This is a genomic window from Photobacterium angustum, from assembly GCF_002954615.1.
In the GTDB taxonomy this organism is placed as follows: Bacteria; Pseudomonadota; Gammaproteobacteria; order Enterobacterales; family Vibrionaceae; genus Photobacterium; species Photobacterium angustum_A.
The window spans coordinates 634,388-692,058 of the sequence record NZ_MSCJ01000003.1 but is presented as its reverse complement, the minus strand read 5'-3'; the positions used below and the strand labels follow the sequence as shown (position 1 = coordinate 692,058).

51 protein-coding genes and 1 pseudogene (2 of these 52 running past the window's edge) are annotated in these 57,671 nt (G+C 37.7%); 21 read left to right on the top strand and 31 right to left on the bottom strand.

Annotation, left to right across the window (positions count from 1 at the left end; genetic code table 11):
* Nucleotides 1-2,760, bottom strand: partial view of a retention module-containing protein gene (locus tag BTO08_RS17845; protein ID WP_105061957.1) — the start only. 13,989 nt of this gene lie to the left of the window's left edge; 2,760 of the gene's 16,749 nt are visible here — the first part of the coding sequence; it begins with the start codon at nucleotides 2,758-2,760; the stop codon falls past the left edge of the window.
* A 423-nt stretch (nucleotides 2,761-3,183) separates the two neighbouring features.
* On the opposite strand from BTO08_RS17845, the gene BTO08_RS17840 reads away from it, so the two are divergent.
* From BTO08_RS17840 to BTO08_RS17815, 6 genes are read left to right on the top strand one after another with little or no spacing between them, the layout of a single operon-like run.
* Complete coding sequence (locus BTO08_RS17840) at nucleotides 3,184-4,578, top strand: HlyD family type I secretion periplasmic adaptor subunit (protein WP_105061956.1); 1,395 nt, start codon at nucleotides 3,184-3,186, stop codon at nucleotides 4,576-4,578.
* A 4-nt stretch (nucleotides 4,579-4,582) separates the two neighbouring features.
* Entirely contained in the window at nucleotides 4,583-5,893 is a 1,311-nt protein-coding gene (locus BTO08_RS17835; RefSeq protein WP_105061955.1) for a TolC family outer membrane protein, read from the top strand.
* 11 nt (nucleotides 5,894-5,904) lie between these two features.
* Nucleotides 5,905-6,495 (top strand): OmpA family protein, encoded by a 591-nt coding sequence (locus BTO08_RS17830; protein ID WP_105061954.1) that lies wholly within the window; start codon nucleotides 5,905-5,907, stop codon nucleotides 6,493-6,495.
* Nucleotides 6,496-6,510: 15 nt separating this feature from the next.
* Entirely contained in the window at nucleotides 6,511-7,164 is a 654-nt protein-coding gene (locus BTO08_RS17825) for a transglutaminase-like cysteine peptidase (RefSeq protein WP_105061953.1), read from the top strand.
* Between the two features lie 13 nt (nucleotides 7,165-7,177).
* Complete coding sequence (locus BTO08_RS17820) at nucleotides 7,178-9,106, top strand: EAL domain-containing protein (RefSeq protein WP_105061952.1); 1,929 nt, start codon at nucleotides 7,178-7,180, stop codon at nucleotides 9,104-9,106.
* Nucleotide 9,107: 1 nt separating this feature from the next.
* A complete protein-coding gene (locus BTO08_RS17815; RefSeq protein ID WP_105061951.1) occupies nucleotides 9,108-11,231 on the top strand; it encodes a type I secretion system permease/ATPase in 2,124 nt (707 codons plus the stop codon).
* Between the two features lie 86 nt (nucleotides 11,232-11,317).
* Here the strand turns inward: BTO08_RS17815 and BTO08_RS17810 are convergent, their stop codons facing one another.
* Nucleotides 11,318-13,033, bottom strand: coding sequence for a choice-of-anchor I family protein (locus BTO08_RS17810; protein WP_105061950.1), 1,716 nt, complete (start codon nucleotides 13,031-13,033; stop codon nucleotides 11,318-11,320).
* Nucleotides 13,034-13,382: 349 nt separating this feature from the next.
* Between BTO08_RS17810 and BTO08_RS17805 the strand changes: the two genes are divergently transcribed.
* Together BTO08_RS17805 and BTO08_RS17800 are read left to right on the top strand one after the other, a co-directional pair.
* The gene (locus BTO08_RS17805; protein ID WP_105061949.1) at nucleotides 13,383-14,078 is read left to right on the top strand and encodes a MaoC family dehydratase; all 696 of its coding nucleotides are present in this window, start codon (nucleotides 13,383-13,385) and stop codon (nucleotides 14,076-14,078) included.
* A gap of 729 nt (nucleotides 14,079-14,807) precedes the next feature.
* On the top strand, nucleotides 14,808-15,827 hold the full coding sequence (locus BTO08_RS17800; RefSeq protein ID WP_105061948.1) for a lipoate--protein ligase: 1,020 nt from the start codon (nucleotides 14,808-14,810) through the stop codon (nucleotides 15,825-15,827).
* Nucleotides 15,828-15,877: 50 nt separating this feature from the next.
* Here BTO08_RS17800 and BTO08_RS17795 read toward each other — a convergent pair whose 3' ends face one another.
* Both BTO08_RS17795 and BTO08_RS17790 read right to left on the bottom strand, forming a co-directional pair.
* Complete coding sequence (locus tag BTO08_RS17795; RefSeq protein WP_105061947.1) at nucleotides 15,878-16,267, bottom strand: hypothetical protein; 390 nt, start codon at nucleotides 16,265-16,267, stop codon at nucleotides 15,878-15,880.
* 170 nt (nucleotides 16,268-16,437) lie between these two features.
* Nucleotides 16,438-17,364, bottom strand: coding sequence for a cation diffusion facilitator family transporter (locus BTO08_RS17790; protein WP_105061946.1), 927 nt, complete (start codon nucleotides 17,362-17,364; stop codon nucleotides 16,438-16,440).
* A 531-nt stretch (nucleotides 17,365-17,895) separates the two neighbouring features.
* On the opposite strand from BTO08_RS17790, the gene BTO08_RS17785 reads away from it, so the two are divergent.
* Complete coding sequence (locus tag BTO08_RS17785; protein ID WP_105061945.1) at nucleotides 17,896-18,186, top strand: hypothetical protein; 291 nt, start codon at nucleotides 17,896-17,898, stop codon at nucleotides 18,184-18,186.
* 218 nt (nucleotides 18,187-18,404) lie between these two features.
* Here the strand turns inward: BTO08_RS17785 and BTO08_RS17780 are convergent, their stop codons facing one another.
* From BTO08_RS17780 to BTO08_RS17750, 7 genes are all read right to left on the bottom strand, one after another.
* A complete protein-coding gene (locus tag BTO08_RS17780) occupies nucleotides 18,405-18,725 on the bottom strand; it encodes a hypothetical protein (RefSeq protein WP_105061944.1) in 321 nt (106 codons plus the stop codon).
* Nucleotides 18,726-18,890: 165 nt separating this feature from the next.
* On the bottom strand, nucleotides 18,891-19,793 hold the full coding sequence (gene secF, locus BTO08_RS17775; RefSeq protein ID WP_105061943.1) for a protein translocase subunit SecF: 903 nt from the start codon (nucleotides 19,791-19,793) through the stop codon (nucleotides 18,891-18,893).
* A gap of 4 nt (nucleotides 19,794-19,797) precedes the next feature.
* A complete protein-coding gene (gene secD / locus BTO08_RS17770; protein WP_105061942.1) occupies nucleotides 19,798-21,612 on the bottom strand; it encodes a protein translocase subunit SecD in 1,815 nt (604 codons plus the stop codon).
* A gap of 243 nt (nucleotides 21,613-21,855) precedes the next feature.
* Entirely contained in the window at nucleotides 21,856-22,488 is a 633-nt protein-coding gene (locus tag BTO08_RS17765) for a hypothetical protein (protein ID WP_105061941.1), read from the bottom strand.
* A 252-nt stretch (nucleotides 22,489-22,740) separates the two neighbouring features.
* Nucleotides 22,741-24,006: a NupC/NupG family nucleoside CNT transporter gene (locus BTO08_RS17760; protein WP_105061940.1), complete on the bottom strand. Its 1,266-nt coding sequence runs from the start codon at nucleotides 24,004-24,006 to the stop codon at nucleotides 22,741-22,743.
* A 491-nt stretch (nucleotides 24,007-24,497) separates the two neighbouring features.
* Entirely contained in the window at nucleotides 24,498-24,932 is a 435-nt protein-coding gene (gene trxC / locus BTO08_RS17755; protein WP_105061939.1) for a thioredoxin TrxC, read from the bottom strand.
* Nucleotides 24,933-25,222: 290 nt separating this feature from the next.
* A complete protein-coding gene (locus tag BTO08_RS17750; protein WP_105061938.1) occupies nucleotides 25,223-25,420 on the bottom strand; it encodes a hypothetical protein in 198 nt (65 codons plus the stop codon).
* A gap of 463 nt (nucleotides 25,421-25,883) precedes the next feature.
* Here BTO08_RS17750 and BTO08_RS17745 point away from each other — a divergent pair, with 463 nt between their 5' ends.
* Complete coding sequence (locus tag BTO08_RS17745) at nucleotides 25,884-26,822, top strand: Dyp-type peroxidase (RefSeq protein ID WP_105061937.1); 939 nt, start codon at nucleotides 25,884-25,886, stop codon at nucleotides 26,820-26,822.
* Nucleotides 26,823-27,057: 235 nt separating this feature from the next.
* On the top strand, nucleotides 27,058-27,915 hold the full coding sequence (locus BTO08_RS17740; protein ID WP_105061936.1) for a hypothetical protein: 858 nt from the start codon (nucleotides 27,058-27,060) through the stop codon (nucleotides 27,913-27,915).
* 96 nt (nucleotides 27,916-28,011) lie between these two features.
* Here the strand turns inward: BTO08_RS17740 and BTO08_RS17735 are convergent, their stop codons facing one another.
* From BTO08_RS17735 to trmY, 7 genes are all read right to left on the bottom strand, one after another.
* A complete protein-coding gene (locus BTO08_RS17735; RefSeq protein WP_105061935.1) occupies nucleotides 28,012-28,929 on the bottom strand; it encodes an alpha/beta fold hydrolase in 918 nt (305 codons plus the stop codon).
* Between the two features lie 78 nt (nucleotides 28,930-29,007).
* Nucleotides 29,008-29,997 (bottom strand): patatin family protein, encoded by a 990-nt coding sequence (locus tag BTO08_RS17730; protein WP_105061934.1) that lies wholly within the window; start codon nucleotides 29,995-29,997, stop codon nucleotides 29,008-29,010.
* Between the two features lie 219 nt (nucleotides 29,998-30,216).
* Entirely contained in the window at nucleotides 30,217-31,533 is a 1,317-nt protein-coding gene (locus tag BTO08_RS17725) for an ABC1 kinase family protein (RefSeq protein ID WP_105061933.1), read from the bottom strand.
* A gap of 65 nt (nucleotides 31,534-31,598) precedes the next feature.
* Nucleotides 31,599-33,152 (bottom strand): cryptochrome/photolyase family protein, encoded by a 1,554-nt coding sequence (locus tag BTO08_RS17720; protein WP_198038500.1) that lies wholly within the window; start codon nucleotides 33,150-33,152, stop codon nucleotides 31,599-31,601.
* A 2-nt stretch (nucleotides 33,153-33,154) separates the two neighbouring features.
* The gene (locus tag BTO08_RS17715; RefSeq protein WP_105061931.1) at nucleotides 33,155-34,486 is read right to left on the bottom strand and encodes a DASH family cryptochrome; all 1,332 of its coding nucleotides are present in this window, start codon (nucleotides 34,484-34,486) and stop codon (nucleotides 33,155-33,157) included.
* A gap of 155 nt (nucleotides 34,487-34,641) precedes the next feature.
* Nucleotides 34,642-36,102, bottom strand: a complete 1,461-nt coding sequence (locus BTO08_RS17710; protein ID WP_105061930.1) for a peptide MFS transporter — start codon at nucleotides 36,100-36,102, stop codon at nucleotides 34,642-34,644.
* A gap of 404 nt (nucleotides 36,103-36,506) precedes the next feature.
* On the bottom strand, nucleotides 36,507-37,103 hold the full coding sequence (gene trmY, locus BTO08_RS17705) for a tRNA (pseudouridine(54)-N(1))-methyltransferase TrmY (protein WP_005366015.1): 597 nt from the start codon (nucleotides 37,101-37,103) through the stop codon (nucleotides 36,507-36,509).
* Nucleotides 37,104-37,279: 176 nt separating this feature from the next.
* On the opposite strand from trmY, the gene BTO08_RS17700 reads away from it, so the two are divergent.
* Together BTO08_RS17700 and BTO08_RS17695 are read left to right on the top strand one after the other, a co-directional pair.
* A complete protein-coding gene (locus tag BTO08_RS17700; RefSeq protein WP_105061929.1) occupies nucleotides 37,280-37,723 on the top strand; it encodes a DUF3429 domain-containing protein in 444 nt (147 codons plus the stop codon).
* 30 nt (nucleotides 37,724-37,753) lie between these two features.
* Nucleotides 37,754-38,155: a thiol-disulfide oxidoreductase DCC family protein gene (locus BTO08_RS17695; protein ID WP_105061928.1), complete on the top strand. Its 402-nt coding sequence runs from the start codon at nucleotides 37,754-37,756 to the stop codon at nucleotides 38,153-38,155.
* A gap of 10 nt (nucleotides 38,156-38,165) precedes the next feature.
* Here BTO08_RS17695 and BTO08_RS17690 read toward each other — a convergent pair whose 3' ends face one another.
* A complete protein-coding gene (locus BTO08_RS17690) occupies nucleotides 38,166-39,068 on the bottom strand; it encodes a LysR family transcriptional regulator (protein WP_105061927.1) in 903 nt (300 codons plus the stop codon).
* A gap of 200 nt (nucleotides 39,069-39,268) precedes the next feature.
* Between BTO08_RS17690 and BTO08_RS17685 the strand changes: the two genes are divergently transcribed.
* From BTO08_RS17685 to BTO08_RS17670, 4 genes are all read left to right on the top strand, one after another.
* Nucleotides 39,269-40,975 (top strand): alpha-keto acid decarboxylase family protein, encoded by a 1,707-nt coding sequence (locus tag BTO08_RS17685; RefSeq protein ID WP_105061926.1) that lies wholly within the window; start codon nucleotides 39,269-39,271, stop codon nucleotides 40,973-40,975.
* 325 nt (nucleotides 40,976-41,300) lie between these two features.
* On the top strand, nucleotides 41,301-43,184 hold the full coding sequence (locus tag BTO08_RS17680) for a methyl-accepting chemotaxis protein (protein WP_105061925.1): 1,884 nt from the start codon (nucleotides 41,301-41,303) through the stop codon (nucleotides 43,182-43,184).
* Nucleotides 43,185-43,482: 298 nt separating this feature from the next.
* A complete protein-coding gene (locus tag BTO08_RS17675) occupies nucleotides 43,483-44,091 on the top strand; it encodes a DUF1826 domain-containing protein (RefSeq protein WP_242446293.1) in 609 nt (202 codons plus the stop codon).
* A gap of 391 nt (nucleotides 44,092-44,482) precedes the next feature.
* On the top strand, nucleotides 44,483-45,838 hold the full coding sequence (locus tag BTO08_RS17670) for a DUF4397 domain-containing protein (protein ID WP_105061923.1): 1,356 nt from the start codon (nucleotides 44,483-44,485) through the stop codon (nucleotides 45,836-45,838).
* A gap of 130 nt (nucleotides 45,839-45,968) precedes the next feature.
* Here the strand turns inward: BTO08_RS17670 and BTO08_RS17665 are convergent, their stop codons facing one another.
* From BTO08_RS17665 to BTO08_RS17620, 11 genes and pseudogenes are all read right to left on the bottom strand, one after another.
* A complete protein-coding gene (locus BTO08_RS17665) occupies nucleotides 45,969-46,346 on the bottom strand; it encodes a hypothetical protein (RefSeq protein WP_005366036.1) in 378 nt (125 codons plus the stop codon).
* A 140-nt stretch (nucleotides 46,347-46,486) separates the two neighbouring features.
* Entirely contained in the window at nucleotides 46,487-47,050 is a 564-nt protein-coding gene (locus BTO08_RS17660) for a pyridoxamine 5'-phosphate oxidase family protein (RefSeq protein WP_431356677.1), read from the bottom strand.
* A 165-nt stretch (nucleotides 47,051-47,215) separates the two neighbouring features.
* Complete coding sequence (locus tag BTO08_RS17655) at nucleotides 47,216-47,692, bottom strand: GNAT family N-acetyltransferase (protein WP_105061921.1); 477 nt, start codon at nucleotides 47,690-47,692, stop codon at nucleotides 47,216-47,218.
* A gap of 34 nt (nucleotides 47,693-47,726) precedes the next feature.
* Nucleotides 47,727-48,287 (bottom strand): dienelactone hydrolase family protein, encoded by a 561-nt coding sequence (locus BTO08_RS17650; protein WP_105061920.1) that lies wholly within the window; start codon nucleotides 48,285-48,287, stop codon nucleotides 47,727-47,729.
* A 191-nt stretch (nucleotides 48,288-48,478) separates the two neighbouring features.
* Nucleotides 48,479-49,138, bottom strand: coding sequence for a hypothetical protein (locus BTO08_RS17645; RefSeq protein WP_105061919.1), 660 nt, complete (start codon nucleotides 49,136-49,138; stop codon nucleotides 48,479-48,481).
* Between the two features lie 314 nt (nucleotides 49,139-49,452).
* A complete protein-coding gene (locus BTO08_RS17640; RefSeq protein WP_105061918.1) occupies nucleotides 49,453-50,985 on the bottom strand; it encodes a phospholipase D family protein in 1,533 nt (510 codons plus the stop codon).
* Between the two features lie 563 nt (nucleotides 50,986-51,548).
* On the bottom strand, nucleotides 51,549-51,773 hold the full coding sequence (locus tag BTO08_RS17635) for a hypothetical protein (protein ID WP_198038499.1): 225 nt from the start codon (nucleotides 51,771-51,773) through the stop codon (nucleotides 51,549-51,551).
* Between the two features lie 121 nt (nucleotides 51,774-51,894).
* Nucleotides 51,895-52,254, bottom strand: a pseudogene (locus BTO08_RS22535) (isochorismatase family protein); the annotation flags it as partial.
* A gap of 33 nt (nucleotides 52,255-52,287) precedes the next feature.
* Complete coding sequence (locus tag BTO08_RS22530; protein WP_198038498.1) at nucleotides 52,288-52,446, bottom strand: isochorismatase family protein; 159 nt, start codon at nucleotides 52,444-52,446, stop codon at nucleotides 52,288-52,290.
* Between the two features lie 352 nt (nucleotides 52,447-52,798).
* Entirely contained in the window at nucleotides 52,799-53,233 is a 435-nt protein-coding gene (gene arsC / locus BTO08_RS17625; RefSeq protein ID WP_105061917.1) for an arsenate reductase (glutaredoxin), read from the bottom strand.
* Between the two features lie 29 nt (nucleotides 53,234-53,262).
* Nucleotides 53,263-54,402, bottom strand: coding sequence for a PcfJ domain-containing protein (locus BTO08_RS17620; RefSeq protein WP_105061916.1), 1,140 nt, complete (start codon nucleotides 54,400-54,402; stop codon nucleotides 53,263-53,265).
* Between the two features lie 207 nt (nucleotides 54,403-54,609).
* On the opposite strand from BTO08_RS17620, the gene flgM reads away from it, so the two are divergent.
* The 3 genes from flgM (at nucleotide 54,610) to BTO08_RS17605 (ending at nucleotide 56,196) form a co-directional block, all read left to right on the top strand.
* Nucleotides 54,610-54,891 (top strand): flagellar biosynthesis anti-sigma factor FlgM, encoded by a 282-nt coding sequence (flgM, locus tag BTO08_RS17615; protein WP_045152449.1) that lies wholly within the window; start codon nucleotides 54,610-54,612, stop codon nucleotides 54,889-54,891.
* Nucleotides 54,892-54,921: 30 nt separating this feature from the next.
* On the top strand, nucleotides 54,922-55,389 hold the full coding sequence (gene flgN, locus BTO08_RS17610; protein WP_105061915.1) for a flagellar protein FlgN: 468 nt from the start codon (nucleotides 54,922-54,924) through the stop codon (nucleotides 55,387-55,389).
* A gap of 69 nt (nucleotides 55,390-55,458) precedes the next feature.
* Nucleotides 55,459-56,196, top strand: a complete 738-nt coding sequence (locus tag BTO08_RS17605; protein WP_105062686.1) for a lytic transglycosylase domain-containing protein — start codon at nucleotides 55,459-55,461, stop codon at nucleotides 56,194-56,196.
* A gap of 290 nt (nucleotides 56,197-56,486) precedes the next feature.
* Here the strand turns inward: BTO08_RS17605 and BTO08_RS22380 are convergent, their stop codons facing one another.
* The gene (locus tag BTO08_RS22380; protein WP_198038497.1) at nucleotides 56,487-56,639 is read right to left on the bottom strand and encodes a hypothetical protein; all 153 of its coding nucleotides are present in this window, start codon (nucleotides 56,637-56,639) and stop codon (nucleotides 56,487-56,489) included.
* A gap of 407 nt (nucleotides 56,640-57,046) precedes the next feature.
* On the opposite strand from BTO08_RS22380, the gene BTO08_RS17595 reads away from it, so the two are divergent.
* Nucleotides 57,047-57,671, top strand: partial view of a PhzF family phenazine biosynthesis protein gene (locus tag BTO08_RS17595; RefSeq protein ID WP_105061913.1) — the 5' portion only. The gene runs 185 nt beyond the window's last position; the window shows 625 of its 810 coding nt (coding positions 1-625); it begins with the start codon at nucleotides 57,047-57,049; the stop codon falls past the right edge of the window.

Here is a 57,671-nt window from a genome sequence, read left to right as displayed (position 1 = left end):
ATCATTGTGGTTAGTTACTAAACCATCAACCTCATTACCATTGTGATCTAATGGCCCGTACTGAGTCATGGTAACTTTTACATCAACATCTTTACCATTCGCTGCTTGAAGGGCTGTCAATGTTACACTAACAACGGTTGCACCATTCGCGCTTCCGGTTAATACACCCGTTGCTACATCATAAGTAAATGTTAATGGCTTACCGTCAGAACTAAGCTCTGTTGTAAGCTCATTTTTTAAAGCCTCGAGTTGTTTCTCATCAATCGTAATCGAGCTTGGGTCTAATCGGTCAGCACCCGCTGTAATCGTTAAAGAAGTACTTGCTGAAACGGGATACCCTACTTCATTACCTTCTGGGGTTAAGTCCCCTTCTGTAATCGTAATACTTGCAGACTCACCGCCACCGGCAATTGCACCGTCTTCTACTTGAATATTTAGTTGGCCTTGCGCCGTATCGCCGTCTTTATCTGTTGCTGTGACGTTTAATTCTATTTTCGCAATATTAAGACTATCTTGGTCCAACTCGCCTTCTACAATGACTTTGTAGCTACCATCATTAGCGATAGTAACAGTCATTACAGGCTTGCCTTCAGCATCAACAACGTTAATGGTATTACCTGAAACAGAAAAAGTAACAGGGTTGCCGTTGCTCGTAATATTCGCTAAGCCTGGTTGTTCAGCATCAAAGTGAATGTGAGATATTTCGTCTGAGCCAACATTAAGGGGGATTTTCCCATCGACAACTTTGCCTAAATCGTCAGTCTCATTAATTGGATTTTCTGTTCCAGGATCAATACCAAAAACAGGATTATCACCATCATTGATCGTGATATCTACTTGCGCAGGTTTTTCAAGAAAATCACCATCAGTGTCTTTTGCTTGAATAGGAAGATTGATTGAAATGTCACTGCCATTCACAGTAACAAAACCTTGTGAATTTCCGGAAAGGTTATGATCAAGTGGTAATTCTTGAATGATTTTTACATCAACAGATACATTCAGGCCATCTTGTGCCGGTATTAACTCGACACGCACAGCAATAGTATCAGTACCTTCAATTGTACCGATTAGGTTGCCATTTGCATCAATAGTGAACACTAAAGCCTGTCCACCCGAGGTAAGCTCTGTACTTAACTCAGATAATAATGCACTTTTCTGGCTTGCATCAATTTCAACTGTTTCTGGATTAAGACGATCGTTACCAGCAACAAGAGTTAGCTTCCCTGTTTGAATAACGGGATAAGTTGAATCATTACCACCAGTGCTTGTACCGCTCCCATCAACGTCAATATCACCTTCCGTTAATGTAATAGAAACGCGTTCACCACCCGCTGCATCAGTGCCATCATTTATAGTGATATTTAACTCACCTTGAGCGGTATCACCATCTTTATCTGTCGCAGTAACATCTAATTTAATATTAGCGATATCGTCACTGTTTTGGTCAATAGGCCCAGTCACTTTTACAGTGTAGGTACCATCATTCGCAATAGTCACCACCATCACAGGTTGCGAAGATGAATCTAAAACAGTTAAAACATTACCATCAACGGTAAATGTTGTTTCTCGACCATTACTTGTAATTGCCGTTAAGCCTGCTTGCTCAGCATTAAAATTAATAGTTGCGATTGCATCAGAACCAACATCCAGTGGAACCTTTCCATCAATAATCTGATCAGCTTGAGTGCCCTCATTAATTGTCACTCCGGTATCAGTACCAAATTCGGGATTTGCACCGTCAATAACACCAATATCAACATTAATTGGCTTATCTAATGCATTACCACTGCTATCCGTTGCTTGAATAGCAACATCAATATTGATTTGATCGCCATCACGACTGACTAAGCCAGAAGCATTATCGCCAGAGTGGTCAATTGGCTGATTAATCGTAGTGGTTACTGTTACAGTTACATCACGCCCATTTTCTGACGTTGCTTCTAATGCAATAGACATAACAGATTGACCATCTAGAGTACCGATGATCGTATTCGTTGCTGTATCGTAAACAAAAGTAACAGCCTTACCACTTGATGTGATTTCACTGTTTAATTCATTTAAAACGTTATTGATGGTGAGAGGATCAAATACAAACGATGAAGCATCTAGAGGAAGCGTTGCAGCCTCTACAAAAATAGATGTTGAAGAAACAACAGGATAGGTATTATCACTGAGATCACCCTCAGTTATCAGTAAAGAGCCTAGTTCGCCGCCATCAGGAGCTAAAATAGCCAGTGGATCTAGGTTGTCTGTATTTCGACTTGGATCGTAAGCCGTGTCAAAGCCAGCTTCAGCTAAAAGTGCATCGTTATCGTAATTAATCGTTATAAAACTTGCAGCAGAAGATGATCCATTAAGGCCTACATTACCAGCTGATTCATTACCAGCCGCAGGTGCTTCAAAAAGTTGAGTAGGATCCAGACCGTTTAAAATCGCAGCTTGAATTGCATCAATATCACCAGAAGCGAACGTTGTATTTTCCGCTCCCTCATAATTAAAAGCGATTTTTTCATTAAGATCCGTTGCTTTAATACCTTCAGGCGTTGTTATTACGCAAGTTGGGCATGTCTGATTAATGACTTGTTCAACGCCATAATTATTCATTATAAATTTAGCGTTACCATTAGTAACAACGATTTCATCAGGCTGAAGAGTATGCTCATCAATAATAGGCTGTACTTTATCTCCAGCCTTAAGAATAAAGCCGTCTCCATTCACAAGCTTGATCATGCCTAAATTCTTATTATCCATGGTAGTCATACTTTCTTAACCTTTTTGTTTATTCAATTTGATAGTAACAATCCCAATCATGTTAAACATGTTGCGCACCATCAAATTGATGATTTTTTAATCGATAGAGGCTTTCTTATTAAAAACGGCATTTTTTTAATTGATTAAAAAAAACTTATCGTCAATAATTTGACGACATGTTTAGCTAAAAATTCTTATTATTCAACTATGAATTTGCAAGCTTTTGTAACATACTTCATAAAAATATCAATAACAAATGCTGATTAAGAATCGAGCAAGAGCAAAAACATGCCTTGTGAACTTAATAATACTAGTATTGGTAGCATACAGTAACTAGCGTAAAAACTGTAATGCGGACGATCATTTAAAATAACAAAACACATGGACGTTGGTCAGCACTACCCTTTAGTGAGCATCTAACGCGGACAAGTAATGAACAAAAAAAACGCTTCTATTTCAGCAGAAAATCTAGAGTTTGTGGATGATAAATCAGCAGCATTGTTGCTTAACACACCTAAAAGCGCTCGTGTTATTCTGTGGGTAATGATCTTATTCTTTATCACCGCTTTTATTTGGGCTTACTTTGCCAAGTTAGACAAAGTGACCTCCGGTAGCGGAAAAGTTATTCCTTCCTCTCAACTTCAAATCGTACAGAACCTTGAAGGCGGCATCGTCAAAAAAGTGCTAGTTAAAGAAGGTGAACAAGTAAAGAAAGGGCAAACCTTACTGTTAATTGACGACACACAGTTTAAATCCGATTTTAAAGAAAAGACTCAAAGCTTAGCTTCTATGCAAGCAGACTCTCAACGTTTAAATGCGTTACTTGCAAGTGTTACTGTAAGCAATAAAGCAGATAATACTCATTGGCGAAACAGTGTCACTATTGAACGTAAACCACCCGTTTTTGACGATGCATTTAAAAAAGCACATCCAGCATTAGTTCGCCGTCAGCTCAATCAATTTACAGACAAATTAAATAACCTACAAAACCAGCTTTCTGTTGCTTCTGAGCAAGCATCACAAAAAGAAAGAGAACTGGCTGAAACACAATCTCGAGTCAGCAACTTACGTAGCAGCTATGGTATTGCTGTAAAAGAATACAATATTACAAAACCATTAGCCGAGGAAGGTGTTGTACCACGAATAGAATTACTGAAGTTACAACGATCGCTAAACGATACTAAACGTGATTTAAACTCTGCCAAAATGCAAATTCCTGTTACGCAAGCAGCAATTCAAGAAGCTGGCTTTAAATACATCGATATTGCATTACAGTTCCGTTCAGATATTCAAGCACAACTAAATGAAACCAGTGACAAATTAGGGAGCTTAAGTGAAACCCAAATTGGTTTAGAAGATCGTGTTAAACGAACAACTGTGGTTTCACCTGTGACAGGTACAATCCAAAAAATTCATGTAAATACCGTAGGTGGTGTTATTCAACCGGGCATGCCATTAGTGGAGATAGTGCCAACGGAAGATACCTTACTCATAGAAGCTAAAATAGCACCGCAAGACATTGGTTTTTTACGCCCAGGTCTGCCAGCAATCATTAAATTTAGTGCTTATGATTTTACTAGCTATGGTGGTTTACATGGAACATTGGAAACAATCAGTGCAGATACAATCCAAGATAAAGAAGGCAACAGTTTCTATCAAGTCAGGATTCGTACTGATGCAAGTAGCTTAAAGGGACCTAATGGCGAAGCTCTACCTATTATACCGGGTATGACAGCCACCGTTGATATCATTACAGGAAAACGCTCTGTACTTGATTATCTTCTTAAACCAATACTCAAAGCGCAACATACTGCGTTAAGAGAATAATAAAATGACTATGAAATATAAATTAAAAAGAATTACCCTTCTCATCGGTCTTCAATGTATGGCTGCGCCTGTTATGGCGCAATCATTGGAACAAGCAGTAGCTGAAACGCTCTCAAGTAATCCAGAAATTAAAAGTGCTTACAATGAGTTCCAAAGTAAGCATGAGTTGATCAATGCTTCAAAAGGTGACTATCTACCGAGTGTCGATCTTGAAGCCGGTGTTGGCTATGACGATTACAAAGCTAAAAGTCCTTCTGGAGAATATGAGCCTCGTAGTGCGAAAATCAACATTCGACAGCTAATCTGGGATGGCTCGATTACCTACAACGATATTCAACGTAATAAGTCAGAAACAGAAGCAGAGCGTTATCAATTACTGTCTGATGCACAAGACAAAGCATTAAAGAGCACAGAAGCATATCTAAATGTGCTTCATGCTCAAGATGTGCTCGCTTTGTCAGAATCGAACCTAAAAGTTCATCAAAAAATGTATTCAGACATTAAAAAACGTGCCGATTCAGGTATTGGTTCAACAGCCGACTTAGCACAAGTTGAAGGCCGTTTAGCCAGTTCTAATACAAATCTACTGGCAGCACAAAGCAATTTACAAGATAAGATCACCCAGTTTGTACGTATCGTAGGTCAGTATCCTAAAGATCTTGTAAAGCCTGAAGTTGACGTGAATTATCTACCAAAATCATTAGATGATGCGTTAGAAAAAGCAAAGAAAAACAACCCTGTGGTACAAGTTGCATCGAATGACATTGACGCTGCTGAATATCAGTACAAGCAAGCAAAAGGTACGTTCTACCCATCGTTTAGTATAGAAGCATCGCAAGAATGGGGAGATGACTTAAATGGTTCTGAAGGTAAAACTGATGAGCTAAAAGCAATGCTAAAAATGCGCTATAACTTGTATAACGGTGGTAGTGATGTCGCAAAATCTCGCCGCGCTGCATACCAAATTAACAAATCTAAAGACATTCGTGATCGTGCTCACCACATGTTAGAAGAAGGTACTCGCCTATCTTGGAGCGCATTAGATTTAGCGAAAAAACAAAAACTGTTCTTGCAAGAGCACGTTGATGCCTCTGCACGTACCGTTATCGCATACGAAAAACAGTTTAAGATTGGTCAGCGTACATTACTTGATGTACTCAACACCGAAAACGAATTATTTGAAGCACGTAAAGCTTATTTAACTGCTGAATATGATGGTATTTTAGCAAAATACCGTGTTCTTAATGCAACCGGTCTAATCCTTGATGAGATGCGCGTTGAGATCCCAGAAACTTGGGCAAAGTCTGTTAAATAAGAGGATTAAAAATGAAATACGTAATCACGGTTTTACTGTCTTTTTCTTTGTTTGGTTGTTCACTCTCTGTACCGCAGCCTCCTATTGCAAAACAAACAAAAGATCTTTTTGACGCAGATAGCGATGGTGTGATCAATCAGCGTGACCGCTGTGCTGATACGCCAATAGATGCTGTTGTAGATAACGATGGCTGTCCTACATTTGTTAAAAATTCAGAAGAAAATAATATTCACGTATTATTTGCCAATGACTCTTCAGAAATCCCTGAAAGTTATATGGAAAACATTAGCAATATGAGCGAATTTTTAGCCAAATACCCAAAAACGCACATTGAACTAAAAGGGTATGCAAGTCCAGTCGGTAACGCCGCATACAATGTTGCGTTATCAAAGCGTCGCGCTGCAGCTATTCAACAAGCGCTGATTACTGAAGGGGTCGCACCTTCTCGCATTAAAACTATAGGTTTTGGTGATAGCGATCCTGTAAAAGCATCAGATGTTGAAGAAAGTAACGCACTTAGCCGTCGTGTTGTCGCTCAAGTTGTTGGATCTCAAGGTAACGTTGTGAAAGAATGGACAATCTATACTGTTCGTGAAAATTAATAAATAGAATCCACGTTGAAAAAAATAATCTTCTGGGCTCTGTGTTTAGTCGTGGCAGTGAATGTATTCGCTGCCACGAACAAGCAACAGATCGCAAAAATAGAACACTTTTACGGAGAAAGAGCTGGGAAACGAGCGACTGCGTGGCGAGCACTCATCCAAAATTCACAACACTTAACCGAACAGCAAAAACTTAAAGCTGTTAATAACTTTTTCAATCAATTTGTTTTCATCAGTGATGTGAAATTATGGGGTAAAGAAGATTACTGGGCTACACCTTATGAATTTGTAGGTGCAGGCGCAGGTGATTGTGAAGATTTTAGTATCGCCAAATACCAAGCATTACGAGAACTGGGCATACCAGATAAAAAGCTACGATTAATTTACGTAAAAGCTTTAGAACTGAATCAATTCCATATGGTTGTCGCTTACTACCCTACTCCCTCCTCTGTACCTCTAATTTTAGACAACTTAAAAAGTGAGATTTTACCTGCAACACAACGAAAAGATTTACTGCCTATTTACAGTTTTAATGGTAGCAAGTTGTGGCTAATGAAGAATAGAGGGCAAAGCCAAGTCGCAGGAAAAGCGTCACGTCTTAGCCTATGGAACGATCTCCGTGATCGTTCAAATAAAATAATACTACACCGCCCTAAAAATACTTATTAACGAGTGAACACCAATGACCCTTTACCGACAGCTTTTACTATGGATGCTGGTTGTATTTTTCGCATTTATCAGTGCGGTCTTTGCAATCCAATTCAGTACTACAAAAGACTATCTTGTTCACCAGCAATCAACAGAGCTAACTAATGCAATAAGCTCAGTTGGTTTTGCCCTGTCTCCTTACCTTGAAAATAAAGACATGGTTGCTGCAGAATCAGTGATAAGCGCAACGTTTGACTCAAGTTTTTACAGTGAAGTTAAACTTGAGCTATTAGATTCTGACAAGAAAATCATTCGTCAGTATCCTCAGACGGTTGCTGGTGTACCTAGTTGGTTCCAAAGCCTCATTAATATTGAACCGATAACGCAATCAACAACACTGGCAAGTGGTTGGATGCAACTTGCTAACCTTACCGTGACAAGTAGCCCAGCAACAGCTTATCAACAGCTGTGGAAAGCTACCGTGCAACTCATGCTAGGTTTCGTTGTATGTTCAATTTTAGGTGCAATCATTTTATCGCTTGTTCTAAATAAAGTATTACAACCTTTAAAGCAGATCCAAAATAGTGCAAAAGAGATGGCGTCACAGCATTTCACATCTTCTCTTCCAATGCCTCTCACTCGCGATCTAGCTGATGTGGTTACCGCTTTTAACTCAATGAACCAACAACTTCAAAGTCACTTTGAACAACAAGCACAAGTTGCAGATAACCTTCGTATTCGAGCTTATCAAGATCCCGTTTCAGGTTTAGCCAACCGCAGCTATCTAATCTCTAAAATTACCTCTTGGTTATCACGCAAACCTAGTGGCGGTATGGCATTGTTAAAAGCTGATGATATTGAAGATAGTTATAAACAGTCTGGTTATGAAGTGGGTGATCAGTTAGTACAAAAAATTGCATCTCGTTTGAAAGAGTTATCAAATGACGATGTAACCATTGCACGTCTGAACCAATCTGAGTTTGTCTTAATATCGCCTAAAGCAACCAAAGAAGAACTGATCGAATTTGGTCGAAAAATGCTTAACATGACTTCAGATCTTAATTCAGATCCATTGGGTATTGCACCGCTACATGCTGCCGTTGGTATTGTTGTCTGTTCTGAAAATGAAACTATTTCAAGCTTATTAGCAAGTGCCGATAATGCCTTAAATAAAGCACGCCAAGAGCCAAAAGAGCCCTTAGCTGTGATTGAATCTGATGAGAAGAAAGAAACAACATCATTAGGTAAGCAACAATGGAAAGCATTGGTTGATGAAGCTATCGCCAATAAGCTTATCCACTTCACGTTCCAAAAAGCGATCAATGTTGACAATAAAATACTGCATAAAGAAGCTTTCGCTTACATTCAAAAAGATAACCAGCGATTTAATGCTGGTCAGTTTTTATCAGCGATAGAGCAACTCAATGAAGGCGCTAATTTTGACCGCTACATCGTTGATGCTTTATTTAACGATATAGAGAAAAACCTAACTTCGGTGCCTCTTGCGATTAACATCACTCAAAGCAGTGTAAATGATACTGGCTTCATTCGTTGGTTAAACAGTAAATTGCAAGCAGCGCAACACATTAAAGATCGTGTGCTATTTGAGCTGCCTGAAATTTGTTTTATTAAACAAATAGATAATGCTTCTTTACTATGTGAAATTATTCACCAAAATGGTTTCCGCTTCGGCATTGACAATTACGGACATAGTTTTAGTTCAACAGGCTATTTAAATCGATTACGCCCAAACTACGTTAAACTAGACTTTGCCTATACCTCTCAACTCGATGACCAAATAAAAATGGATGTGCTTCAATCAATCACGAGTACAGCCAATAACCTTTCTGTTAACACAATTGCAACACGTGTTGAAACTGCAGAGCAGAAAGATAAGTTAGCTGCGATGGATATACTCGGTTTCCAAGGTTTTGTTACTGATCAATTGAATCACGAGAATTAAAATGAAAGATCCTTTACTTCAGTCACTCGTTTATATAAGCCGTTTTTATGGTCAGGCAAATTCACCAGACGCGCTTGTTGCAGATTTACCATTAAATGATGGTTTACTGTCTCCTTTTCTTCTTCCTCGTGCAGCAGATAAAGCAGGACTACAAGCCAAAGAAACAAAAATGGCATTGGAAAGTATTTCTTCTCTGCTCTTTCCTGTCATCGCTCTGCTTAAAGGTGGAGAAGCATGTGTTGTTTTAAGTATTGATAAAGAGAAAGGTGAAGCCGAAGTTGTACTGCCACAAAATGAAGGTAGTGAACAATGGATCAAATTGAATGAATTAAATGCGCAATACACTGGCCATTTATTTTTAATCAAAAAGCGCTTCCGCTACGATGAACGCTCTCCTGAAATTCTAAAAACGCGTGATGGTCACTGGTTTTGGAGTACGCTATGGGAATCTCGTAATATTTACCGCGATGTTTTGATAGCCTCAATTCTTATCAATATCTTTGCCATCGCCGCCCCCCTTTTCACTCGCTTAGTGTATGACAAAATTGTACCTAACCTGGCATTTGATTCATTATGGGTGTTAGCCATTGGTATTACGGTTATTTTTGTTTTCGATTTGATATTAAAACTGCTAAGAAGCTATTTTATTGATCTAGCGGGTAAAAAATCGGATCTATTAATATCAGCAAAAATATTTAGCCGTGTTATGGGTATTCGTATGGAAGCAAAACCTGCTTCTGTTGGTGCGTTTGCTCGCCATTTACAAGAATTTGAATCTATTCGGGAGTTCTTTACCTCGGCAACGGTATCTTCGTTGATCGATTTACCTTTTGCGTTACTGTTCTTGCTGATTATTTACATCATGGCTGGACCTCTAGCATTAGTGCCCTTGATTGCAGTACTAATTTTAGTGGCATATAGCTTCTTTATTCAACGACCACTTCGTAAGAGTATTGAAGAAGGCTCACGTCTTTCTTCACAAAAACATGCCAACCTTATCGAAAGCCTATCAGGTTTAGAGACGGTTAAAATGTTTGGCGCACAAAGCCAGTTCCAATACCGTTGGGAAGAAGCGGTAGCACATATGTCCAACTGGAGTTTGAAATCACGTCGTTTAACAGACTCTGTGCAAAATACCGCAGGTTTCTTACAACAGTTCGTTTCTGTCGCAATGATTGTGGTGGGTGTGTATTTAATTGCCAATGGCGAACTCACCATGGGGGGGTTGATTGCCTCAACCATGCTAAGTGGGCGTGCGGTTGGTCCAATGGTACAACTTGCCCTACTTTCTACCCGTTATAACCAAGCAAAATCAGCAATGACGGTCATTGAACAGTTGATGGCTATGCCATTAGAGCAAGAAGATGGTAAACGTTACATCCACCGCCCTGTTATTCGCGGAAAAATTGAATTTGATAATGTTTCCTTTGCTTACCCCAATGCGACACATGCTGCGCTAAAAAATATTAACCTCACCATTAATCCTGGTGAAAAAGTGGCAATTATTGGTCGTATAGGCTCAGGTAAAACAAGTTTAGAACGTTTGTTAATGGGGCTATATAGACCAACAGAAGGTTCAGTTTTAATTGATGATACTGATATTAATCAACTTCATCATATTGATATCCGCCGAAATATTGGCTGTGTTCCACAAGATATCACGTTATTCTTTGGCTCAATTCGTGACAATATTACATTAGGCCGTCCATTAGCCAGTGATAATGAAATATTGTTAGCAGCAGAGCGTGCTGGCGTGACAGCCTTTACCCAACACGACGCTGCAGGCTTAGAAAAACAAATTGGTGAAGGTGGTCATGCTATTTCTGGTGGTCAAAGACAAGCAATTGCAATTGCGCGTGCATTCTTATCTAACCCACCCGTTATGATTATGGATGAACCAACGAGTAGTATGGATAACCGCTCTGAAATGTATATAAAACGTCAACTTACTAATATGACACCTGAAGAGACATTGATTTTAATCACTCATAAAACCAGTATGCTTGATATTGTTGACCGACTTATTGTTATGGAGCAAGGACGAATTGTAGCCGATGGTCCCAAAGATACGGTTTTGAAGTCACTCCGTGAAGGTAATGTAAGCCAACCAAGAGCAGAGCAATAATAACCGTGATCTTATTTATTAAGTAATACATAAACGCCGATATCTTCATAGATTAAAAAGATATCGGCGTTTTTATTTGTGAACAATTACTTAGTTGAAATTTCCCATACCGCAATACTGCCAGAAATTTCATTGCCAATAATTACTAACGGTTTTTGAGTTGGACTATTTCTTGCTTCCACAAATGTCATTCCTTCAGGTGCTAAGTCACCCGTGATCGCTTCGCCTTCTACAACGCCACGATTAATAAAATAATCAACATAATGTGCTTTACGTGGCTCTGTAATATCATAAACAACTACCCCTCCCATACGCTCTAACCCAACAAAAGCATATGTTTTATCGCCTATTTTTCCGACAGTTAACGCTTCAGGTTCAGCACCTTTAGCGTCAGAACGCGCATCACCTGCATTTTCATCTTCATCATTATTGAATGCTTTACCGTGAATTTTAGCGGTTAGTTGTCCAATTTCATCGCCCGAATCAAAAATCATCTGGCCTTGACTATCTAAAATAGAAAAAGAACGTCCGCCAAAGGTATATAGTTCTTCATACTTACCATCGCCATCTTTATCACCTAACTGAGGATTAACTTTCAGGCGACCTATATCTGATTCATCATTTTTTAAATAATTAAAATTATCAGCAAGCATTAGTTTTTTTGCGCGAATATCATTAACAAAAGACACACAGCCCTTTTTCTTGTCAAAATCTACTCCGCCCTGTGCTTTGCATGATTCTTTATCTTTCGCATCAAAGAAGTATTCGCGACCATCACCTTCATTTGCAATAACGACATAGTTGTTTCCATCTACACTGTAACTTGCCAATGTGTCAGGCTGGTACATGCCATAAAGCCCCGAATAAGTCTTCATATTAATGCCGCCATCTTTATCAGATGCATCCATCTTATACTTAGACCAATCTTTGAAACCTAAGCCTTTTAAAGTGAGTTTATTTGTCGCTAAATCAACAATAGCGATACCATTATTTTCCTGCAACGACACATAAGCAGTTTTACTGTCTTTCGATATAGCGACATACTCAGGCTCAATGTCTTGGGCGACTGCTGTCGTAATTTTCAAGCCCTTAATGGTTTGACCGTTAGGATTAGAAAAAACCATCCCTTGTTTTTCTAATTCTATTTGTCTGTCATTAAAAGAAGTGAAATCGAGTAATTCTGCTTTATCAGCCACCTTGCCATTATTGATGCTAATAATACCAATAGAGCCTTCAGGATCTGTTAAGTAATCCCCTGATGGTTCACCTTCATTGGCGACGACAACTTTGGTTTCATCCGGTGTAAATGTCACCATATCCGGTAGATAACCCACTTCGACATTCTTAATAAATAGAGGTATGTCTTTACTAATGTCATAAAAAGCAATGACGCCTTTTTCACCTGTTTTATTAGCAGCCATAGCAACAGCAGCTAATCCTGACTTTTCAGCAATCGAAATACTATTGGCATTTCCTGCTGTATATTTATTTAAATTAATCGTGTAGGTCGATTTTAAATTACTGCCGTCTACCACACCCGCAGATGTTAATTTGAGATTAGTTAAGGGAGTATTAGCAATATCAACAATTTCTACCGTCGATGTCGTTCCTGAGCCATTAATAGCAAAGATTCGTTTTTTGTTATTCTGGTAAGCAACAATTTCAGCCGCACCTTCTGGCGATTCAGCATTAAGCAATGCACGTCCAATTAAATTTATATCAAGCGGGGTTTCAGCATGAGCACTATATATTGGTGAGCATAAAGTAGAAATCAGTAGCGTTGTTAATAATGGCTTATTCACAGTTAATCCTTAACATAGGTAAAAAACCGCTACACTTTGGCAAACAAAAATGAAGTTTTTACTACAGTGAAAGGATGTTTTTATGACAAAAAGTAGACATATAATATTTTCTAACATAATAGTCATACCACTAAGTCATTAATTTAGTGATAAAATTTTTGAGTATCATGTAACTTAAGACAAGAATTTACATTAATACATTGCGCTATTTCATTGATTTAACTAAAATCAACTCATCGGATGAGTCGTTTTATGCGACACGAAGCACGAAAAAGTTTGTGTGGATGTAATATCTCGCTAAAATACGTGCCCCCTACACAGTGGGTTATATCAACGAAGGTTATGCTCTATGAAAGAAAAAGTAGTCGATTTTATCAAACGTAAGCGTGAAGTCTTAGCGCATCACCAGTTTGAATTTAAAGACTGGCTATCTCCAACAATCCGAGATTACTGGGTTGAGTTCTTAAACAAAGCAAACAATAGCCACATAGCTTCATGGGTTAAAGATCATAGTTTGGTTTCTGTTGCCAATGGCAATGCAATGGAAGTAGAAAAGCCAGAACAGATTGAGATGCACCCTGAAGCTGAAAAGCTAATGAATACCTTAAATGAAACATTAGGTGAAGAAATTCATGTTGGGGAATGGCTAACTGTTGAACAATCACGCATTAATAGTTTTGCCGATGTTACTGACGATCACCAGTGGATCCATACTGATCCAGAGCGCGCACAAACAGAATCACCTTTTAAAACAACCATTGCTCATGGATTTTTAACGCTGTCATTATTATCGGTATTAACGGATAGTGTCGATCCTAATAATCAAAAGTTTCCTACAGCAAAAATGACCGTGAATTATGGATTAAACCAAGTGCGCTTTCCTTATCCTGTAAAATCAGGTGTAAATGTGCGTGCTCGTACTAAAATTCAATCCGTCACGCCAATTAAACGTGGCTTGGAAATTGTGCAAGAAATTACAGTAGAAATTGAAGGATGTCGACGTCCTGGTTGTGTTGCCGAATCAGTTGTCCGCCTCTATTTCTAACAAATAGCAGCATTAAGACACAAAGCCGAACATAATGTTCGGCTTTTTTGTATAGAAAATTAGCCGAGTAATAACGGTCATAATATGAGCTTCATAAGAAACCTAACTTTCCATTAATAACTCTTTATCGTAAATTTTTGCATGGTATGGTGAGAAGCTATCTCTACTATCGGTATATTAAAATGAAAAAGTGGTTTAAATTTCTCCCTCTTATTCTACTTGTGGGCTACTTCATCACTTATGATGTTGTTACACAGGTTGAAAGTACAACTCCCTCTGCACAAACTAGCCAGCAATAAATTTACATCACGATCAGAGGCATGGTTTCATGCCATGCACTCATTTCAACTTTTTAATTATTTGCTTTTCAGGCCAGTAATCTTTAACTACGCTTACAAGGATAGGTTAGAAAATTAACGCTTATGTTATCAACCTTACCTTTCAACAATGGCTATATATTCTGATAACCTGCAATGTTATCCTGATTCCAAGCAATAAAACGCATTAAAATTCTCTACAGAGAAACATAAACATCATTCCCAAATCATATATTCTTCCAGTTTATAATATATGATTTGGTTTTTTTTTAACTATTACTTTTGTTACATTTAGCGATTTAAGCCAAACTGTACCTTCCCGTATAATAGAAACAGAATCTTCCTCTGCTTTACCTCAATAACGTTAGCCTGTAAATTTACTATATTGTCTAGTCATTATCAGGTCTGTTAAATGTCCGTTACAACACGTGTTTTTATTTCTCAATCAACACAACCTTGGTTTAACCTTGCTGTTGAAGACGCTATTTTTCGAAATATGCCAGCCGATCAGCAGGTTCTTTTTTTATGGCGCAATGCGGATACAGTTGTAATTGGCCGAGCTCAAAACCCTTGGAAAGAATGTAACACAAGGAAAATGGATCAGGATGGGATCACCCTTGCTCGCCGTCAAAGTGGTGGCGGAGCCGTATTTCATGATTTGGGTAATACTAATTTCACTTTTATGGCTGGAAAACCCAAATATGATAAAAACATCTCAACAGAAATCGTATTATCAGCTTTAAAACAGCTTGGAATAGACGCAACAGCAACAGGTAGAAACGATCTTGTTGTATCAACAAGAGATGGTGATCGTAAGTTTTCAGGTTCTGCATATAGAGAAACAATGGATCGTGGGTTTCATCATGGCACTCTTCTTTTAAGTGCAGATCTGACACGTTTAGCTAATTACCTAAATCCAGATAAAAAGAAGCTTGAGGCTAAAGGGATCACATCCGTCAGATCCCGCGTTATCAACTTGAATGAACTACTTCCTGACATAGACCATGAAAGTGTATGTAAAGCAATTACAGCCTCTTTTTTTGCCCACTACGGTGAATATGTAGATATTGAATATATCTCGCCAGAAAGCCTGCCTGACTTACCTGGATTTACACAAAAATACCAGCAACAAGCGAGTTGGGACTGGAATTTTGGTAATACGCCGCAGTTTATGCATTCTCTTGATGAGCGTTTTTCTTGGGGAGGCGTAGAGCTTCATTTAGATGTTAAAAAAGGTCATATTATTTCTGTAAAAATGTTCACAGATAGCTTAGATCCAACACCTATTGAGCTAGTCGAAAAAACACTCTTTGGTCTTGAATATAATGCAGCCACTATAAGCAACGCTATATCAGAATTAACGGTAGAGCAGGATAAATATAAAAACGAGCTGTACGACATTAATTCATGGCTTAAAAAGGTTATTATCTAGTCATTAATAGCGGCTTTATTCTTTCATTCAATTAAGATATTTGCCGCTTATTAATTATCTTCCCAATTTACCACATGGCCTTGATCATATATTCCCTCACTATAAGCAGGTGTATAACTGATAAATATATTATTTCTATTAATCGGTAAATTTGAAGATATATTCGTCGCAATCAATTCCATTAAGAATTTAATATTGTCATGTGAATAATAATTAGGCGCTATTAACTCAATCAAAACAGGATGACTTCCCTGTTGTTGCTTATCAACTACAGCACCATGATGGACATAATGCTCATAACTCAACCACTCCCAAGTGATCATTATATGTTCACGATCTATTTGGCACTGAAGCGCTATTATCTCTGACAAAGATTTTAACGCACTGTCTATTTCAATTTGTGGATCAAATGGTAATGCTTTTATCGATATTAAAGGCATAACGTCACCAATAAATCTCAGCTAAATTACGATTACTATAGTCTTTATACTTCTCTCTGGTTTGTAACTAGTGCCAAAATCTTGCTAATAATACATCTGGTAAAAAATAAAGAAGTAATGTTCTACAACATCACCTCTTTATTTGTTTTAAATTTATCTTTTAAAATTAACTAGTTATCGTTATCACAGTTATCGCAGCAAGGATTCAATACCCTTTCTTTGCAATTAAATGGTTCAATGTGAATGATGATATCAACCACTTCATCTAACACTTCAAGTAAGTGCGTTTTAAAATTTTCTGCAATCGTATGCGCTTTGTCTACACTCATTTCAGGATCGACAAGTAAATGAAAATCTAACAAAATTGTACTACCAGTACGACGACTACGAATGGCATGCACTTCTTTGATATCCTTGTCTTCTGCTGCATACGCTTGAATTTTACTTTCAATTTCAGCGTCAGCTTTCGCTTCAGTAATTTCAAGTACCGCAGGCCATAAAATTTCAACCGCCGCTTTTAAAATCATAGCCGTAACAATTAATGCGGCAATTTGATCTAAATAATGCAGTTCAGGTACAAAATAATTAGCAATAACAGCAATAGCGACAGGAAGAGAGCTAAGTGCATCAGAACGGTGATGCCATGCATTGGCATGTAATGCTCGACTGTTAATTTCTTTTGCTTTAACTGCGGTCCAGCGATACAAGACTTCTTTGACAACAATCGAGATAACTGCGACTGCAAAGGCCAACATACCTGGTTGACTGTGTGATTGCTCACTAATAGACGTCAGTGATTCCCAGCCTATACCAATACCAACAAGCGCGAGCAATATACCAATAAAGATATTAGTTAACGTTTCAAAGCGCCCATGCCCATAAGGGTGTTCTTTATCAGCAGGCGCCGTCCAATAACGAGAGCCAATAAGTATTGCAGTATCGGTTACTAAATCAGAAAAACTATGTACACCATCGGCAATAAGTGCCTGACTTCCCGTCATTTTACCAATAGTAATTTTGATAAATGCGAGGCTAATATTGGCGATTGAGCCTATCCATGTAACTTTTTGTATAACTTTTACTGCTGTTTTAGACATAATTAACCAATTAAGTAACTATTATAAACCAACACATAATAGCGAATTTCGATCATGAATGAGACAAGTTTTCTCAAATCATATCAAGTTAAACGCTAAATTGGTCACCCACCTTGATCCAGGGAATAATAACTATTAGACATAAAAATAAATACAATGAGATACTACCTGACAATAAATGCCTTTAAAGCATTATACTGCCGTTATACTAAATTAACAAAATAATACATGTAACAGACCTCATAATAATAAAACCCTGAACACCCCCTTATTGAAAATACCAAATACATATATAGAGCCAAATAGCAATTTATTTATAATGCCTTTTTGAAATATAAGTGAAACTATTTTATGTTATATTTTATAAATCTTATGATAAAAATTGTTGATAGAAGTAATAATTACCTTAAATATCATTTCAGATCACACTATCTATAAAAAATTTCAGGACTATGTTTCATAATTTAGTTTTTTGTACATAATGAAGATGTGAGTCAATATTTTATATTGATCAACATAAAGGAAGTTTCTATGAGAAATCTGGCAGATTTTATATATCAAATGGAAAGTGAATTACACAATTTCACTACTTGGGTACACGATTCAAAAGGACGCTATAAAAAACTGCATATTTCTGATATTGATTGCAATAAAATAAGCTTAAGTGATTTTTTAGAAAATCAACTAAATGTTGTTGTTGAAATTACTGCAGACGATGGCACCAATTGTGCCTATTTACTTTTGCCTGAAATCAACGTTGCAACCACTATCAACTTTGATAATGGAGATGTTATCTCTATTATCGATGCAAAAGCAGCATAAACAAAGTAAATACGAACGATTAAGAAATACTACGGCTAGGCTTTCTTATTATTCACTCTAAAAAAACAGATCATTTGATCTGTTTTTTTTATCTGAACATTTTTAGCTCTTATTGTAAGAAGATTATTACATCTATATTCTTTTACCAAATTATTTATAGAGTTATTTGAGATTGGTCTCATATTATCCATTAATTAGAATTTTCAGCATTTACAACTTTAAATAGGTGAATTCTTAGCATTAATATTATCTATAACTTGCATTTCTCCCGTAGCACACGCTTGCATCCCATCATCCCATCCCATATTAAAACGAGAGTTTGAACCATCTAATGTCGAGTCTTTCTTAAAATCAGCATTCGAGTTACCTCTCTGAGCCAATGCTGACTTGCAACCTTGGTTGTAACCATAATAATAAATGCTATCGTGTTGAACATTACTGACATACTGATCAGGTAAGAAACGAACTCCGTTATTAGCAGTATGAGTACAACCGAACATCATAAGTGCGAAAAATACTACAGTGATATTATTTTTCATTGAACGTCTCCTGTTAAATAATACTTCAGCAAATCAAGTTTGGCTCACTATTCAATAAATTGTTAATCGATTGTTGGTATTTTCACATGTAACATCACATTTGACGTAAAAAAAAGCTGCCCTTAAGACTCGCTTAAGGACAGCTTTACAACTCTACATTTCCGATTAAGGCTCTTCAGCTACTGGTTTCGGTTGGTAATGTTCAGGTTTTAAGCCTAAAAACTCTGGTAATAATGTACCGACAGAGATTGAAGACCAAGTACCTGTTAAGATACCGATAAACATTGCAATAGAGAACCCTTGTAATGACGAACCGCCTAATAACCATAATGATCCAACAGTCATTAATGTGGTACCAGATGTCACCATAGTACGAGAGAACGTTGCAACAATCGCTTCATTATTCGTCGCTTCAATATCTTGCTTAGGCTTCGCAATTAATAATTCACGAATACGGTCAGCAATAACAATTGAGTCATTCAGTGAGTAACCTAGGATCGCTAAGATCGCAGCAAGTACTGTTAAGTTAAATTCCATTTGCGTCATCGCAAAGAAACCAACAGCAAGAATAACGTCGTGTAATAACGCAAGTAATGAACCTGCAGCAAGACGCCACTCAAAGCGGTAACTTAGGTAACCTAAAATACATAGCATTGTTACCAATAGTGCTAAACCACCCTGCTCGGCAAGCTCAGCACCAACTTGAGGACCAACAATACTGGTATTTAACACCTGAATATTGGCATGAAGCGGCGCAAGAACTTTTGTAATTTCTGGATAGTTAACGCCTTTAGCTGGCGCTGCATAACGTAAAATCCAACGGCCCGGTTCATCTGCGGCAATAACAACAACATCTTGGTTAAAGCCTGCATCCATTAATGGCGCAATTTCACTGTTCGTGATTTGGCTGTCCATTTGAATTTCACTAACAACACCGCCAGTAAAATCTAAACCCCAGTTAAGACCTCTTACACAGATAAAGGTAATAGAGATAACCATTAAGGCGATAGAGACAATACCTGTCATATAACGCAATTTGGTTAAGTTTTTAATAATCCAATTTTTCATTGCGTTAAACCCTTACATCTCGACGCGAATCACGACCCCAAACCAAGTTAATAATGGCTCGAGAAGCGAAAATACCAGTAAACATACTTGTTAATAGACCAAGACCTAACGTCAATGCGAAACCTTGAATTGGACCATTACCAATAGAGTAAAGCACAACAGCTGTGATCATCGTTGTGAAGTTAGCATCGAAAATAGTACCAAATGCACTGCTAAAACCACGGTCAATTGCTTGAGCCAAGCTTCGACCATCACGGATCATATCGCGAATACGTTCAAAGATAAGTACGTTGGTATCTACCGCCATACCAACGGTTAATACTAAACCAGCAATACCCGGTAAAGTTAATACCGCACCAGGGATCAACGCCAATAGACCAAATAGCATGATCATATTTGTAAGAAGAGCAATGTTAGCAACCCAACCAAGACGACGGTACCACACAGCCATAAATAGCAATGTTACACCTAAGCCTAATGCTAGAGCGGCAAAACCATTTTTAATATTCTCAGCACCCAGTGTTGGACCAATAGTACGCTCTTCAACAATTGTTACAGGCGCAGTAAGCGAACCTGCACGCAGAAGTAAAGCAAGTTGCTGTGCGTCTTCTAATGAACCAGCACCCGTAATACGGAAACGACTACCTAATTGCGTTTGAATTGTTGCAACACTGATGATCTTGTTAGTTTGTACCGTCTCACCTTGCGCATTACGGCTATATTCACTGTAAGATGTCGCCATTGGTTTACCCACATTCATACGTGAGAAATCAGACATGATCTTACCGCCAGCACTATCCAGCGTAATATTTACTTCAGGCGTACCGTTTTCACCAAAACTTGCACGCGCATCAACAATGTGATCACCAGTAAGTACAGGCTTACGACTAACACGAACAGGGTTACCATTCTTATCAGGTAGAATCATTGTGCTACCAGTGCCTTCTTCTTTCACAGCATAGAAAGCAAGGCTTGCTGTTGCACCAATAACATTCTTCGCTGCCGCTGGATCTTGAACACCAGGTAGCTCAATACGAATACGGTTTTCACCTTGTCGCTGAACAGACGCTTCTGTAATACCAAGCTCTTCAATACGGCTACGCATTGTTTGTAAGTTCTGTTGAACGGTCAGGTTACGTAAATCTGTTTTCTCTTTCTCACTAAGGGTAAGAAGAAGATTATCAGCAGAACCATTGGTAGCTTGCCATTGTGGATATTGTTCACGAATAAACTGGCGAACTTTATCATTTGCAGCTTCACTAGGCAGACGAACAATAACTTGATCCATACCTTTTAGTTCAGCACGACCACCACGGATCTCTTGCTTGCGGAAATTAACGCGTAAGTCATCCATTAATTGCTGAGCATGGTTTTTATAAACTTGCTTAACATCAACATCTAACAGGAATTGAACACCACCGCGAAGGTCAAGGCCTAGCTTTATTGGCTCAAAACCCATGTCTTGTAGCCACATTGGAGCTGCTGGCTCTAATGCAAGCGTTAAACGTTCTTCATTTTTTATCAGTGTATTTAACGCTGCCTTAGTATCAGTTTGTTGTTTAGTACTATTTAATACAACAATCGTTTTATCAGGCTTTTGTTCAATTTTTAGCGGATCAATATCATGCTCTTTTAACACCTTTTGAATTTCAAAAGGTGTTGGCATCGCACCGCCTTTTTTACTGATTTGTACCGCTGCATTGTCGCCATACCACGTTGGAATAGCACTTAATAACATTATTGAAACTGTCACAATTAACACAACATATTTCCATGCTGCGTAATGATTCAGAATCTGTTTAGTATTCTTTTTTCTCATTATTTTTAGCCATGTACCTTGCAACAGACAGCCTGTTGCAGTCGATAGAACACCTATAATTATACCTTTATCACAAGAATTTGTTAAAGATACTCATCAATATGACCATTTTAAAAGGATCAATATAATTACAGGTCCGATAAATAGAATTTAATAATCAGATAATTATTAATATATTTATTAAATATTTTGAAAGGGTATTACTATTAGCTGAATCGAAACTTTCAACCAATAAATAATATTTTAGACTGCTTGACGTTGTTCGCCATATTGAGAGTAGATCAGGTTTGTATCTTTCCAACCTGAAATACGTGAAGAAGATGATTTTATTTTAAGTACCCACTCAACCGTTGGTGATAGTGGCTCTTCATAACCTACAGTGAGTGGTACAGCAACAAGGATAGGAAATTCAAATGCTAATCGATAATCAGGCGAGACTTCTTCAGGATCAAGATGAAGCGCATTTAATAAACGGCTTGATGTACCTAAAGCAATATTATAGTCGCTAAACTCAATACGATGTTGCTTATTCTTATCACTGCTTTTATTAGGATTAGGAATTGGGAAGTTCCATACTAATTTTGAACTATTAACAGAAACAGGCAAACCAACACTGTTATCTCTTTGTGTTTGTGTTAATGGGTGTTTATTATCAGAAGAATGCTTAACCGTTTGATTTTTATTACAGTTAAATTTCGCAACATCTGAAATAAGGTTAACAGAGTGCGATTGAACAACCATTTCATTACATTGCTTAATCGTATTTTGCACGACATACTTTTGAACATTTTCGTTGATATGTGTAGATGCCGAAGCTAATGACGCAGCCCCTAAGCAAATACTTAATATCAAAAAACGAACAAAGGTCAGAAACATAACACCTAAAAATAATGAACAAAAATAAGGTCATTGCAATGATAAGCGGCGATACTCATGGTGACAAGGAAATTATTCACAAAATATTGTTATATTTTAATTTTTATCGATTAAATCAAATAGTTTCCTTCTTTTTAACAGGTATTAATAAACATTAAATAACAATAAGATATGGATACTTATTAAAAAAAACGTATAAAAAAGCCGCAGAGTAAACTCTACGGCTATAAATTTTTATGCTATTTTTAACGCTTATAATCCGATAAAAATACCAGCAAGCGCCGCACTCATTAGGTTAGCTAATGTTGCAGCTAAAACAGCTTTAATACCTAATTTTGCAACATCACCACGGCGCTCAGGTGCCATCACACCGATTGAACCAATTTGAATAGCAATAGAACCAATATTCGCAAAACCACATAATGCAAAAGTGATGATCACTTGGGTATGTTCAGATAAAGTTTGCTTAACCGCTGCGAAGTCCATAAAAGCAACAAATTCATTTAGAATAAGCTTCTCACCAATAAAAGTACCCGCTTTCATCATTTCTGTTGCCGGCACACCGATAACAAAAGCAAGTGGTGAGAAAATATAGCCTAAAATAGCTTGCATCGTTAATGGTGTTGTAGCAAACCAATGTGATGCAGAATCAAGACCAATCGTTGCCGTAATACTTGCTAACCAGTGCCCTACCCCTTCAAGGCCAGCATTAGCCATTGCGATTACACTAACAAAAGCAATAAGCATAGTACCAATCGCAACAGATACTTTCATACCATTCATTGCACCAGCAGCTAAAGCATCAATAGCATTACTGTGTTCACTTTTTGCCATTTCGATCTCAGTTTGTTCCATTGGCGTTTCTTGTTCTGGTACAAGAATTTTAGCCATTAGTAAACCGCCGGGTGCCGCCATAAAACTTGCAGCGATCAGATACTTAAGTTCTACACCTAATCCTGCATAGCCACCTAATACAGAACCCGCAACTGACGCCATACCACAGGTCATCACCACAAAAAGCTCAGAGCGTGTCATTTTTGCAAGGAATGGACGAATAAGAAGAGGGGATTCACCTTGAGAAAGGAAGATATTGCCTGTAGCAACTAGAGACTCTGCGCGACTAGTGCCTAATAGTTTTTGGATACCGCCACCCAAAACTTTAATTACCCATTGCATAATGCCGAAGTAATAAAGAAGAGAAATTAAAGCACTGATGAATATAACAAGAGGAAGAACGCGAATGGCAAAAACAAAACCGCTTTTTTGAATATTAGCTAAATCACCGAAAACGAAATTAATACCAACATCAGCGAAACTAAGAAGACCTGCAACACCGTCACTCATTGCACCTAGCATCTTCTGACCAATGGGTACATATAGTACAAGAGCGGCAAAGCTAGCTTGTAAGAATAAAGCACCGCCAACGGTTCTCCAATTGATCGCTTTTCTATTATCAGAAAGCGCCACTGCGCATAGAACCAGTACTACGATACCAGCTAATGTAATTAACAACTGCATTATTTCGTCCTGCTGTTTTTTAAATGGGTGTCGAATAATGAAGGTATTGCTGTTTGCTGCCATTGAGGAACGATTACTTTTGGGGAAAAAGCAAAAAAGGTAGGATTAACGTTATAAAACGCTAAAGATATGAATGTGTTCGCCCAATAATACAACATACGAGTCACCTAAATTAACAAGCTACAAATAACGCCGGTCCAACTCCGTGGGTCGTTCACTTATCCCTGGTGACAGCTTGTAAAATAAGGTGGCTGAACTTAACTGTTCTGACCGAGGCGAGAGTATATAGAGATCTTGCTCACATTAACAATATCATTTTTCATTATTCGCATATTCAAAGACCAAATGAATACTATATGAGCAAATAACACCTCACACAAAACCCTAAAGGCATAAGTGTTGTTTTTTCGTACAGAACTCTTAATTGATAACAAAAAAGCCGAACACGATAAATGTTCAGCTTTTGAGAATAGATAACTACTTAGTAATGTTTACTTTGTAAGTGCTTCATTTAGCCATTCATCTAAATGCGATTTCGGCATTGCACCATTTAGCATATCAACCATCTTGCCTTCTTTAAACACCATGATCGTTGGAATACTACGGATACGATATTGAGCAGCCAATGCTTGTTGTGCTTCAGTATCAATCTTCACACAACGGATTTGGCCATCACGCTCTTGAGATACATCAGAAAATACAGGAGCAAAACCGACACATGGATTACACCACGGAGCCCAAAAATCAACAACGACAGGCTTATCACTCTTTAATAGCGTTGAAAAATTATCTTCAGTCCCTTCTATAGGCATACCATCAAATAATTTATCTTTACATGAGCCACAGCTCGCTTCGTCATTGATACGATCTGAAGGCATGCGGTTTAATGATTTACAGTGTGGGCAGCGAGTTGTGATTGTAGTCATTGTAATAATCCATTTTAAAACTTACTTGTGATTACTTTACCCTTTGCATGGTAAAAAACAATATGATTCAGATTATTGCAGCAATAGCCTAAAACTATCAAAAACCTAATGTAGCGAACCAGATTGACAAAAATACTACGACACCACACATATACAAATGGGATGCAAACATCGCATCCCATAAAATTTCACTTGTTATTATTTAATTACGCTTACACTGCTTATTCTGTAACGTCCACAACTGAAGTGACAATGTCACAATAAGGTTCGCGATAATAACTTTACTGTAATTAATGTAATAACCCTAACTCTCGCGCTTCAGCAATGGTAAGTCCACTCGCTTGGATATCACGGAAAAGCTCTATACGTCGTCTTGCTGCGGCTTGTTGTTTTTTACTCTCAGCAATATTGGTTGCCGACTCATCCTTGTGCTCCCACTTAGATGATACGGAAGAAATTTCTGAATAATCGATAGAGTTAATAGACACAACAACCTCCTAAAGTAACCTGTGTCATCATGGTTTACTTAGTATCAAAGGAAATTCGAGGAGTTAAGCTGATAAATTTAACTTTGTGATCTAATCGATGTTCATGTAATAAAGTTACAAAAACAACTGAAAATGGCTAGTCAACAACTAATAACAAGCGTACTAATAGAAGTTCTTGGCAAATAAAAAACGTTTATTATTTAGACATATTTGACCCAAGCTATTTATATATAAGCTTTAATTAATAGCACATGAATATAAAAACATTTTGAACTTGTTACTGATCAAAATAATGCATCAACACTTTTAATTTAAACATACGATAAATAAAATAACTCTTTTCTGTCAGTATCTTACATCACACCCTATACAATCATATTTAGTAATTTAACATTACATTATTCACACTATAGTTATGAGTATAAAAAGCGTAGCGTAGTAAAAAAATTTAAAGGTTTTTATTATGAATACTCAATTATCTGAACTTGCACAACCAGGTGCTATTTCTAATCCAAATACTTTCGCTGAATACCTCACCTTTATTTTCAAAGAAAAGATTGAGAATGATGACGTAACAAAAATCTTTGCCAAAATTCAAATTATTGAAAAATCCATCGCGCAAAAAGACCCTTCAGCAAACCTTTCTTTAACTATCGGTATTTCAAATAAAGGTTGGTCTACCGTTTTTCCTGATGTTCAAGCGCCATCCTTATTACATGATTTCATTGCTATGGCTGACGGTGAACGTAACTTCCCAAGTACACCGGGAGATATTTTCATCATGATAAAATCTGAACGTATGGATCTTAATTTTCAAGCAGCGAAATACATTGCCGCAGCACTCCAACCTGTCGCTAATTTAATTGAAGATATTCAAGGTTTTAAATATCTAGACAACCGTGACATGATCGACTTTGTTGATGGAACTGAAAACCCAAAAAATGAAGCTCGTTTTAATGCTGTATTGGTTGAAAATGACAGTGATATCCACCAAGGCGGAACTTACTTAACCGTGCAGCGCTATGTGGACCGTCAAGGCTTATGGGATAAACAAACCACAGAATACCAAGAGCAAGTTATTGGTCGAACTAAGCTTGATGATATTGAACTTGATGATGAGCAGAAACCAGCTTGGGCGCACAATAATAAGAGTAAAGTTATTATTGATGACCAAGAAATTAAAATGCTACGTCAGAACCGTCCATTTGGTAATGCTATTGAACATGGCACGATGTTTATCGGTTTTGCAGCTTCACCAGAAATTTTAGATATCTCATTGAAACAAATGATTTATGCTGATGAAAATGGTAATTACGATCGATTATTGGATTTTGTGGAAGCAAAAACAGGTACTCACTACTTTGTACCTTCACAAACATTAATGAATACTTTCGCCGATTAATCTATCGCCTCAGCAACGTGCCTACAAATGAAAATTTGTGGGCATTTTTTTGTTAAAAATCATAAAGTAATAAAAATGTAATTTATTTTTAATTTAACCCATTGAAAAATAACAAATACATTTTATTTTACAGAATAATTTCTTGATTCCTCGCACGTTCTGTTGTCCCCTATACACTTAATAATTAATTCTATCTTTTTATTTATATATACGAAGAGTATTTCTGGGGGCAAGAATGCGCAAAACCCTTTTAACCCGAGTATCACTAGCAGGTCTTATTGCTACCATTGCGGGTTGTTCATCAACACCACCGCCGCCACCAGCACCAACTGTTGAAAAAAGTTTCAAAACGATAGCTAGCCAATTTATGACTTCTGATGCAACACGTAGCCAAGGTACGGTTGTTGATAAAGGTATGTTTTACCCTAAAGAAACCTTCTCTTTAAGTTATCGTTACTGCTCTGCAAGTGCCGAACAAGCGCAACAAGATATTGATCAATTTTATCAATTAGCCAAAAAAACATGTAAAGCTAACTCTGGCACCATGATCAACCAAGATACTGATGCCTGGTGTGTGAGCCACCCTAATACTCCTGATGAAACACCTATTTTCTCAGCACGTATTACATCTACAGATCTATGGGCTGATGTTTGTCCTACAGGGCCATTTGTCACAATGCGTGTTATTGAAAATAAAGACGTTGATAAAGCCGCTTGGATTGATGGCGCTAAACTTCTTGGTTATCAACCCTATTCTGTACATAGAAAGATTGTCCCATCAAACCAATCTCAAGCAGCACTCTTTAATGAGAAAGAAACACCAGCACCAGAACAAGAGCCTTGGACTGAAGAGACTGGCTTCATTGCGACACACGTAGGTGAAACTGTGTGTATGTATAAGAAGACTAAAGATGAAGCTTATGGGGTAACCTACAAAGGTAAAATCCAAAGTGTAAATGACAACCGCGTTAGTGTATTAGCGACTGAAAAGTTAAAAGGCGATATCCGTATTGCGCCTGAAATTGATCCACTACCTTGGTATAAAGAAGCGGTAATTGAAGCAGATGCACGCTCTTGGTTTATTTGTCAGTAAATAACGTTACTCTCTTTAAAAAATAACAAAGCCCAGCATAATCTAATCGTTATGCTGGGCTTTTTATTTATCTCACTCATAAATAACACTAAATCATTAACTGTAAGTCTCAAAAAAATCTAACGTATCTTCTAATGCTTGATTACGTAAGCAATCTTTTTCCATTAATAATTCATGTCGAGCATGTGGGATCACTTTCATTTGGCACTCAGCACATTTTGAGTAAAAAACATGATGAGAATCATTATCGACAACGGTATCATCACCTGCCTGCAACAATAAAACGGGGGTATGAATATGTTCCACATCCCGAATACAGCTTTTCGCTGCAGCTAATGCTTGCCATACCCATCGAGCACTAGGCCCACCGACACGAAGTTCTGGGTGGCGCTGATACAAATGCTTCGCCCAAACGTAGCGTATTTGACTTTGGCATTGATCATTTTCTTCAAAAGGCGCTTCGTGATACGGCTTATATCCAAACATATAAGACGGTTGTGTTTGATAATGCTCGATAATTTTAGCGATTGAAGAGGCAACTAATTTTAGCGGTACAGGTAGATTGATACCAAACATAGGTGCATTAAGAACGACGGCATTAAAATGTGTCTGATAATGCTCTAAATATAAGGTTGCTACCGCACCACCCATTGAATGAGCTAATAAAAACCGTTGTCTGTATGTTTGTTTTCCAACAACATTTGTAATAAATGAATGAAGATCTGACACATAATCATCAAAACAAATCACATGTCCAAGTTCACTATCGTTAGTTAATCGTCCTGATGCGCCTTGACCGCGATGATCGTAGGCATACACGTCATAGCCTTTACGAGACAATTCATAACATAGTTCCTGATATTTCCAGAAACTCTCATTACGCCCATTAACAATGACAACACAACGCTCATTTTGAGGATGTCGAATACTTATCCATCGGATCGGTATTCCATCAACACCTTTAAACTCGCCTTGCTCCCTCTTCTGCCACATATAATGGACTTCACTCGCCATTAATTGTGTAAAAACCGACTCCTTGGTAACAAAATCCCTCTCACAATTTTGTTTAACCATGACAACTTCTTATAATTATTATGCAAACTTACATAAATCGCTGACTTCTTCTCCCACCAAATGGGACACATCACAATGAGGCTCATCAATATCAATATAGCGACCCACTGTGTTTAAGAAATACTTACCTGATTGATAGCCAAGGCTGTAATCTTCTTCTAACGATGGCATATCACTACCAATCATTTTTGACTTTAACGCTTTTTGCGGATGGATCTCATAAATAGTAACGTCATCAGGCGGATTACTAAGAAACTCTTGTGTTTTTCTATAGTTATCTTCATGTTCTAACAACATCTCAATCATACCTGCGGCTTTTGATTGGCCTAAGGCACGACGAATGTTACTCATCCAGCAATGATCAAATGACGTATCAATAGGCACAGTGCGGATCACAACAATATGACGATAACCGCGCTCATAAGCTTCTTGAACAGGAATGGGGGCAGATAAACCACCATCAACCCAATATTCATTTTGTGAGTAAATTGGTTGTCGATTTAAAACAGGGATCGCGCATGAAGCTTTTAATGCCAAAGACCAATTATCAGTATTTAAATTAAAATACGCCGCTTGATGACTAACCGTATTACTTGCTGATGCGAGTACAGTTCGATTACGCATATTTTGTCGGCCTTGATGCCAATCAAGCTCAAAGCGTGTCTGGGTTTGCTGCATTAACCAATCAAGATCAAGCCCTTCGCGACCAAACAAAAAGCGATATACATCGAAGAAATGATGATTCGTCGTTGCTTCTGTGATCACCTTAAAAGCATGTTTCTTTTGGCCACAGATATAAGACGCTAAATTAAGCGATCCTGCAGATGTACCAATCATTAGTGAGAACGGATTAAAATCCTGATCTAAAAATGAATCCAATACCCCAGCGGTAAAGATCCCTCTTTGGCCTCCACCTTCCGTGACAAGTGCTATCTTAGATACGTCCTGAGGCTTATAGGACAATGCGTCATAATTTTGTACCGCATAAGATACATGCTTACCTGTCATTTTACTCTCTTAAGATTATTGCATGCTTTGATGCATATTCATCATACAAATATTGCGAAGCATACTATCAAACAGGGGTCTAATGTCTAATAAAAAACAAACAATATTTGATTGTAAAAATATACGCTCAAATTTCTAAACAATAACGACTTGAAATTTAGATTTTATATGATCTTACAAGTTAATATTATTAGAAAACATTTAACTAGTTATTCAATATTACCTAATATAAGGCTGAAATAACGCATGAACATTCACTCTGGCTTTAAGCTTGGCTGCCAACAAATATAAACCACCCAATTTACGGTGTAAAAAAATAGCATCTGCGGGCGGTGTATGCCAATAACCACTATTCATACTCAAGGCACTACCGGCATCGCGAATACGTTTCCCCATATCTGTTACACCAAAATCATACACACCATTAAACGCTAATGGCTCGCAAGCTTCTAAACATAAATTCACGACTGCTTGTTGTGCGACATCTTCAATTTGCTGATGGAAAAAGCCTATTTGCTTTAACGCGTTAAGCATAGATTCACGATCATTTTTCACCGCACCAGTCATCAATTGGCGATAACCTTCAGAGACATGTTCGGGATACTCACGTGTCGCGCCAAAATCAAGCAAAATAAACTGATGAGTTGTAAGGTTGTAACGATAGTTAGCAAAATTAGGGTCGGTTTGCACCAATCGAAATTCAAACACTTCTTTGAACAATAAGGTAAAGGCTAATGCCATCACCTCATCACGAACCGCTTGGGACTGCTTAGCCAGTTGCTCTATTTCTATTCCTTCGACAAAACTCATCGCAAGGATCGTTTCACATGTTAAATCATCGTATATATCAGGGATCAGAAAACGGGCATCCTCTGAAAGTAATTGGCGAAACTGTTTAAGATATTGTGCTTCTTGCTGATAATTAGCTTCGGCATGTAACTGTTTTTTCGCTTCGTCTAATAAATCTGACACATCAATAGACTTAGGGATCAATCCTGATACATTCAGCAAGGTTGAAACATTATGTACATCGCTATCAATGCTTTCTCCAATACCTGGATACTGTATCTTTAAAGCAATATCTCGACCGTCTTTGGTTTTTGCTCTATGAACTTGTCCTATTGATGCTGCAGCAACAGGATAAAACGAAAACTGAGCAAATTTGTCTTGCCAATCTTCTCCCCAGTTAGCAATGAGCACATGATTCAATTGGCTAATAGGCATAGGTTTAGCATCAGCTTGCAAACGAGATAGCAGTTCAGTTAATTCTTTCGGGAGTAAATCACCAGCATCCATCGATAAAAGTTGACCTACTTTCATCGCAGCACCGCGTAACTGTGCTAATTGGTCAGCCACACGTTGAGCATTTTTCGGCGTTAAGAGCAACTCACTGGCTTTGGGACGATGTCCTGACGCTAACTGTTTCACCCCTTCAGCAACCATGCCAGTTGCGACTCTTGACGCCAGTGAGCCTAATTTCGATAGTCGTGATAATCGCCCTTTAGGCACTTTTGAATACTGATGTGGATCTTTCATGCTTAAACCTTATCTTACGATGATGTGTAACAACGTCATTACTGGCGATTAAACACGCCTTTTCTTTATAGTGAATTAATATGGCGTAAATAATACTCGGCTTGCTCTACAATAACAGCCTGCTCACTATCATCTAATTTGTCCCAATGACTAAATAGCATACCTACACGAGGATTATTTGCTAATAACTCCCTATTTTTATCCATAAAACGCCAATATAAACTATTAAATGGACAAGCATTCAGCCCTGTTTTCTTTTTAACCTCGTACTGACATGATGTGCAATAATCGCTCATCTTATTAATGTATGCCCCACTTGCAGCATAAGGCTTTGTTGCTACCACACCAGCATCTGCAAATAGCGCCATGCCAAGCGTATTAGGCTTTTCTACCCATTCAATCGCATCAATATAAATACCTAAATACCACTGTTCGACTTCACTTGGCGTAATACCCGTTAATAAACAAAAATTACCAGTAACCATTAAACGCTGAATATGATGAGCGTAGCTATAATCGAGCGACTGTTTAATCGCATGATGCATACACTGCATATTGGTTTTTGCATCCCAGAAAAAATCAGGTAAAGAGCCGTTAGCTTCTAACGTATTCTCTTTCCCGTAATGAGGCATATTGACCCAATAAATAGCACGAATAAATTCACGCCAGCCTAGTATCTGGCGAACAAACCCTTCAACTTGGGCAATATCAATCTTTGAATCAGGTTGGGAGTAAGCATCAATAGCCGCTTGGATCACTTGCATGGGATGCAATATTTTCGTATTTAAAGCAAAAGACAAACGAGAATGGTATAAGCTCCATGCTGACTCACTTTTGGTGGTCATCGCATCTTGAAAACGTCCAAACAAAGGCAATAAATCACGGCAAAAGTAACTCAGTAGCGCTTGTGATTGTTTACGATTAGTCGGCCAAAGTAATTGCTCACAAGATTGACCAATTGTGTTGATATTGTGTTTTTCCAGTCGTTTCGAAATAGCACTAACATCATTACTGAACATTAACGGTTGAGGAATGGCTTCAATATCACCAGCCTTTAACTTATTTCGATTTGCACCATCATAATTCCATTTACCACCTTGAGGTTTTCCTTCAACCATTAATACATCAAATCGTTTCCGCATAGCGCGATAAAAATTCTCCATACGGTGATGTTTGTTTGGTGTTATATACTGCTCAAGTTCGGCCAATGTCAGTAAGAAATGCTCGCTATCACATGCTTGAACGATTACATCAGGAATCTTTAAAGCCGCTAACTGTTGCGATAATCGATATTCGTCTGGTTGTTGGTATTCAAATGCTTGGCAATGATATTGCTGACAAAGTGAAATAATTAAATCAGGTAAATCATGATAGGTATGAGTATCGTCTAATGTTAAATGTAAAACCTCATGCCCTGCTTGTTGCAGCGCAATCGCGAAATTTTCCATCGCAGCAAAAAATGCACAGATCTTTTGATGGTGGTGAGTAACATAGTTGGTTTCTTGCTTTAGCTCTGCAATAACATACAGCACATGTTCATTGGGTTGTTGATACCAATGATGACTCGCATTGAGTTGATCGCCTAAAATTAAACGAAGAGTTGTATAGCACGATTGCATGATTACCCTCTACCACTCATTGGCCAATCATCAATGTTTACACTGTCTAAGGCGTTAAGGTTTTCATCCCCCCTCCAATAGCGAATAAAGTGCTGATTAGGATCAAAAAGTCGTGTTTGCTTTTCTAAATCAAACCAACGTTTTTCACGACTGTCTGTTCCCACCCCTGCAATGTACTGCCAATTGCCCCAGTTTGCCGCAACATCATGATCAATCAGTTGTTGTTCAAAATAAGCTGCACCGTAACGCCAATCAACGGATAACTCATTAACCAAACAACTTGCAACTATTTGGCGCCCACGATTGGACATGTAGCCCGTTTGGTTTAGCTGTTTCATAAACGCATTAACAATAGGATAAGGCGTTGAGCCCTCGCACCATTGTTTAAAACGAATAGGATAAAAACTATTTAATAACCGTTTGTTTTGCACACCACTGAAACGATACAGATCTCGCCCAACAGCATGCGCATGCCATTGAAAAAACTCACGCCATAACAACTCAAAGAAGATCCAGTAGGTTGATGAATTTTTCTCTTTGTATTTTTCATAATCTAGCAAGGTAGCCATGATCATTTTGGCGGATAATGCACCACACGCTAGCCACGGTGAAAATTTGGTTGAGTTATCCCAACCCTCTATGGCATTACGCGTTTCTTTATAACTAGACGGTAAACGAGAAGAAAAGTATTGCTGTAAATGCATCAGTGCTACATTTTCACCACCATGCCACTCAACCTGATCATTATCTGAAATGTGGACATGACGAATATCTAAATATTCAGAACAAAACACATTAGGTTGTGGCGGTAAATAATCAGGTACAAGAAGAGGTGAAGATACAGTGACGTTTTGCTCTATCTGTTTACGAAATTTTGAATAGCTCTTTGGCATGTCTGAAAGAGGAAACGGCAGTTGATCTTGTGAGTACAACGTATGCGTATCAACTTCTACAAATCGCAAATGGGGATAACATTGTTTTAGGTAACGCCATTGCTGTTGTTCATACCAGCCGCAGTGACGACTACGATAGATAAGGTTAATGCCGTATTGCTCTATTAATACTGGCATGGAAACCATAGGATCGGCCTGCATCACTAATAAACGCTGACCTAATGTAGCTAGATTAGATTGCAGTGCTTGTAACGCTTGCAATAAAAAACGATGACGAATTTCACCCACCGAGACAAGTTGATAACGATTAAACTGCTGTTTTTGTGGCTCCATAAAATAAACACATAGCAGGTTGTCACAATGCTCATAAGCTTGATGAAGTATAGGGTTATCATGTAAACGTAAATCATTGGTAAACCAATAGAGAGCTTTTACCGCCATAAATTATATGCCTTATTATTTATCGTCCTTTTATTTACGATACAAATAGGCATATCGATCGATTTTTATTCTTGCTGTCATAGAATTTAGGCAATAAAAAAGCCAGTATTATTAACAAGAAACGTAATAATACTGGCTGATAATGTATTTAGTCGTTAATCAAATTCTGGCTGATTACGGTTTTTAAAATTCACCAATAATCCCATCACCAGTACCACAACCGTCACAATTAAAATTGACTGGAATACGTGGTGATATTGCGCAGCAGAAGTAATTAAATCTATTGCATCACCTTGTGGTGTATTGGTTGACGTTAACTCAGCAATGTTTGCTGCTAAATAGTTTGCTACCGAACCACCCATTAACATGTAAATACCCGCAACCGTACCTGTTGCTCCTTGCGGATTCATACGCGTAATTGCAGCTAACGCGACAGGGTCAATAAATAGCTCAGCAATGCCAATGAAAAACAAACCAATAAATAGCCATAGGAATGTTGTATGACCTGTAGCCATTGCTAGCTTAGAAGACAATGTGATCAAACTAAAGCCCGCAGTTAATAGAAACAAACCCATGTTTAATTTGGTTAATGTACGAACAGAGATCTGACGTGACGATAATACTTTCCACAACCATGTTACCGCAGCACCACCCACAATAACGGCTACAGGATTAACAGATTGAAAGAAGGCTGTTGGAATATGGTAACCAAAAATATCAGTATCAATATTACGCTCGATGAATAAGCTGATTGAACTGCCACCTTGCTGATCAAATGCCCAGAACACCATACCAAAAATCATAAAATACATAATTGAGTGAAGTTTCTTACGATCTTCAGCATCACTCTTACGGTATAAACGCAACATTTGTAGTGCCGAAAATGCAAGAATCACGGCAAGAATGTAGCCAGCTAATAAATCTTTAAGTACAAACACCAGACCTACCGCAGCTGCAACGACACCGAGAATGATTAAGAACCAGTGACTAATACCAGCTGTTTTTTGTGTTAACGCAGCTTTATTTGCTTTTTGTACATGGACAAAGTTTTTACGGCCCGTACTAAAAATGATTAAGCCAATAAACATACCAATACCTGCAAGAGCAAAGCCCACATGCCATCCCCAACGGCTTGCAGCATACCCACAGAAAATTGGTGCGAGTGCAGAACCAATGTTACCGCCTATATAGGATATAGAAAATCCTGATTCACGCGCGCTTTCATGACCTTTATATAACTCACCCAACAAGCAGCTTGAGTTAGTTTTAAAAAAACCATAACCACAAATAATTAATGCTAACGCTGAATACAAAGTCGTATGATCGTTACTCGGAATACTCAATACAACGTGACCAGCAACCATCAATAAGCCGCCAATAACAACAGCCCAATAATTACCCAAATATCGGTCTGCTAAATAACCCCCTAAAATGGGTGTCACATAAACTAAAGATGTATATGCACCATATAGTGCATAAGCATGTTCATCTGACATTAAGAGTTTTTGGGTTAAAAATAGAATTAATAGCGAACGCATGCCGTAGTAGCTAAAAAATTCCCACATTTGTATTGCGATGAGGTGAAAAAGCCCTTTAGGCTGAGAGGATAATTGCATATTGATTCCTGTAAAAAGGCCCGTTTAGCTAACGGTTGTCATTCTTATGGGTGTGTTTATACCTACGGTATTTAGGAATGAAAATACACTGAACTTCTCTAAGCTCAAGCATATTCTTACCCCATATTTAGTATCTTACTTTTCATAGTTTTAGGCATTTAACCGTTGCTTCACTAGAAATGGTTTATTCCATTTACAAGCATTAAACAAACATCATTCCATTTTTAGAACCAACAAAGCATCATTTTTGAAAATTACTAATTTTTCATAATGTTATAGTCAAAACACGTCAATACAATAAGATCCTCACTAGAAAATATGCGATATAAATCACAACATTGATGCAACAAAAAAGCCGTAACAATCGCTGTTACGGCTTTAATAAAAGAGACCTTTACATCTCGTTATAGCGTTAAATCTAACTCATTATGAATTAATACGATGCATTGAGAGGCAAATAACATCTTAGGACCTAAGCTAATCTTCTGCGCGCCTAAGCGTTTTAAGCTGTTATAACTTTTCTTAGGCATTGGCATATGATCTGTTAATAAGAAACAAGGGTTCGCAGCAAGTTCAATATCTCGAACAAAATCCCCTTTCTTATCTAACATGTATAATTGGTAGTCTTCAGCGAGTTCAACCACCAGCTTTTCAAAACTGATCGTACGAACAGTGATCCCCGGTTCTACATTTCGACATTGTTCTTTACCCATGCCTAATGATTTATCAAGCGCATGAGTGATCTTATCTAACCATGCTTGCTCATGAAAGCCGGTTAAATTAGTAATATCATTTGAATTAAAGCTAATGGTACGAGAAAAGTCTTGCGTACTTTCAAGCACTAAATGCACCATAATATCTTCGCGGTGAGACTGCGCCACAAAAATAGCATTCATTAAAACGTGAGCCAAAATTTCAGTATGAGCATCTTGACCAACAGATGCTAACAGCATTTTACTGTCGGTGGGTGCAGAACGGGCTCTTAAGACGAAAGCGCGCATAGTTAATATCCTAGAAGTTGAAAGTGACACTAGCATCGCTACACAAGGGTATATACCAATCATATACCTACAGCGAGCGCGATATTATCCCCGCTTTTCATCAATATGTAACCCCCATTGATCAGATTCCTATTTTTAAGCGTATTAAATTAGTCATTCAATAACGACTAGGAAATATGAACACAATCATTCGATCCCCGACCCACACTCTTGGCTATCTAGGTCTTATTCCTTTTGCTATAAGTGCACTTGCTATCAGCCTTGAGATAAGTATTTTTAACACTTCAGCTTTGCTAATCTTCGTCAGTTATAGTGCTATTATTCTTAGCTTTCTTTCTGGCGTTATGTGGGGAAACAGTCTGAATCACAAGGAAAATTCAACCAGTCGGTTTGCTTTACTCTTGAGTAACTTTTTTGCGCTACTCGCTTGGTTTTCGCTATTACATTCAACAGATCACTACACTTGGGCTATTGTTGCATTAATGCTGGGTTTTATCTGTATTCGTATCGCCGAAATAAAATTTAACTCCACTCATCAAGATGAGTATTATCAACAATTACGTAATCGTCTCACCACCTGTGTTTGCGGATTACATGCGGTTTTATTTGCAATTACGTAAACAAGGAATAAGAAACATGGAATAAGAAACATGGAAAAGATGATCATCTTTTATGATGGAAGTTGTCCACTTTGTGTCGCTGAGATGAAGCAACTTCGACAACTAAATGCACATCAAAAACTACAATTTGAAGATATTCTTGTGCCTGATTTCAACCAGCGCTTTCCTGACATATCAAAAGAAAAAGCTAGCAGCATTTTACACGGTTTACTCACTACTCAAACAGGTGATGAACAACAACTTTTACTTGGTCTTGATGTCACTTATAAAGCATGGAATCTTGTTGGTAAAAAGAAATGGTTAAAATTACTTAGGCTTCCAGTGATACGTATCGTTGCCGATAAAGCATACTTATTTTTTGCCAGAAACCGTTATCGTATTTCCTATTTGTTAACCGGGAAATCACGCTGTAGTAGCTGCTCAATTGATTAATTGGCTTCAATTAAGCTAAATGTTTAACAATATGATCAATCACTATCTTGCTTTTTCTATTATGTGATTTATCTTTTAGATAAATGAGTGAAATACAGCTTTTATCTTGAAAAGGTGTCGCTGTATATTGCGGTAATAATTCAACAAGCTGTTGATTATTAATAAATACTTCAACCATTTTGCGAGGAAGTAACGCTATACCACCGTGGCTCAATACTACTTGCAACAGTGCCAGCGAACTATTACTGGAAATATGATTCGATGCTAGTTTTATAGTACTTAGATTATCAGAGTGTTTTTCGTGCAGATACCAGTAATTAGAAGGTTGGGTAAACACCTGTTTTATCAATGAATGTTGGTTTAAATCATTACTTACCTTTATTACAGGGTGAGAGCCGATATAAGTTGGCGAAGCGCATAAACAATAATCAACGCTTTTTAATCTTCGAGCAACAAACGAAGCATCTTTGTTTTCTTCCATATGAATATACAAATCATAATCTGCACCATAAGGATCAAGATCTTCCTCACCATGATTAAGGTATATAGTAAGTTCAGGCCATTTTTTCGTCAATTCAGGTAAAAGTGGGGCAATGTAATGAGCGCCATACCATAGTGGTGCACAAATTCTAATATTCCCCTGAATTTGCTGTTGTTGTACCGCGATGTCTTCACTTAACTGATTGATTTGCTCACAAATGCTGCTTCCTTTTTCATAGACCATTAGCCCAGTTTCAGTGAGTGCTAATGTACGAGTATGACGGATTAATAATGGCGATTTAAACTCATCTTCTAATAATTTTACGTATCGCGATATGGAAGATACTGAAATATTTAACTCTTTCGACGCTGTAGAAAAACTGCCATGTTTAACCGTTGCAACAAAGCATCGTAATGCTTCCAGTGAGTGCATGATACCCAATACTCATAAATTAATAATAGTTTGTAATTATATCGTAAATAAATAATGGCTTCTTTCGAATAATTGCAAAAGTCTTTCTTAATTATTCTAATTTTCAAATACCTATTTTTCAGCAATGATAATTACCAGAAACCATTCTTATTTAATTTACGCATCTTGTTATTTTTGATGTTTATCTGGCAGAAAAAATTATGAAAGAAATTACTGTTGTTCAATATTTAATTAACGCATTAAAAACAATTAATATTCACCATGTTTTTGGTGTTCCTGGGGATTTCGCTTTTCCAATCAATGATGCCATATGTGAAGATGACAATATTGAATGGATTGGTAGTTCAAACGAATTAAACGCATCTTATGCTGCTGATGGATACGCTCGAATTCATGGTGTCGCAGCACTCTGTACGACTTATGGTCCAGGAGAATTAAGTGCACTATGCGGTGTTGCCGGCGCTTATTCAGCTCACCTACCTGTTATCTTTATTACAGGTATGCCGAGTGAAAAAGTCATGGCCTCTCATGCGCTGATTCATCACACATTAGGTGATGGTCAATTCGGCACTTTTGCGAAAATGGCGGACAATGTTGTTGAAGCTAGTACAATTTTAACTGTTGATAATGCTGAAAAAGAAATTAATCGCGTGATTCAATTAGCATTATCGGCCAAACGCCCTGTCTATATTGCACTTCCTGAAGACGTTGCATTATCAATATTACCAGCACCACAGGAATTCAATTTTACTTTTGAACCACAAACAGGCTCAGATGATGTGATCCAACTTGCTGAGTTAATTGCATACAAAATCAACAATGCAACCCAACCTTTAATTATGGTCGGTGAGCACCTTCGTGTTTGTCATGCACAAAAACAAGCATTACGACTACTTGAAAAAGCCAATTTACCTTTCTCAACAATGTTTGCTGATAAAGCACTACTTGATGAAACACATCCGAACTTTATTGGCTTATGCGATGGTAAAGTTATTAATAAACACATCAACGATTATGTAGAAAGCTCTGATTTCATTTTAAACCTTGGCGCACTATTTACAGATTTTAATACTGGCGCTTTTACTATCCAGTGGCCTGAAGATATCGCCAATATCTACCAAGATAAAATCAATATTAATAAACGCCAACATCCCCCTGTTAACTTTTGTCGTTTATTAGAAACACTAACCCCACTTATCCATCCTCGTACCAACACATACAACTGCTACATGGGTTATAGTCACTTAGAGCCTGCGGCAAATACAGAAAACAATCATAACGATCTTATCACTGCGCATTCACTCTACCCTCGACTAGAAACCTTCTTTAAAGAAGATGATCAAGTTATTGCTGAAACAGGGACAATATCAATGGGGTTAGGTCTTGCTCGTCTACCTAAAGGTGCAAGATTTGAAAATCAAACACTATGGGGAAGTATTGGTTGGGCAACTCCTGCTGCATTTGGCGCAGCCATTGCCAATCCTTCTTGCCGTACAGTATTACTTACCGGTGAAGGATCTCATCAGTTAACAGTCCAAGAACTAGGACAGTTTCATCGTTTTGGACTAAAACCTATTGTTATCGTACTAAACAATAATGGCTATTTAATTGAACGTATCTTGTGTAAAGATCCAATGATTAACTATAACGATTTGTGCCAATGGAATTACAGCCAACTACCTCAAGCCTTTGGCGCAAAAGATTGGTTATCAATGAAAGTTACGACTAATGCTGAACTTGATCACGCTTTAGAGCTAGCATCTACAGCAACGACAGGTGTATACATTGAAATCGTTACCGCAATGATGGAAACCGCAGCCTTAGCAGCTAACTTAGCATCACAGCTTAACCCTCAACGTGGTTTACAAGTTCATGTGCCACCAGTACAAGAAAAAGAATTCGCATAAATAAAGAATAAAACCCAATACAACATAGCATAACTTAATATCAACATAGCGGTTGACTGCATTCAGCCGCTACTCTGCATCAATATACGCTAGAGTTTTAGTACTTGTACTCGAAAAAAAATAAAAAACTATTCCTCTCAAAAATTAATACTAATACAAACATAAAATTAAGAATAACCTGCCACCAATCAGACCACATATAGTCATTAAATTGACCATCTTGATTCTTTTTAGCGATACCTCAAACTTTTGCATTTATTTACGTGCATCAAAAAATAACACTCTCTAAACTCGCATCACTTTTAACCCACATTTTAAGACAACAATGCAACTATCACTAAAACAAAAGCTGATCAGCGCGAGCTTGTCTGCTGTTGTCCTTATGGCAACAGCATTAACTTGGCTTGCTGCCAGTAATTTACAGCAACAAACTGACGAAAATATCTTAGATCGCGTACAAAGCGTAGCAACAACTGCTACCAGCGGTATTGAAGATTGGATCAATATCCGTCGTAGTATTACCTCCTCAGTCAAAGAGCCTTATCAGCAAGGAGATCTTGTACCTTTCCTAAAGCAGGCACGTGATGCTGGCGGTTTTGACGATATCTACTACGGTACCGTTGCAGGACAAATGCTTCGTTCACACCCAGAGCGTAATCGTGCAGGTTATGATCCTCGTACACGTCCTTGGTACAGCGATGCAGTAAACAATAACAAACAAGTGATCACCACGGCTTATCAAGACGCTATTACTAATGCCCTATTAGTAACTATTGCCGAGCCTATTCGCAATAAAGGCGAGCTAGCTGGTGTCATCGGTGCTGATGTGCTAATTGATCAACTCATTAACGATGTGATCAGTTTGAACGTCGGTGATAATGCTCATGCCATGCTGATCGACAAAAAGAATGGGACTTTCCTTGCTCATTCTGATAACTCACTGTTATTAAAACCGATTGCTAACTACAGCAATCAGTTAAACATGGGCAATATCGAGCAAAGCGCCAATAAAAACAGCTTAGAGCAGTTATCAATCAAAGGGAAAGATAAACTATTTTACTTTGCGAATATCCCAAATAGTGATTGGGTCTTTGGTCTTGAAATGGATAAATCCACAGAAGAAGCCAGCTACTATTCACTATTAACAGAGTTAATCATCACTGCAATTGTGATCACTTTGATCGTAGTTATCGCGGTAGCATGGCTAGTAAACTATCTTCTTCGCGATCTTGACCGTGTATCAAAAGCACTGGCTGAAATTGCAAATGGTGAAGGTGATTTAACGCAACGTTTAGAACCAAGAAGCCACGATGAAGTAGGTAAACTTGCACTAAACTTCAACCAGTTTGTTGGTAACATGCACCAAATGGTAACTCGGTTACGTCATGTTTCAGAATCACTTAATCAACAATCTCATATAACCGCTTCACAAGCCGAAGAGCGCAGCACCCGTATTCAGCATCAGCAAGATGAAATTAATATGGTCGCAACAGCAATCAATGAAATGGCAGCCGCCACGCAAGAGATTGCCGCCAACGCAGAAAACACCGCAAGAACATCAGAACAAACGGTAACCGCCTCTAATCACGGTGCGACACAGGTTAACCAAAGCCAACAGTCGATCAGCACACTAGCGCAAGAAGTGGATACAGCAACATCTGTGATCAGTGAGCTAAATAACCATGCTCAAAGCATCACAACGATCCTATCAACCATTCAAGGGATTGCAGAGCAAACCAACTTATTGGCATTAAATGCCGCAATTGAAGCAGCTCGAGCCGGTGAGCAAGGCCGAGGATTTGCTGTTGTTGCAGATGAGGTACGTGTACTTAGCCAACGAACTCATGCATCAACTCAAGAAATTCAGCAAATGATAGAGACCCTACAAAAAACCACAGGCCAAGCTGTGAATATCATGGATGATAGCCGTCATCTCTCTGAAACCAGTGTTGATGATGCAAATGCAGCAGCAGTAAGCTTGTCACAAATTACCACTGCCGTAACGACGATCAATGATATGGCGACACAAATAGCTTCAGCCGCTGAAGAGCAATCTTCCGTAACATCAGAGATAACCCGTAATACAGAGGGAATTCGTGATGTTTCTAATGAACTTGCTGTAGAAGCCAATGAAGCCGCAAAACAGGCAGCTGAGCTATCGAATTTATCTCATGAGCTACAACACGAAATCAGTCGCTTTAAACTGTAAGTTAACTAACATTCAATAACCTCAAAGCCAGCACAATCGTTGCTGGCTTTTCTATATCTACACCTATCCCACTTCAACATGACAGATCATATCAAAACAGCTATTGTTAAACTCACATCTTATTTGTTATGTTATAACATAACAAATAAGCCGCGATTTATAATTTAAAACTAACCGTTAACCTTAACGCATCAAAGTCGTCCTCTGGTTAACCCAGTCAATGTGAGAATAGTCAGCCATGAATGTAGCCACCATCGACCATCACTTAAATAGTACTAATAATACAAGCAATTTATGCATGGCTCCCCAACCTACCGTATTCACTAATATCTATCGAAACAACATTAATATTGCGGTGTGGCAGCGCAATCTCAGCTCTGAACTCACGCATGAAATTGAAACATTCCTTAGCGATAATCCAACATTTAGAAAGTCGATATCCCTTTCTCCTGAAACCGTACGAGAAGAACTTGATCTGGCTACACAACGAAAACTACCTAAAGCGCTAGTTGAAAACATTGCACAATTGGTTGATATGTTCTGCTGTTTATTTGATCTAAAAGAAGTCGGTTTGAGATTAACAGCATTAAATAACGCTATGTGCCCACGTTTCCATGTAGATCATATTCCTTGCCGATTGGTAACGACCTTTCATGGCACTGCATCTCAATGGTTGCCTAACAATAAAGTTGATCGCACAAAACTGGGACATGGCAATAATGGGCTGCCAGATGAAACATCGGGGTTATATCAACAACATTCTGATATAGAGCAATTATCTACGGGTGATGTGGCACTGCTTAAAGGAGAAGCGTGGGCTGGAAATGAAAATCTTGGTATTGTTCACCGCTCCCCTACAACATCGCCAAACGAAACACGATTACTTATGACGCTAGACTTCTGTTAAATTAATAAAAAATAAAGCCAGCATCTATTGCTGGCTTTATAAGATAACTAGCATTTGCTGTTTCATATCTACTCCTGTAGCAATATTTTTAATATCAACGTTTAATCCCACTAATCCTTCATAGCGAAGTTACAACTTCATTTTAAGCCTCCAATTAAAAAAATTTATCAGTGATACACAGCTAATGTGAACTTCAAAAGATGGACTTTCTTCATTTACAAGACTTATATAAACCAACGAGTAATATGAAACAAAGCTATATCTCATCTTATTAAGTGACATTCCTCCCAAGAGACTAACCGACGCGTAATATCATTTTTTTACTAGTGAACCGATATATTCATATGCCCGTAGCAATTTTCCAATAATCAAAAAAGGAAAGAGGCTTCATATGAATAAAACAACACTTACATTACTTACAACTGCGGCATTAATCTTAAACGGCTGTGACAGTGATTCTCATGATGAAAATGAAACAACACATACTGAAATGCCTACTTCACAGTTAAGGGTAACGCATGCAAGTTCGGATGCTCCGCTTGTTTCTATTTTAATGGATGGTGATGTGGTAAGTGGATTATCTAATGTTGATTATCAACAAGGTAGTCCATTACTCACTGTTGATTCAGGCAGTCATGATCTGATTGTGCGTGGACTTCTTGCAAACGATGCTACCGCTGATGTGATAACAGCAAACGCAGTAAACCTTGCACCAGATATGCAGTATGACGTCTTTGCTGTAAATAACGTGAGTGCTATAGAGCCAGTGATCCTTTCTCGTTCTAATGAAGCCCCTGATGACCAATCCATTCGTGTCGATGTGTTACATGGACACCCAAACGTTGGTGGTGTTGATATTCACGTAACAACCGATCCGAGTATCAGTGCAGATACAATTGCAGTTTCTGATCTTACCTTTAAAGAAGATGATGCGAATCTACCTGTTACACTTCCAGCTGGTGATTACCGAATAAGGATCACGTTAGCAGGTAAGAGTACTGATGCCGATGTGGTATATGACAGTGGTAACATCGCATTAGATGGCGGTAGCGATTTAATGGTAACAGCAGTACCTAATGTAAGCGGTGGTGCAGTCTCCCCTGTCAATCTTCTTGTTGCAGACGGAACAAGCGTTAATGTGCTTAGAAATACCGGCGAAAAATCAACAGTGCGTGTTGGTCATGCCGTCGCTGATTTAGGTGATGTCGATGTAAGAGCCAGTGGCAATGTTGTATCTGGACTTGATTCGATCAGCTATGAAACAATTAAAAGCCTTGATTTAACACCGGACAGTTATGATTTAACTGTCACTCCTTCTGGAGCAACAACACCTGAAGCTATTAAAGCTCCGGGCACCACTTTTGCAGCAGGATCTGAAACAACCATTTTTGCCGTCGGACAATTTGCCGCTCAGTCTATAGAACCTGTTGTTATTGAAGATGATTTAAGAAGTATTGCGTCATATGCAAAACTAAGAGTCGTTCATGCTAATCCAATAGCAGGTACAGTAGATATTCACGCTGCTCCTACAGGTACAGGATTCTCAGCCGATACTGCGGTATTAAAGAATGTGAATTTCAAAGACTCTGCTGTACTTAACGTGGGTAAAGGTAACTACGACTTCGCTGTTGCAGAAGCAGGTACAACCAATGTATTACTAACAGCAGATAATGTAGCTCTTGCGGGAGGTAACGTGGCAACCGCTTTTGCAACTGAAGATTCAATTGCGTTAAACGTCGACAAATAAAAACCTTAAAAAACATAACAAAAAGTCCGCAACCTTTTGTTACTAGGCACTAGTAACAAATTAATTGCGGATTTTTCATTGGAATTAGGCTATCAAAAGCATTGCCTTATAATTGCAACGCTAAATTAAACTAGTCGTCAATACCGCAATCAGTGCAACTTAGCAGTACGATTTCGTGTTCAAATACACCTACATCACTACCATCAGCAAAAAGTTCAGCAACTTCTTCTGCTACTTCTTGTTCATCTTCAGCTTTAACTTGGTTCGCTAATTCTTCTTCAGAATAACCGTAGAAATTAAGCAGTAGATAATCACGAGCTTCATCTTTTGTACAAGTTACATTCACCGACACTTCTGGCTCAACGTTATCTTGCGCAATAATCGTAGACGCTTGTGCAATAACATCTTCTTTCATCGCTGCGGTTAACCAACCAAGATCAATGCTTACTGTGTTTTTTTTACAGTTAAAACATGGCAGTTTCTGAAAGTAATATTGAAAGTCAGTCATAGATAATTTCTTCTTTAAATGTTGTTTTGCAAGATTATGAGCGTTTTCTAGCAAAATACTAGCGTAACAGGCAGTGAATACGTTATATCGTGAGTGGTTTGATGAAGTATTAAGCACTCACGATATAATCGCTTAATTCGTTACTCTACGTCCAAGCCTGATCTTTTCGCTATTTCAGTTTCAAAGCCATCGATACTCTTTTGATTCTTTTTAAGCCAATATTGCTCAATTCCTTCGACACCTTGTTTTTTTGACCAATTCGCCAAATCATCACGATCCCCCTCATAGCTAAAGTACGGAACCGATTTGCCACAAGACGACTGAACAAAATCAATATCTAAGATAAATATTTGTCTAGAAGCGACACTTTCTGGAAATAGCTGCACAAACTGCCCCCATTCCTCATCTTTAGCATGTAAGACTTTTGCCTTCCCATATACTCGAAAAATGAGCGGAGCTCCTTCAAATGCACAGAACATGAGTGTCATTCGTGAATTTCTAATAACATGTGATGCAGACTCATTACCGCTACCTGTTAAATTTAACCACGCTATTTTTTTTGAATTGATCACTCTCAAGGAATCACCACCTTTAGGTGACAAATTCACATTACCGCTCTCAGCTGCAGTACCAACAAAATAGATTTTTTGGTTTTCGATAAACTCTATATGTTTATCTGATAATTCAGAAAATTGTTTACCCAAAATAGTCATCTCCATATTAAGTATTCAATACAAGGGATAGCGCCAGATTTAAGACAAACTAGTTGGCTATAGGTTGAGATACAAAATACATCCTATTATTTGTCTATGAGATCACCTAATTTTCATTACCTAACCCGAGATGACTGAAGATAAAAGTGATAAACCTTAATTCTGAATGAGATACAAATTCCCCGTTTCAAATTCATTCTCAACAGCACACTTTATTTTCCAGCCTAATTTCTTAGCAACCTGTTGGCTTGCTATATTATCAGAGGCAATAAATACATTAACTTGGGTGAAATCGATAGTATCAGACAGTTTAGCGATTGCTAATTCACACATAATAATAGCTAACCCTTGCCCCCAAAATTTCCTACGCAGGAAATAACCAAAATCCAATTCACCATCAATTAACGACATTCCACAAAAACCGATAAACTCATTCGTTTCAATAGACCGAAAGGCAAACCTATGCTCTGCTTTTTGCTCATTAATAAACCATGCTTCTGACTCTTTATCAGTTAATGGACGCCTTGGGCCTAGAAATCGCATCGTTTCTTTATCTTGAAGTAAATCGAAAACAGCACATCTATCACTTTCAATAAGTTGTGATATTTCTATTTTATTTTGATTCAACAACATCACATAAACCTTATAATTAAATGATTAATATAAATTATATTTTTCTTATTCTATTCAGAATGTATTCAAATCCCATCGTCTCAGCTTGTTTATCATAAGCATCAGATAAACAATTCATAAAACCGTGTTTATAAGGCATGATTTGAGTCGTTACATTTATTCGATGAAGAAGTGCTGTATTCATAGTTAAAACGTCAAAAGAGGCTTCTTTTTTCGGAAAAATAACCGCTGTTGGTACTTTCGGCTCAATATCCGCGTGATTACGTATTTGTGAAGGATAAAAACAAAGAATGCTTTTACAATCAGATGCGACTAATTCTGATATTCGCCAAGCAGCATTTGCGCCTGCGCTAAAACCTATTAGTACATCAGGCTTATCTTTTAATACTGACTCACGAACTAAAGATAAGTAATCATCATGCCCACAATCTTTAATAAATTGCTCATACGCAGCTTTTTCACTAGAAAACTCAAAGCGAACACCTTGGTAAGGGTCAACGATTTTTACACTGTCAGTATGCTGAGCAATAAATGAGGCCATCTTATCTGTGGTTTTACATAAACCAAAAATATCGGTGATAATAATAACCTTCATAAATGCTCCTTTATATAATTATCCTATAGCAGATACTAATAAATATGTTATTAATACTGAAGTGAGTAACAAATAAACTTAGAAGCCAACCGTGAAACAATAGAGAAAAGAGCAACAGTTTCATAAAAAGAAAAAGCCAACATTAGCTGCTGGCTTTTCATTTATTGTCACAAATTACTACATGCTTAGAATTACATGTATTGAGCGCAACTTACAACCATATTAGCAGGAGAAAAACGTTTAATGATTAGCACATTTGCATAGTAACGCTCTGCGTACTCATCACTTTCACCGTTGATAGCGATTTCTTTTGATTCAAAATCAACGACCAAGTTATTGGGTAGTTTACTTTTACGTAAGTACTTTATAACCCAATCACTTGTATCTAGTATGGTAGGAAACACTAGCGCACATTCACGAACCGTATTTTCCTTTGTATAAAACTCAAACATACTAACGAAGCGTTTAATTGCCTTTTTAAGATCTGAGCTAGACATCTCAAAATCTTTTACATCAATAATAAATGTATCTTTTGATTTGTCATTTGAAAGGAAGATATCAACTCTTCCATCAACTTTATTATCTTTTTTCCATGACTTAGTTTTTTTCTTAAACTTTTTATTTAAAGTCACTTCTTCTGAAACGATAGCATAAGGGATTCTTTTTTTATTCTGATCTAACTCAATAGTGAAATCGTCCCCTGAGTGATGATAAAAGCCTTTCATTAATTCTTGTGCAATGGCAACTTTATACATGTACTCTGTATTAACATTTAAAATGCTTTCTTGATATAACCAGTTTTGTTGCACTGAGCTATCTAAGCCATTAAACAATCTATCTTTAAATTTCATACAAACCCTGTAATTATCTAAATTCTAGTCTTAGGAGAAACCTAACACTTACAGATGAAACAAATCTTAATATAAGTATTTATATATCGTATCATTTGATAGATAAAGATAAACAAGGTTTTAACAATTAATCTTACTATAACAAAACACCAGAAACCATTATTACAAACAATTATCATTAGCACCTTTATTTACACTAAGTAATACTACTCTTTATTATGTAATAAAATTAAAAGCAAAATTAAACACCCTGTACTAATAATAAAAAAGCCAACCTAGTGGCTGGCTTTTCAATCTATTTCTAATATTAGTGCTTACAAATACTTCTCTATTGGCAATAACTGCAATAATTCTGATTTCATACGATCCCATTGTTTAGTGTTCGGTTCACTGTCCCATATTTCGTTACCCGAATGCCAATACACATCGCCATCATCCAGACTTAAATGCCAACTGTTACTGTCTTGCATCGCGCTCTCTAAGGTCGTAGCAAGCTCTGTGGCAATCTTAGGGTTTTCAATCACCAATAGCGACTCAGTATTAAGATAGGTAGAACGTAAATTGAAGTTAAATGAGCCAATCGTCGCTATTTGATGGTCAAATACCGCTGATTTAGCGTGTAAACCGTATACCGCATTCGGTGCACATTTGTCGTTATCTTGAATAACAATCTTGCATAACTTAGCGTCAGGCTTTAATTCATATAAATCCATGCCACTTTCTAGCATCTCTTGGCGACGGCCTGCATAACCAGAGTGATTCGTCACTAGATCATTTGATGCCATTGAGTTTGTCAGCGCTTTGATCTCCACGCCCTTTTGCGAGAGCTGTTGTAAACCCGCTAGCTGTTTATCATCAAAGACTAAATATGCCGATTCAATAATGATGTCATTTTGTGTATTTTTCGCCAATTTAGATAAATACTGCGCCGTTACTTTTGGCTGATCAGTATTATTAACATCATCTGGAATTGGCTTATCTGCAATGTATGTGGCTTTGACTCCAGTCATCTTCTTTAACAGCGTTGATAAGTGCGTCATGGCTGCCTTCTGGCTTTGAGGCAATGCCGGGTAGTTTTTATACTCAGGTACAGGAATACTGCTAAGCATTAACTGTGGTAGCGGTTTAGCTTTATCCCTCAATAAATCAACTGAATATGCCCATTCACTATTCCAATAATCATTGAAGCTATGCTGAACATCAGCGACAACTTTTCCACTTGCTAATACATCACGATCACGTAAGTTCAGCTCATGGGAAAGATCAAAATACTCATCACCAATATTACGTCCACCAACAACAGTAAAAGCACCATCAACAGTGAAAGATTTATTATGCATACGACGATTTAAACGTGAAAAGTCCCCTACAAAGCTTATCCATTTGCCAGCATTACGGGTTGGGATAGGGTTAAAAATGCGGATATCGATATTAGGGTGTGCATCGAGTTTTGTTAGCAGTGCTTCACGATCGTTTAGGTTAATATCATCAAGCAACACACGAACATAAACACCACGATCAGCGGCTGCTACTAGACGACTCGCTAAATAACGACCAGAGCTATCTGAATTCCAAATATAGTATTGAATATCTATCGTATGTTCGGCAGCTTCAACCAAAGCTAGACGTTGAGCCAATGCATCCCAGCCCGTATTTTGCACCAGTACTGCGCTTGGTGTTTGTGTCGTTATAAATGGATTATGGCGATCGTTTAATGTCGATAAAGCACTGGTTAATTTTGGTGTTAGTGGCGCATCAAGATGCTCTGCTTGTTTAGGCAGTGACGAACACCCTGTCAGAATAGTGATAAAAATAACACTTGCACCTATCACTTTATTTATTGGCATGTATAACAATATCCTTATTCTGTAAGCCGCGATTCATTCGCTTTTGATTTAATTTTACACCCACATTGCCATTATTTAATAATAGCCAGCAACAAGCTAGTTATCTAAACCGTCAATCAAATACCGTTAAGCCAACCACACTCATTTCACCATAATCTATTCCATTCATTGTTAACTTTTCGTCATCGAACACTAAAAATACTAGATTTGTACTTTTTGTTACTGGAAGGATTTCGACGAGTACGTGATTATGGTTTGCTGCGTGGTTATAACAGAAATAGCGTCATCGAGTTAACGCTTCAGAATTAAAGAGGGTTTCATTATAAATCTGAGTGTTAACGTTATTGGCTCACACCAAGGATAACGCTCGATTTCTTTTTGGCATCACCCTTCATGATATTTTCAATATTTACTTATATAAAGTGGCTTGGGCTTGTCCAACACTTCGGATAGGTGTCGGGGACGCGACACATACCCTTGTTCGTTAGGTGTGTGCTTCAACTGTACAACTAAATATTTTGGAGAATACGGAACCAAACAAATACAAAGTTAGTGGCGATACTTTAGACATCTTCGTGCCAAATTTGGTTTAACATCCTCCCCTTGCTGAAGGTTTTTTCACTGCCATCTTCAAAGTTGACCACCACTTGGATGTCATTTTCATCATCAGATAATTGCACCCAATCAACCCATTCTATAACAGGTGAGATTTGTCCATCTTCAAAGACTATCCGGAACCCTTCGCCCAAATTTTCAGACAATACTAGTTCTATATTTTCTTTATTCATGCACAGTTTTTCCATGAAAGTTTTAATACACCTAACGACTGCCATAAACGGCGCAAAACACACGGCTATACTTGAGCGAAGCGAAAATGCCGTGCGTTTGAAGTCCGATTTGATGGCTTTGTTATGCAATTTCATTTAATACATCGACAGTCGATCGAACAACACAAAATTCTTCATTCAAACTTGCCAAATGAATTTTATGGATATCATCAGCCGAATATTTAGTACCGTCGTAACCTAAGCGATCAAATGTTGCTGTTGCATCGAACACTACAGTTACCTCGAATCCAAAATTTCCAGCCATACGAGTTGAAGTTGATACACAATGATCTGTGGTTAAACCAACAATAACCAAAGAATTTATGCGGTTACTTCTTAGATGGTTTTCGAGATCAGTTCCTATAAATGCACTATTCACTGTTTTAGTGAAGACTTTTTCACCACTTAGAGGTAATGCTTCATTTTTAAATTCATTTCCTGAACAATCTAAACGAAGTGGTGAATTTTTCTCTACTTAACAATGCTGAATATGAACTATTGGTAGTTCTTTTTCTCTCCACTTGGAAAGCAGCAAAGTTATATTTGATTCAGCTTCTGGATTGTTTCTTCTTCCCCAATAAGGATCATCAAACCCTTTTTGAACATCAATAATTATTAAAGCTGGATTTTTCAAATAACACCTCTTACTTCGCATAACAGTATATTAATAAGCATTCTTACTTTTACGCTATATTAATACAGCAATTTTTCATCATTCTAATAAATAAAAACATTTATTTTCATTAACTTGGTCGCAAAAAAAACACTTTTAATTGATTGCTTTTGATAAAAGTAAGAACTGTTTTTAACCCGTCGAATTAAAAACACACCATGAATATTACAAATACATATCAATCACTTACAAAGAATTGAGGAAGTTAAGAAATTGAGCATTGTCTTATCCGAAATACGAAAAAAGCTCTGACTTTCATCAGAGCTTTAAACATGTCTATTTATACTTACTTAAGTTGTAGTGGCAAAAGCAATTACAGTAGACGGTTTCCGTTGGCATCGATGATGACTTCACCATCTTCTTTAATTAGTGGTCCTTTCGGCCAGTTTTCTAGCACATCTAATACCGCTTCACTAGGGCGACACAGTTTTACACCTTTAGCCGTACATACGATTGGGCGGTTCACCAATACAGGGTGCTCTAGCATGGCTTCTAGGATCACTTCATCTGATACGTTTTCATCTAATAAACCGAGCTCTTTTGCTGGTGATTTACTGGTACGTAGTGCTGTGTGTGGGGTTAAATTTGCCGCTGCAAATAACGCTTGAAGTTGAGGTTTCGTCCACCCTTCTTGAATGTATTCAATCACTACAGGCTCATAGCCTGCATCTTGGATAATTTGCAGCACATTTCTTGAGGTACCGCATTCTGGATTATGGTGAATAACAACATAGCCGCTATAAGTCATACTTTATAGCGGCCTCTATTTTCAAATAATTATAACGGCCTGTACTTTTTCACTTCTTTATCAAACCACTGATAAATCTTTTTCAAAGTTTCTTCGGAGGCAGTGCAATTTTTATATCCACGAATTTGATCTATCGCATACGGTCTAGCACTATGTTTGTTAATGCTAATACCAATAGTCACCCGTTTAGGATAAGGCTTAGTAAAAACCGAATAAGTCTTAGCTCTTATCTTTCGGTGATAGCTCATAATACAATGTTCTTGCTCTGCAGATTCTTGTAATAATTCACCATAGGTACATACCGCATAGATCCCATGATCGTAACAATCATCAAAGGGGATATCATAAGGAATATGCGCATCTTCAGGACGAGATTCCTTTAATCGAATGCGTTCTTGCACCCAATGATTATGTAATTCAACTAATGCTTGATACGACGACAGCTCACTGACTCTTTTATTAGGGTTATCTATGTTTATTTCATAGCCAAGCATCAAAGTATCAAAGATATACCCCATACACGGCCAATCAGGACGACGTTTATTCTCAGATAACGCAATACCCAACTTTGAACCAGTCAGCTCTGGCATATTTCTATCGACAAAAAAGCAAAAGTCATTAACATGATCATAATGTTTAAATCTTAAATATAATTTATCTGTCGGATTTAAATAAATTCGGATCATGTACATCGCTGATCCCATCGTTTTACTGAATTTTAGTTTATCTAAAAATCGTAATGCCGCTTTACTACTCTCTAAATTAAAGTGGGATAGAATTAACCTCTGCCCCATTTCAGCAACTTTTAATGCTTGATATTTATCAACTTTATATCGATCACAAATTAACGCTAATAATATACCGCGCTGTTGTAATATCTGACTGGCAGCGCTTGAGTTGGCAGCAAGCCATAATATTAAATATTGATACTCACTATAGTTGGACGATAACGCAATATAGTCCACAGGAATTTGAGCTAACCATTCAGTACCTTCGGTAAACTCAGAGAGTAACTCGAGACTTAATCCTAAATTACCTTCTAACGGTTCAATATCACCATTGGTATAAACACGATAACCATCAAAGCCCTGCTCCCAACCATTAATAACAATATCAAAGTCATAGCCTAATGTTGTTGTGGGAATGGTTAACGATCCGTCTTTTATCATGTTCACTTATCGCCTATAAGTTAGTCATACTGGAATGTAAGCTATGCCTTTTTACTCAAAACCGAAAGCCAATATCGCTATGCTTGCATCATTACGATATTAAATAATCAATTTTTGATAAAACGATAAAATTCTCATTTTTTATTTAATCTTCCTATGTGACCGGTCGCCCAAGTACATTAAGCGTATTGTGTAGGAATAAAAATGATGAAAATAGATAAAGTTGCCACTTCGCAGTTTCCCCATGCCCAGTTAAAATCATCAGAGCAACAACCAAGCTCTCAGACCGTAAAAAATAGCGCTATCAACACGCCCAGCACCATTGACAGTCAACGCTTAGCACAAGCACAGCAACCACTAAGTGCCTTACCTGATGTTGATATGGCAAAAGTTGAACAGATCAAAAACGCCCTAAATCGTGGGGAGATAAATTTAGATATCGAAGCGCTTTCAAGCGCGATTTTGCAATTTCATACTGGTCATGAATAAGCACATTGCTAATGTTATATGGAGTAAAATATGCCTAATAAACCCAATAAACAGCAAATGATCACTGTGCTTATAAAAGATATTCAGTGCGATATCGTTGATTACCGCCAACTTTATAAACTGATGCTAAAACAGCACCAATGCTATTTGAAATTTGATGGCGTATTACTTTCGCAACTAACGGAACAACAGTTGCCACTGCTTAGTCAACTTACACAACGAAGCCAACAGCGCGCACAACAACTACACAATCTCGGCTTACCGATTAATAATCAAAGCATGAATAAACTGATCTACGCTTTACCAAATGCAATACAGAACAAACTTCAGCAACAATGGCAGACCTTAGAAACGCTAGTAAAACAGTGTCATGATTTAAATCAGCGTAACGGGATCTTATCAGCGAACTTCAGCGAAATACTCAATCAAGTGTATGCTCAAATACCCCAACAAAATGACAATAACGCTTATAGCACACCGCATTTAATGCAGTATTAAAGGCTAATGAGGTATCATTTGGGCAATAAAAAATGCACTATCCTCTCTCTACCTCTCAGTATGTTAATCATGCTGATTTTGTTATTGTTCGCCAATCCTAACCAAGCAGCCACGCCAATACCGACCAAGTACAAAGCGAAGTTTGAACAGCAGGTCAGTAAACATTACCAACGGTTATCACCCCATAAAAAAGTGATCGATAAACAGTTCACCCGCCATAAAACCACCGTTCAACATATTATCAAACAGCTTGATGATCAAAAGCTGCCGCGCAGTCTGGTATTAATACCAATGATTGAATCGACATTCGATCGCCATGCAGTCTCTCATGCAAAGGCGGCTGGCCTTTGGCAGCTCATGCCCGCAACAGCAAAGCGTTTTGGTTTAACGGTCTCAAAGACTAAAGATGAAAGATTCAATATTGCCCGTAGTACCGAGGCTGCAATGCAATATCTGATCTTTCTCTATAACAAATTTGATCAAGATTTAAAGCTAACTTTAGCCGCTTATAACTCAGGGGAAGGACGTGTACAACGGGCATTAAAACGGGTCGTGGATAAACATTTTTCAGCTCTACGCTTACCTAATGAAACCGTTGATTACGTGCATAAGTTTTATGCTTTAGAAAAGTTGGTCGATCTTAATGCTTTAGCAAGCTCAATACCGAGTACTCACTCTCCCTTCGCAATCAGTACAGTATCTATTAATAATGATGTCGTATTTCTAAAACAATTATTTGAAACCAAAACAGTGATTAACATGAAACCCATAAAGCCAATCATTACGCTTAAATCTTTATCAGACTAATCTAAAGAAAACATAATTAATCAGCAGGTTACCTAGTTGCAATAAAACGTTAGGAGAAAAAGAGAATAGATAAAAACTCTAGTTAAATAATGAAATTTACGGTAATAACAGAGGAAGTTTACGGCGCCCAAAAATCTGAGCGCATAATGTTATTTGTTTCTCAGATACTTGGTCATAATTTATAAGGCTTTGATATAAATTGCTAAGGTAGTCTCGTTCCCAATTACTTAATTTTTCAGAGTAGAGTAATAATGCATCATTAATCTTCTGAGCTATTAATGAGCTATTGATCATAGCTCCCACTCTTTATCCCATTCGCGCTGCATTTGTAAGTTTTCAATTCGCTCGCGAACACTCACTTTTCTTTCTGTTGCTTTTGGTGCTACTTTTTTCTTTGCTTTAGTTTCTGTAGTTGTACGTTTGGCGTCAGTTTGCTTTGTCATGAATATCTCTCTGTTAATACATAATCGTAAATAGCTATATCGGTAGATAATTAAAATGTTGCAATTACCAAGCAATAAAGGTGCATGATATGGAAAGGTATAGATAAACTGGGAGGTCAATATATGGCTTTGGTAGTAAAATTATTCAATTTATTAAAAGTAATATAAAGACTTGTTTACATAATACCAAAATTATTGCATAACTTCCACACAAACATTTTCAATCGCATTTGTAAACTGCTTTTTTCTAACCAAATACCTTGAAGTTCGCTTATATAAATAAATGAAATTAAGATTATCGATAACATGGAAGAATAAAAACTTTTATACATCAATAACCTAACATTGGGCTAACAACAAGCGCAGGGCAACTTGCTACGATAATAAAAAATAAGAGTAGGTAATAAATGAATATCGAGATCTATCAAGTTGATGCTTTTACCAATGAAACGTTTAAAGGCAACCCAGCGGGTGTTTGCATTACAAAAGAAACGTTATCGGAAGATTTGATGCTATCTATTGCAGCGGAAATGGCAGTATCCGAAACCGCTTTTTTATCATTAAATAACATGAAGTTAAAATGGTTCACACCTCAAGCGGAAGTAAAGTTATGCGGTCATGGTACACTTTCTGTTACGCACATTTTAAAAGAAAAAAGCCTTTTTAACGTTAATGATACCGTGACATTTAATACTCTATCAGGGCCATTAACAGCCTTAATTAGATCATCAACTATAGAACTCGATTTTCCGGCACCAATACTTGATTTTAATATCACACCATCCACAGAATTGTTAGCGTCTTTAGGCATTGAAGCTACACATGTTATTGCTTATGGTATTTTTGATTCGAAGATATTTATTGAAGTTGATAACGAAGAGATTGTATTAAATCTTGCGCCAAACTTTGATCGCCTAACAAAAATTGATGGTCGTGGCGTATTAATTACTGCACCAACTAAGCGTGATGATCTTGATTTTATCTCTCGCTTTTTTGCCCCTTGGGTTGGCGTTAATGAAGATCCCGTAACAG

Coding starts and splice junctions, on each gene's coding strand:
- BTO08_RS17840 (WP_105061956.1), top strand. CDS start 3,184: ATGAACAAAAAAAACGCTTCTATTTCAGCAGAAAATCTAGAGTTTGTG.
- BTO08_RS17835 (WP_105061955.1), top strand. CDS start 4,583: ATGACTATGAAATATAAATTAAAAAGAATTACCCTTCTCATCGGTCTT.
- BTO08_RS17830 (WP_105061954.1), top strand. CDS start 5,905: ATGAAATACGTAATCACGGTTTTACTGTCTTTTTCTTTGTTTGGTTGT.
- BTO08_RS17820 (WP_105061952.1), top strand. CDS start 7,178: ATGACCCTTTACCGACAGCTTTTACTATGGATGCTGGTTGTATTTTTC.
- BTO08_RS17815 (WP_105061951.1), top strand. CDS start 9,108: ATGAAAGATCCTTTACTTCAGTCACTCGTTTATATAAGCCGTTTTTAT.
- BTO08_RS17805 (WP_105061949.1), top strand. CDS start 13,383: ATGAAAGAAAAAGTAGTCGATTTTATCAAACGTAAGCGTGAAGTCTTA.
- BTO08_RS17800 (WP_105061948.1), top strand. CDS start 14,808: ATGTCCGTTACAACACGTGTTTTTATTTCTCAATCAACACAACCTTGG.
- BTO08_RS17795 (WP_105061947.1), bottom strand. CDS start 16,267: ATGCCTTTAATATCGATAAAAGCATTACCATTTGATCCACAAATTGAA.
- BTO08_RS17790 (WP_105061946.1), bottom strand. CDS start 17,364: ATGTCTAAAACAGCAGTAAAAGTTATACAAAAAGTTACATGGATAGGC.
- BTO08_RS17785 (WP_105061945.1), top strand. CDS start 17,896: ATGAGAAATCTGGCAGATTTTATATATCAAATGGAAAGTGAATTACAC.
- BTO08_RS17780 (WP_105061944.1), bottom strand. CDS start 18,725: ATGAAAAATAATATCACTGTAGTATTTTTCGCACTTATGATGTTCGGT.
- secF (WP_105061943.1), bottom strand. CDS start 19,793: ATGAAAAATTGGATTATTAAAAACTTAACCAAATTGCGTTATATGACA.
- secD (WP_105061942.1), bottom strand. CDS start 21,612: ATGAGAAAAAAGAATACTAAACAGATTCTGAATCATTACGCAGCATGG.
- BTO08_RS17765 (WP_105061941.1), bottom strand. CDS start 22,488: ATGTTTCTGACCTTTGTTCGTTTTTTGATATTAAGTATTTGCTTAGGG.
- BTO08_RS17760 (WP_105061940.1), bottom strand. CDS start 24,006: ATGCAGTTGTTAATTACATTAGCTGGTATCGTAGTACTGGTTCTATGC.
- trxC (WP_105061939.1), bottom strand. CDS start 24,932: ATGACTACAATCACAACTCGCTGCCCACACTGTAAATCATTAAACCGC.
- BTO08_RS17745 (WP_105061937.1), top strand. CDS start 25,884: ATGAATACTCAATTATCTGAACTTGCACAACCAGGTGCTATTTCTAAT.
- BTO08_RS17740 (WP_105061936.1), top strand. CDS start 27,058: ATGCGCAAAACCCTTTTAACCCGAGTATCACTAGCAGGTCTTATTGCT.
- BTO08_RS17735 (WP_105061935.1), bottom strand. CDS start 28,929: ATGGCGAGTGAAGTCCATTATATGTGGCAGAAGAGGGAGCAAGGCGAG.
- BTO08_RS17730 (WP_105061934.1), bottom strand. CDS start 29,997: ATGACAGGTAAGCATGTATCTTATGCGGTACAAAATTATGACGCATTG.
- BTO08_RS17725 (WP_105061933.1), bottom strand. CDS start 31,533: ATGAAAGATCCACATCAGTATTCAAAAGTGCCTAAAGGGCGATTATCA.
- BTO08_RS17720 (WP_198038500.1), bottom strand. CDS start 33,152: ATGCAATCGTGCTATACAACTCTTCGTTTAATTTTAGGCGATCAACTC.
- BTO08_RS17715 (WP_105061931.1), bottom strand. CDS start 34,486: ATGGCGGTAAAAGCTCTCTATTGGTTTACCAATGATTTACGTTTACAT.
- BTO08_RS17710 (WP_105061930.1), bottom strand. CDS start 36,102: ATGCAATTATCCTCTCAGCCTAAAGGGCTTTTTCACCTCATCGCAATA.
- trmY (WP_005366015.1), bottom strand. CDS start 37,103: ATGCGCGCTTTCGTCTTAAGAGCCCGTTCTGCACCCACCGACAGTAAA.
- BTO08_RS17700 (WP_105061929.1), top strand. CDS start 37,280: ATGAACACAATCATTCGATCCCCGACCCACACTCTTGGCTATCTAGGT.
- BTO08_RS17695 (WP_105061928.1), top strand. CDS start 37,754: ATGGAAAAGATGATCATCTTTTATGATGGAAGTTGTCCACTTTGTGTC.
- BTO08_RS17690 (WP_105061927.1), bottom strand. CDS start 39,068: ATGCACTCACTGGAAGCATTACGATGCTTTGTTGCAACGGTTAAACAT.
- BTO08_RS17685 (WP_105061926.1), top strand. CDS start 39,269: ATGAAAGAAATTACTGTTGTTCAATATTTAATTAACGCATTAAAAACA.
- BTO08_RS17680 (WP_105061925.1), top strand. CDS start 41,301: ATGCAACTATCACTAAAACAAAAGCTGATCAGCGCGAGCTTGTCTGCT.
- BTO08_RS17675 (WP_242446293.1), top strand. CDS start 43,483: ATGGCTCCCCAACCTACCGTATTCACTAATATCTATCGAAACAACATT.
- BTO08_RS17670 (WP_105061923.1), top strand. CDS start 44,483: ATGAATAAAACAACACTTACATTACTTACAACTGCGGCATTAATCTTA.
- BTO08_RS17665 (WP_005366036.1), bottom strand. CDS start 46,346: ATGACTGACTTTCAATATTACTTTCAGAAACTGCCATGTTTTAACTGT.
- BTO08_RS17655 (WP_105061921.1), bottom strand. CDS start 47,692: ATGTTGTTGAATCAAAATAAAATAGAAATATCACAACTTATTGAAAGT.
- BTO08_RS17650 (WP_105061920.1), bottom strand. CDS start 48,287: ATGAAGGTTATTATTATCACCGATATTTTTGGTTTATGTAAAACCACA.
- BTO08_RS17645 (WP_105061919.1), bottom strand. CDS start 49,138: ATGAAATTTAAAGATAGATTGTTTAATGGCTTAGATAGCTCAGTGCAA.
- BTO08_RS17640 (WP_105061918.1), bottom strand. CDS start 50,985: ATGCCAATAAATAAAGTGATAGGTGCAAGTGTTATTTTTATCACTATT.
- BTO08_RS17635 (WP_198038499.1), bottom strand. CDS start 51,773: ATGAATAAAGAAAATATAGAACTAGTATTGTCTGAAAATTTGGGCGAA.
- arsC (WP_105061917.1), bottom strand. CDS start 53,233: ATGACTTATAGCGGCTATGTTGTTATTCACCATAATCCAGAATGCGGT.
- BTO08_RS17620 (WP_105061916.1), bottom strand. CDS start 54,402: ATGATAAAAGACGGATCGTTAACCATTCCCACAACAACATTAGGCTAT.
- flgM (WP_045152449.1), top strand. CDS start 54,610: ATGAAAATAGATAAAGTTGCCACTTCGCAGTTTCCCCATGCCCAGTTA.
- flgN (WP_105061915.1), top strand. CDS start 54,922: ATGCCTAATAAACCCAATAAACAGCAAATGATCACTGTGCTTATAAAA.
- BTO08_RS17605 (WP_105062686.1), top strand. CDS start 55,459: ATGCTGATTTTGTTATTGTTCGCCAATCCTAACCAAGCAGCCACGCCA.
- BTO08_RS22380 (WP_198038497.1), bottom strand. CDS start 56,639: ATGACAAAGCAAACTGACGCCAAACGTACAACTACAGAAACTAAAGCA.